We start from the raw sequence: 56,242 nt of genomic DNA, 5'->3' as shown, positions 1-56,242 counted from the left end.
CAGAGATAAGTAAACGCTCCTCAACCGGAACGCCACGCTCTTTAAGCATATTGATCTCTTTCATCAGAGCGTCTGGCGCAAGCACCACACCATTACCGATAATGCATTTTACATTATCACGTAAGATCCCTGATGGAATAAGATGAAGAACGGTTTTGTCACCATCGATAACAAGTGTATGGCCTGCATTGTGGCCACCTTGATAACGAACGACATATTTAGCCTGTTCGGTAAGAAGGTCGACTATCTTACCCTTTCCTTCGTCACCCCATTGGGTGCCGAGAACGACGACGTTTTTGCCCATTTTTTGCTGCATGGTAGTGATTAAAACGGGATTCTAGCAGATTTTTCGCAAAAGGTGGCAACTAATTTAAGAAAAAATAATCAATAAGACCACTCCTGCCGTCACTAATCCGCCCCCGAGCCTTTGCAATACTCGCTGATTTTGAGCAGAAATTTCCCTTAAATAGGCCTGCCAGCGGTTCGGAAATAATAGCGGTCCTATCCCCTCAATAATTAACACTAACGCCAGCGCGAGCATGATGAGTTGAAACGACATAGGCCTCCCTATCGATCGTGAAATTATTTTATCCAAAGAACCAATAACACAAGTCTACCTTATGATTCTTACAAGCAGCTGAATATATTCCGGAAAGCACAGCGCTTTCAACAGACATAAAAAAACCCAGCAAAAATGCTGGGTTTTTTTGAAATTGTCGAAGCGAAATATTAACGCTTAGAGAATTGTGGTTTACGACGTGCTTTACGTAGACCCACTTTCTTACGCTCAACCTGACGAGCATCACGGGTAACGAAACCAGCAGCGCGTAGAGATGGACGTAGAGCTTCATCAAGTTCCATCAGTGCACGAGTGATACCGTGACGGATTGCACCTGCTTGGCCAGTGATACCACCGCCTTTAACAGTTACATAGATGTCTAGCTTGTCAGTCATTTCAACTAGCTCTAGAGGTTGACGAACAACCATACGAGCAGTTTCACGACCAAAATATTCGTCAAGTGGACGTTGGTTCACGACGATGTTACCACTACCTACTTTAGCGAATACGCGAGCAGTAGATGTTTTGCGACGGCCAGTGCCGTAGTACTGAGTTGCAGCCATTAGCTTACTCCCGGATTAGATATCAAGAACTTGAGGTTGTTGTGCAGCGTGGTTATGTTCTGCGCCAGCGTAAACTTTCAGTTTACGGTACATGGCACGGCCCAGAGGACCTTTAGGTAACATACCCTTAACTGCCTTCTCGATAATCATCTCTGGCTTATGCGCTTGCAGCTTTTCAAAGCTGATTTGCTTAATGCCACCAGGGAAACCTGAATGCGAGTAGTACATTTTGCCTTTCGCTTTATCACCAGTAACAGTTACTTTATCAGCGTTGATAACTATGATGTAGTCGCCTGTATCAACATGAGGTGTATACTCTGGCTTATGCTTACCACGTAGACGTAGAGCAATTTCAGTAGCGATACGACCTAAAGTTTTACCTTCAGCATCAACAACATACCAGTCGCGAGTAACGGTTTCTGGCGTAGCAGTAAAAGTAGTCTTCATTTACAAAAACCCAATGTTAAAATTCTGTCTCACATGCCATTATTTATCATTAAATAACAACACAAAAAATGCCATTCTCCGCCCCTTCGAGCAAAGAATAAGGCTTTATAACTTCCACCTTTTCGGTGGAGTAACGAGGGCAGGTCGCGAATTATAGACAAAGCTGACTTAAAAATCATCTAATTTTTTAACTAAATTAAAATGTTCTTCTTTGAGGGGAGAATCGGTGATCAAGATCGAAAAACGCCGCGCCCTCTCCCCTCTTTTCATGCAGTTTTGCCCTCGCGACTTATATTGCCTCCACATATATAAGAAGCAAAAAGCAAGCAGCTAGAAGACAAGTGTCAGCGTCAAATCGGTTAAGGCAGATGTTCTAGCGCCAGATATTCCCGCGACTGCATTTCAATCAAGCGCGAACGACAGCGTTTGAATTCGAAGGACAATAAGCCAGAAGTATAGATCTCCTCCAAGGTAACTTCGGCAGAGATGATTAGTTTGACATTACGCTCGTAAAACTCATCCACCATGGCTAAAAATCGCCGCGCAATATCATCACCGGTTGACTGTCCGCCCATCTGCTCAACATTACTGAGCAAAACTGTATGATACAGACAAGCCAGCTCCATATAGTCGCGCTGACTGCGTGGGCCATCGCAAAGATCCCTGAAGTTCAGCAGTAACACACCTTGCGCCTGGGCGCGGATAGCTATCTCCCGGCCATCGATTTCAATACTCACAGAATCATCTGCGCTCTCTGGCGCTAGCTGCTTAAAGTAGCTAAGTAGATTCTCATCGGCCTTCGCATCCAGCGGATGATGGTAGATCTCCGCCTGCTCTAAGGTGCGCAGACGATAATCGACCCCGCTATCGACATTTAATACTTCACAATGCTGGTTAATTAAGGCGATAGCCGGCAAGAAACGCGCTCGCTGCAGCCCATTGCGATACAAGTCATCGGGAATGATATTGGAGGTCGCCACCAGCACTACGCCCTGAGCAAACAGCGCCTCAAACAGTGTGCCCAGCAACATGGCATCTGTGATATCGGAAACGAAGAACTCATCAAAACAGATCACCTGATAACGTTCGGCCATACGCTGGGCAATAATAAGCAGGGGATCTCGCTGACCTTTCAGGCCATCTAAATCCTGATGAATTTGATGCATGAAGCGGTGGAAGTGAGCTCTGAGTTTTTTATCGCCCGGCAGCGCCTGATAAAAAGTATCCATCAGATAGGTCTTGCCCCGTCCAACCCCACCCCAAAGATATAAGCCTTTGACCTGCGGCTTTGCCGCGCCAAACAGCCCCTTTACCTTCCCCAAAACCGACAAGGGCTGTTGCTGCGCAACTAATTCATCATAAACCCGCTGTAAAGATTTAACTGCGCGCTCCTGGGCACTGTCATGGGAGAACTCAGCTTTTTGCAGATCTTGTTGGTAATACTGCCAGGGGGTGAGGTACGACACTGTTACGATTCTCTTCTATCCTTAAAAATAAACCTGCCGATGGTAGCATGATCAGGCGAATTCCCCATAGCTATCTCCTGCATCTTTTAGGTTCAGACTCTGGTTCTGGTTCTGGTTCAGGTTCAGGTTCAGGTTCAGACTCTGGTTCAGGTTTAAGTGCGCGGCCATCTTGCCGTTCATCTTTATATTTCTGGCACACTTTATATTTCTAGAACAAAACAAGTATCGCCATTATATCCATGACCGACTTAGCGAGTGGACGGTATCAAGATTAACTAACGAAAAAGCATTGCATGATCAAAAAATTAACCTTTGTTAATAGAGCTGAACTTTACTCAAATGCCTATAGTCGGAATGAATAACCTGATTTAAGATTCGCTATCAGATTGGAGAGGCAGAGCAAAATGCCAACGCCCTGCTTCTAGCGTGATCATAAATCCATTATCCCCAATTTGGAGTCATGAATTGATGAAAACAAAACTATCACTAGTGTCTGCCGCCGTACTAAGCGCCACCCTGTTGGTCATGCCTGCCGTGTCACAAGCAGCCATCCCCCTCGCCGTTGATGGTCAGCAGCTGCCAAGTCTCGCCCCTATGCTAGAGAAGACCACCCCGGCTGTTGTCGCAGTCGCTGTGGAAGGCACTCATGTATCCAAACAACGCCTTCCCGATGCATTTCGTTATTTCTTCGGCCCCAACGCCCCTCGGGAACAAGTTCAGGAACGCCCCTTTAAAGGCTTGGGTTCTGGGGTCATTATCGATGCCAGCAAAGGCTATATAGTCACCAACAACCATGTTATCGAAGGCGCCGATAAGATCTTAATCGGCCTGCACGATGGCCGTGAAATTGAAGCTAAATTGATTGGCACAGACGCCGAGACCGACATAGCGTTACTACAAATCAAGGCAAAGAACCTCACCGCACTTAAACGTGCCGATTCCGATGAACTGAGGGTCGGGGATTTCACAGTGGCCATAGGTAATCCGTTCGGTCTGGGGCAAACTGTGACCTCGGGGATTGTCAGTGCCATGGGTCGTAGTGGCCTAGGCATTGAGATGCTAGAGAACTTTATTCAAACCGATGCCGCTATCAACAGCGGTAACTCTGGTGGCGCCCTGGTCAATCTCAATGGTGAGCTTATCGGTATCAATACCGCTATTGTTGCGCCCGGCGGCGGCAACGTAGGTATCGGCTTTGCTATTCCTGCCAACATGGTCAGTAACTTAGTCTCCCAATTAATCGAGCACGGTGAAGTTCGCCGTGGCGTATTGGGCGTGAGCGGACGCGACCTGGATAACGAGCTGGCCCAAGGCTTTGGGCTGGATACCCAGCACGGTGGCTTCGTCAACGAAGTGATGCCGGATAGCGCCGCCGATAAGGCGGGCATTAAGGCCGGTGACATCATAGTCAGCATCAACGACAAGCCCATTAAATCCTTCCAGGAGCTCAGAGCCAAGATTGGCACTATGGGGGCTGGCGCCAAGGTGAAACTTGGCATCATACGCGATGGCGACAAGAAAGCCGTTACTGCCGTTTTAGGTGAGGCCAGTCAAACCACTGAAGCTGCAGCTGGCGCTGTACACCCAATGTTAGCGGGAGCCACCTTGGAGAATGTCGATAAGGGGGTCGCAATCACTGAGGTCGCCCAAGGCTCGCCCGCCGCATCCATAGGTCTGCTAAAAGGCGATGTGATTGTCGGGATTAACCGCAATAACATAGAGGATCTGAAGGAGCTTAAAGCCGAGCTGAAAGATAGCCACGGCGCTGTCGCCCTCAAGATTCGTCGCGATAACAATTACCTCTATCTGGTATTGAGGTAATTTCACTCAGGCAGAAAAGGCCAGCCTTTTCTGCCTCTGTTTTTACCTATGGCACTGCCTATGACATTGATAGTTAACCTATCCCTATGCCGGATTATCCCTATATAGTGCCATATAGATAAACATGTTAATCTACAGCCACTCATCCCATAAAAATCATCAATATGACGCTAAAAGAGACTGGGTTATATATAGCTAAAGCCGTATTTTTTGGCCTGATTATGGCCGCGGTCTTTTTAGTCATCACGCCATTGATTAATGGTAATAACCAGCAGAATAGTTTTTTTCAGCCACGCGGTGCCAATGGAGTAGAGCTCTCTTTTTCCAAGGCAGTAAGACGCGCTGCACCTGCGGTTGTCAATATCTATAGTCTGAGCATAGAACAGGGACGCCCGCTCAGTTCTGGCTCGCTACAGGGGCTAGGTTCAGGTGTGATCATGAGTAAAGAGGGTTACATACTCACTAACTATCATGTGATCAAAAAGGCCGATGAAATTGTTGTGGCGCTGCAAGATGGCCGCAAGTTTACCTCAGAAGTGGTTGGTTCAGATTCGGTTACCGATCTTGCTGTGCTCAAAGTCGAAGGCGACAGCCTGCCCGTCGTACCGCTTAATCTCGCTATACCGCCTCAGGTGGGCGATGTGGTACTGGCTATCGGCAACCCCTATAACCTTGGCCAAACTATCACTCAGGGGATCATCAGTGCCACGGGCCGAAATGGTCTTAGCTCGGGTTATCTGGACTTTCTGCAAACCGATGCCGCCATTAATGCTGGCAACTCGGGCGGCGCACTTATCGATACCAGCGGCCAACTCATTGGGATTAATACTGCCGCGTTCCAAGTGGGTGGTGAAGGCGGTGGTCACGGGATCAATTTTGCCATCCCCATTAAGCTGGCTCACAGCATCATGGGCAAACTGATCAAAGATGGCCGGGTTATACGTGGTGCCCTGGGGATCACCGGTGAGCCTATTAATCCTGTGATGGCGCAGATCCTCAATCTGCCGGATCTGACTGGCGTGATGATAACAGATGTGGATCGCCTGGGACCCGCAGCAAAAGCCAAGTTACGCCCTCGAGATGTGATCACTCAGTTTAACGATGAAACCGTTCCCGGCGTCGAAATGCTGATGGACAGAATTGCCGAAACCCGTCCGGGTACCCAAGTGATCATGACCATTATTCGTGAAGGCAAATACTATAAGGTGCCAGTCACCATAGGGGAAAATCTGAGCGGCGATCAGCCTCAATAACTAGGGGCCCCAGATAACAAGATTCACATAGCAAATCCCAAAGAACAGGGACCAGAAAACATAAAAGCCAGTAAATACTGGCTTTTATGTTCTGTATAACACTCGGTTCAGAATGATTTTTTCGAGCTTCGCCTAAACAGCTGTAACCAGAAAATCGTTTCAAACAGCGCACCGACAATGACTAAACCCAAAGCACTGTTATGCATGCCTACGCCGTAAAAAACAAACGCCAGCACCAATAGGCAAATTAAGAAAACAATCCGTTTGTTATGTTCCATATCCCCTCCTTGTCATGATGAAACCAAACATAAATGACACAATTAATTTTAGTCGCCAACTCGTCCTAGAGCCGAAATAAAATCGATTTTTATCGGGCGACTCGCCTCAGCATACCCCAATAGAAAGCAAAAAAGCCATTACATTTAATGGCTTTTTGTTTATCAAAATAAATAACCTGGCTAAAGTTATTGAGTACGGATCACCTCACCGCCTAGGCCTTTAAATTTATCTTCGATATGCTCATAACCCCTGTCGAGGTGATAGATGCGATCGACCGTGGTCACACCATCGGCTACTAGACCTGCGATAACCAAACTGGCAGAGGCGCGCAGATCGGTTGCCATCACCTGAGCACCGTTAAGCTTCTCTATTCCCTGGATAATACAAGTATGGCCTTCGAGCTCCATCTTCGCGCCCATACGGATCAGCTCAGGCACATGCATAAAGCGGTTCTCGAAGATGGTTTCGGTAATGGTTGCCGTGCCTTTTGCCAACACGTTCAGCACACAAAACTGTGCCTGCATATCGGTCGGGAAACCTGGATAAGGCATGGTCTTGATATTCACGGCCTTGGGCTGCTGCCCCTGCATATCCAGCTCAATCCAATCATCCCCGGTTGCTATCTTGGCACCGGCATCTTCCAGCTTGGCGATCACCGCATCCAGGGTAGATGGATCTGCGTTAACGCAGCGGATTTTTCCACGAGTTACCGCCGCAGCCACCAGAAAACTGCCGGTCTCGATGCGATCTGGCATCACTCTATAGTGGCAACCCTTGAGCGACTCGACCCCTTGGATCACTATGGTGTCTGTACCCGCGCCGCTGATTTTAGCGCCCATGGCGATAAGACAGTTAGCCAGATCCGTTACCTCAGGTTCGCGGGCGGCATTTTCAATCACAGTCTCACCATCGGCGAGTGCTGCAGCCATCAGCAGGTTTTCAGTCGCGCCAACACTGACCATATCCATAAAGATGTGAGCACCTTTAAGACGACCATCGACACGGGCCTTGATATAACCCTCTTTCACATCTATCTTGGCGCCCATCTGCTCCAAACCGTGCAGATGCAAGTTTACCGGACGCGCACCGATAGCGCAGCCGCCAGGCAGAGACACATCGGCTGTACCGAAACGTGCCAGCAGCGGACCTAAGATAAGAATCGAGGCCCGCATGGTTTTCACTAATTCATAGGGGGCGCAGTAATGATTAAGGTTAGCGCTCGAAATCTTAATCTCACCGTTTTCGCTGCGCTCAACATCGGCACCTAAACAGCGCAGCAGCTCACAACTGGTTTTAACGTCTCTGAGGTTAGGCACGTTGCTGACCACAAACTCAGAGTCAGCCAATACCCCCGCCATCAGAATGGGTAAGGCGGCATTTTTCGCCCCGGAAATCACCACATCACCGGCGAGCGCTCCACTCGCCTGAATTTTTAATTTATCCACAATGGCCTCTAAGCTTACATATTAAAGACTTTTTCACGCTTCCATTGCGTCGGTGTAAAGGCTTTGATGGTAATCGCATGCAATGCCCCACTGGTTACCTGCTCCATCAGTGGAGCATAAATCATCTGTTGTTGTTTGACTCGGTTAACGCCGTCAAAACAATCGCCTACTGCGATAATTTTGTAGTGAGTCCCCTCTTGACTCACCTGAACCTCGTCTAAAGAAAGTGCTTCAAGAAGCAACTGCTCTATCTCTTTACATTCCATTAATGGTTAACCCTTTTTGGCTTCTTCTGCGAAGAAGTCTTGTAAATCATACAAATCAATTAGTTTCTGTAACTGCGAAGGCGCCCCCTGCATCATCAGGGTGACACCCGTGCGGCGCTTAAGCGCCATCAAATGTAATAGCAGCGCGACACCAGCCGAGTCGCTGCTCTCTATTCCACCAAGATCTAATGACTCAACCTTGTTATCCAGCAAATTATCGACATTCGGCCAAAGCTCGACCACTGCCTGCTGCGACAGATGGCCGCTAAGATAACACTGAGTTTGCTCGACATTAAACTGCAGTAAGCTCTGCTGCGGCGCCGACATAATTACTTGCTACCCTTTTTCTGCAGGCTGATGTGGCTATCGCCATGCTGTTTAAGCAGACCAATCACATGATCGATTCCCTGCTGGCGAATAAGGTTAGTCAGCTCGGCACTCTTAGAAGAGAGCAGACTCACCCCCTCGGCAACCAGATCAAACGCCTTCCAGCTGTCATCTTTTAAACGACGCGCCCGAAATTGCAGTTTAATGGGTGGACGGCCCTGCTCAATGATCTGCACATTCACATCCACCATTTTTTCATTGGAAAAATTCTTGGCAGGCTCGAATTCTACGGCCTGGTTGGTGTATTCGGTAAACGCCTGAGCATAGGTGGCGATAAGATACCCCTTAAACGCCTCGGCAAATGCTTCCCGCTGCTCAGGTGTGCTCTCTCTAAGGTGGCTGCCCATCACCTTATAGGCCGCATATTTATAGTCAATATAGGGCATCAACTCTTCTGAGACTATCCGCTTAAGGTGGTCAGGATTAGACTTAATCAAGTCAATATCCTGATGAAAACGGGCAAAAGTCTTATTGGCCACAGATTCGACCATGGCATAGGGATCTTGGCTATTTATCATAGCCTCTTGAGATTTGGCCTCTTGAGACTTGGCCTCTTGAGACTGAGCCTCCGCAGAAAAAACACTCAGGCTAATCGATAGGGCGACCATGCCCAACATAAGTTTCCATAATGATTTCATAATAATCCCTACTACTTACTCTTTGGATTTTACACTGTATAAGAACTGGCCTATCAGATCTTCAAGCACTAAGGCCGAATGAGTATCATTGATGCGATCCCCATCCTTGAGCATAGCCACATCGTCCATAACAAACCCAGGGGTCAGCCCCAGGAACTGTTCGCCCAGCAGACCAGATGTCAAAATCGACAGGCTGCTGGTGTCGGGGAACTGATCATACTCTTTATCCATAGACAACTCGACCACGGCCACCAACTCTTGAGGATCCAGATGAATATTGCTTACACGGCCGACAACCACACCGCCGACTTTGACAGGTGAGCGCACCTTGAGTCCCCCTATATTGCTGAATTTAGCATACAAGGTGTAATGACTTTGACCCGGCTTGACCTCAACATTGGCCACGTTAAACACCAGGACCAAAAATGCCAATAAGCCAGAGAGAATAAACAGTCCCACCAACAATTCTATTTTTCGAGTCAACATACTCACAACCACTCATTCAAATGCATCAGTTAAACTGTGCTCAGGTTCATCCATAAACTTCGATTAACGGCCAAACATCACGGCCGTCAACAAAAAATCTAACGCTAATACCGCCAGGCTCGACTGCACTACAGTCTGTGTGGTCGCCCGGCTGATCCCTTCCGGATTTGGGATCACATGATAACCACGGTACAAGGCTATCCAGGTAACAACCACGGCAAACACAGCGCTCTTAATCAGGCAGTTCACTATATCCTGACGCCACTCTACCGATGCCTGCAAAATCGACCAGAAGCTGCCAGCATCGATCCCTTTCCATTCAACCCCAACTAAGTGGCCGCCATAGATACCCACAGCGGTAAACATCAAGGCCAATAAGGGCAAGCTTATTACCCCAGCCCAAAAGCGGGGCGCGATGATCTGCCGCAGAGGATCGATCGCCATCATCTCGAGACTGGAAAGCTGCTCTGTGCTCTTCATCAGGCCAATTTCGGCCGTCAGCGCCGAACCGGCGCGCCCAGCAAACAGCAATGCGGTCACCACAGGTCCCAGCTCACGCAGCAGACTCAGCGCCACCATGGGCCCTAAACTCTCTTCTGTGCCGAAACCCACTAAAATATTATAGCCTTGTAGCGCCAATACCATGCCGATAAACAGACCTGAGACCAGGATGATCACCATAGACTGCACGCCGACCACATAGAGCTGGCGTACCAATAACGGCAATCCTTTTCGTGGCTGAGGCCATCTGACGACCGCTCCCCACAACATCAAACCGGCTCGGCCCAGGCCAAGCACATTCTCGATGGCACTACGCCCCAGATTGGCAATCTGATCAGTCAAGCTCACCTAACATCTCCTTTTGGTAATCTTGAGCGGGAAAATGAAACGGTACAGGACCATCCGGTTCTCCACCAATAAACTGTTTCAATTGAGGATTATCCGCCTGTCGTAAACTCTCTGGTGTGCCATGGGCGATCACCCGCTTGTCGGCCAGGACATACACATAATCGGCAATACTCAGCACCTCCTGCACATCGTGAGACACCACGACCGAGGTTAAATTCAACGCATCGCTCAATTCACGAATAAGCTTTACCAGCACCCCCATAGAGATAGGATCCTGGCCAGCAAAGGGTTCATCATAGAGGATCAGCTCAGGCTCCAAGGCGATAGCCCTTGCCAGCGCCGCACGTCTTTGCATCCCGCCAGACAGTTCGCTTGGCATCATATTCGCCGCGCCGCGAAGACCGACGGCTTCAAGCTTCATCAGCACTATGCGTTTAATAATGGCTTCGGGAAGATCTGAATGTTCACGCAGCGCGAAGGCAACGTTATCGAATACGTTCATGTCGGTAAATAGGGCGCCGCTCTGAAACAACATGCTCATTCGCTTACGCAGGGCAAACAACTGGCTGCGGTTACATTGATGGACATCTATGCCATCGACCAAAATCTGCCCCTGCTCTGGCTGCAGTTGACCGCCGATAAGCTTTAAGAGGGTGGTTTTACCTATACCACTGGGCCCCATGATGGCAGTAACTTTGCCTCGTGGGATAGACAGGCTAACATCTTCATAAATCACATGTTTGCCACGACTAAAGCCGAGATTACTTATCTCGACCAGGGGCTTGATGTCATCACTTACCTGTTTATGACTCATAACAAAGACCTAAAAGAATGCAGGATAAAATGCCACAAAAGAGGCAAATTGTACGAAATTGACCAATTGTGCACAACCGAATCGACACTATCTTATCGCAATACTTTCAATTTTGTTCAATTACGGCGAAAATGCGCCCCAGACATTCAAATAATTATGACTCTCAATGCTATTTAATATCTTTCTTTTGGTAGCCGGACTTGCCGCCTTGGTCTGGAGTGCCGACAAATTTGTCTACGGCGCCGCCGCATTTGCCCGCAATCTGGGGCTGCCGCCCATGCTGATCGGTTTAACCATTGTCGCCATGGGCAGCTCTGCACCAGAAATGTTTGTTGCGGCCACGGCATCGATGGAAGGCATGACAGATACAGCAATTGGTAATGTGTTAGGCTCAAATATCGCCAATATTACCCTAATCTTAGGGATAACCGCCCTACTTGGCGCCATTGCCGTCACCTCACAAACATTGAAGCGGGAGATCCCCATGATGTTGGGAGGCACCGCCTTAGCGGGTTATCTAATGTTTGATGGCCAGCTCAGTCGCCTCGACGGGGTCATCTTAATGGGCTTATTCCTGCTGCTGATGGGATACCTTATCTGGCATGCCATCAGCAACAAGACGAGTGATCCTTTGGTCGATGAAGCCGAGAGCGAAGTGCCCAAAGATGTGCCAACCTTAAAGGCAATTTTCTGGTTAATTGTGGGTATTGTGCTGTTGCCGCTCTCGGCAGACTGGATGGTACAAGGGGCGGTGGGCATAGCCAAAGCCTATCAGCTGTCAGATCTGGTGATAGGACTGACTATTATCGCCGTCGGTACCAGCCTGCCGGAACTCGCCGCCTGTGTCGCCGGCGTACTCAAGAAAGAGGACGACCTGGCCATAGGCAATATTGTCGGCTCGAATCTGTTTAATATTTTAGCCGTATTGGCCATTCCGGCATTGATAGCTCCAGGCGAGATAGATGCCGCCGCCAGTACGCGTGACTTCTATATGGTGATGGCAACCAGCGCAGCCTTAGCCATACTGGTCTTATCGACAGGTAAAGCTCGTCAGTTGAAACCTTGGCACGGTGTTATGTTATTAATCACTTTTATCGCCTACCAAACGGCCGTTTTCCTATCCTAATAAGGCGCGACAGAGATATATAGAGAGAAAAGAAGATGGTAGATGCAAATCAATTACGTCAATGGGGACGCAATGTTATCGATATCGAACGCAATGCGTTGGATAACCTGTACCAATATGTCGATTCAATCGAGTTTGCCAAGGCATGCCAACTGATCTTCTCCTGTACAGGGAAAGTGATCGTCATGGGCATGGGGAAATCCGGTCATATAGGCAATAAAATTTCCGCCACCCTGGCCAGTACCGGCACCCCCGCCTTTTTCGTTCATCCAGGTGAAGCCAGTCACGGCGATCTTGGGGTGCTGAGTGAAAACGATATCATTCTCTCTATTTCTAACTCGGGAGAGGCTGATGAGATTTTAACTCTGATGCCCGTTATCAAGCGCATGGGACTGCCGGTAATTGCTGTGACAGGTAACCCAAACTCCAGCATGGCAAAACACTCAGCCGTGCACCTGTGTATCGAAGTACCGGAAGAAGCCTGCCCACTGGGCCTAGCTCCCACCTCCAGCACCACGGCAACCCTAGTGATGGGTGATGCCCTGGCCGTTGCACTGTTGCAGGCACGCGGCTTTACCAAAGATGATTTTGCCCTCTCCCACCCCGGTGGCAGCTTAGGCCGTAAACTGCTGCTTAAGGTGAGCGATGTGATGCACAGTGGCAGCGAACTGCCGTTAGTGCAGCAAGATATCGGCATTACCGAAGCCCTGTATGAGATCTCCAAGAAAGGACTCGGGATGACGGCCGTTACCGATGACAAGGGGTTCTTAGTGGGTATCTTTACCGATGGCGATCTGCGCCGGGTGATCGATGCCGAGATAAACCTGCGCACCACAGCCATCAATCAGGTGATGACCCATGGCTGTGTCACTGTCAGCGACAATATCTTAGCCGCCGAAGCCCTCGCGATTATGGATAAGAAACAGATCAACGGCTTAATTGTGATAGATAATCAGCAGCGCCCAATTGGCGCACTTAATATGCTAGACCTGGTCAAGGCGGGAGTGATCTAATCATGGCACATCAAGGTTTCTATGGCCCCATCAGCGATGCCCTCTGGAATAAAGCAAAACAGATCAAACTGCTTATCTGCGATGTGGATGGCGTCTTTTCCGATGGTCTTGTCTATATGAGTAATTCGGGCGATGAGCTCAAAACCTTCCACACTCGCGATGGTTATGGTGTGCGTTCACTGCTGACCAGCGATATTCCCGTAGCCATTATCACTGGCCGTAAGTCGAAAATCGTCGAAGATCGCATGACGGCACTGGGAGTAACTCATATCTACCAGGGCGTAGACAACAAGCTGGAGCCCTATGAAACACTGCTTAAACACTATCAAGTCACACCCGAGCAGGTCGCCTATATAGGTGATGACATGGTGGATCTGCCTGTGATGCAAAAAGTAGGTTTATCTGTGTGTGTCGCCGACGGTCATCCCTATGTGAAACAGCATGTGGATATGATCACCTGCATTAAAGGTGGCCACGGTGCCCTAAGAGAACTGACAGATCTTATTCTCTTGAGTCAAGATAAGTTCGACTCTGCCCATGGAATGAGTATATGAACAGGGTTACACTCGCCATCTTAGCCTTCTTCAGCGCCGCCCTGATACTCTACTGGCAGGTGCAGGTGAAGCGCAGCACTCAAGGCGAGGTCACCACAGTCTCGGATCGCCCCGATTATATAGTCAATAATCTACAGAGTGTGCAGTTCGATGAGCTGGGACAGGTAAACAGCCGGGTCAGTGCCAGCCACATGGAGTTTTACTCTGAGCAGAACATGACCTATTTCTCCGAGCCTGTGTATCTGGTTTATCCCGATAGTGGCAATGCTCAATGGCGTCTAAGATCCACTAAGGGCACTTTGGATAAAAACAAGGGAAAAGTCACCCTGGAAAATGATGTTATTATTGATGCCATCAGCCCTGAAGAACCGATCCAGACAATAGAGACCAACTACCTAGAGTTGGATCTAAATACTATGATAATGACATCAGATCATAGCATTAAGATCACAGGCAAAGACTTTCTGATCACAGGTAAAGGCCTACGAGCCGATCTCAATGCCCAAAATGTACGACTGAACAGTCAGATAGAAGGAACATATGAAACTAAATAAACTGCTCCTTGCCGGCGCCTTAAGCCTGTGCGCTTTTACCAGTATGGCCAATGAAGCCGACCTTTTGCAGGAGGTTAAGATCTCTGCGGCGAGCCAGGAAGCCGATATCAAGAATAACCAGGTCATCTTTCATGGTCCGGTTGAGATCTCCCAGGGCTCAATCAAGATTAAAGCCGATGAACTGCGAGCCTTCACCAAAGAGAATGACAGCGGCAAGATACTGGTTGCCACAGGCAAACCAGCCACCTATTCGCAAATCATGGAAGATGGTCGTCCCGCCTCGGCCAGCGCCAATGAGATCCGCTATGAACTCTCCACCCGCACCCTAACCTTGCTGGGCAATGCCACCTTAGAACAAGACGGCAGTCAGGTGACAGGGAATCAGATCCGTTACAACATAGAGTTGCAACAACTGATCGCCGAGAGTAAAGAGGGCGATCGGGTGATCACCATAATCAAACCCGAGAACTATCAGGAAGCGCTGCCTGTCAAAGACCAGCCTAAGCAGGAGAAGCAATGACAGATCTCACCCTAAAAGCGACCAATCTTGCCAAGAGCTATAAAAATCGTGCCGTGGTGCAAGATGTGAGCCTGATGGTCAAGACCGGCCAAATCGTCGGTCTACTCGGCCCCAATGGCGCAGGGAAAACCACCACCTTTTATATGGTTGTCGGCCTAGTCAAAAGCGATAAGGGACAGATCTTCATCGATGAAGATAACCTTACCCTAGACCCTATGCACCTTCGGGCGCGCAAGGGGATAGGCTACCTGCCGCAAGAAGCCAGTATCTTTCGCAAACTGAGCGTCAGAGATAACATCATGGCCGTGCTGCAAACCCGTCGCGATATCAATAATGATGGCCGCGAAGAGGAGTTAGAGCACCTGCTGGAAGAGTTTAATATCACCCATATTCGCGACAGCTTAGGCATGGCGCTCTCGGGCGGGGAGCGTCGCCGAGTCGAGATCGCCCGCGCACTGGCCGCTAACCCTAAGTTTATCCTCTTGGACGAACCCTTCGCCGGCGTCGATCCAATTTCGGTTATCGACATTAAAAAAATCATCGAACAGCTGAAAAATCGGGGACTCGGGGTACTGATCACAGATCATAACGTGCGCGAAACCCTGGATGTTTGTGAAAAAGCCTACATAGTTAGCCACGGAAACTTGATCGCCGAAGGCACTCCTGCTCAAATCTTAGATAACCAGCAAGTAAGGGCTGTATACTTAGGCGAACAATTCAGGCTATAGTTAAAGATAAGTAAGCATGGTTTGTGCCAAGCTGGCCAAAAATCTCCCGATAGCATCACTCTACATTATTAAATCGGCTTTCTTGCTTTATAAATAGAAACAAGGAAATGGCAGTAAGATGAAAGCGTCACTTCAGCTCAAAATGGGTCAACACCTGACTATGACCCCTCAGTTACAGCAGGCAATCAGGCTGTTACAACTGTCATCGTTAGAGCTGCAACAAGAGATACAGCAAGCCTTAGAATCTAACCCCTTGCTAGAGTTGGATGATGAACTGGAAGCTGACAATAATGACACCAAAGAGATAGTCAACGACAATGACACCAGTTATGATTTCGATGACGCCAAGCCGCTCGACTCGAATCAGGACAGCTCGGGAGTCGAGACCTCAGATGCGCTCAATCAGGACTCCATGCCGGACGATCTCCCCATAGACACCACCTGGGATGAGGTTTATACCGCCTCCCCCAACTCCAGCTCAGGTGCCATGCGCGATGACGACATCCCATTCCAGGGCGAGACTAGCGAGGGCCTCTATGAGCATTTAGAGTGGCAAAAGAACCTCACTCCCTTTTCTGACAACGACTTAGCCATAGCGACCGCCATCATAGAGGCGATCGATGAGCGCGGTTACCTCACCCAAACCTGTGACGATATCCTCGAGGCCATGGGCAATCCCGATATCGAACTCGACGAAGTGGAAGCCGTTTTAAAACGGGTACAGCATTTCGATCCCATAGGCGTTGCCGCCCGGGATCTGCGTGAATGTTTGCTACTGCAACTGGCACAATACAGTGATAACACACCCAATATTACCAATGCCAAACTGCTTATCGATGAGCATTTAGATCTAATTGCCAGTCGTGACTTTCGCTTATTGATGCGAAAAACTAAACTCAAAGAAGATGAGCTGCGGGATGCCATCGCCTTGATCCAGACCCTCAACCCACGCCCAGGTTTAGCCATAACCGCCAGCCGTGATGAGTATGTGATCCCCGATGTCACCGTCAGCAAGAAAAAAGGCCGCTGGGTGGTTGAGCTAAATCCCGACAGCACGCCTAAGATTAATGTAAACCAGCATTACGCCTCCATGGCTCGCAGCACCAAGAGCCAAGCCGATAGCCAGTTTATTCGTGGCCATCTGCAGGAAGCCAAGTGGTTTATCAAGAGTCTGGAAAGCCGTAATGAGACCCTGCTTAAGGTCGCCAACTGTATTGTCGATTTCCAGCAGGGCTTTTTTGAGTTTGGTGAAGAGGCGATGAAACCTATGGTGCTCAACGATATCGCCGAAGCCGTAGAGATGCATGAGTCCACCATATCCAGGGTGACCACACAGAAATATATGCATACCCCAAGAGGGATTTTTGAGTTGAAATACTTTTTCTCCAGCCATGTCGGTACCGACGATGGCGGAGAATGTTCGTCGACGGCGATCCGTGCCTTTATCAAGAAACTGGTGGCCGCTGAGAACCAACAAAAGCCATTAAGTGACAGCAAGATGGCACAACTGCTCGCCGAGCAAGGCATCAAAGTCGCCAGACGTACGATCGCCAAATATCGTGAGGCTATGCTGATCCCACCATCGAATCAGCGTAAAAATCTATAATCAACAAGGGAAACCGGAGGACTGATTTTATGCAAATTAACCTGACTGGGCACCATATCGAGATCACCCAATCTCTACGGAACTATGTTGAAGAGAAGTTTTCAAAGCTTGAACGACATTTCGATCAGATCAATAATGTGCACGTTGTTTTAAATGTCGAAAAATTGCTGCAAAAAGTTGAGGCAAAGTTACATCTTCGAGGTGGAGAAGTTTTCGCGACATCGGAACATGCGGATATGTATGCCGCAATAGACGCCCTGATAGATAAACTGGATCGTCAGGTAATTAAACATAAAGAGAAGCTTACTAAACATTAACGATGGAACTAAGTACCATCCTGCAGCCGGGGGCCACAACCTGCGCGACCCCGGGCAGTAAGAAAAAGGTACTGGAACTTATCAGCGATTTAGCCGCTGTCCAGTACCCAACCCTTTCCTCGCAAGAGATTTTCGAAAGCCTGTTGGCGCGAGAGAAGATGGGCAGCACAGGTATAGGCAACGGAATCGCCATCCCACACGGACGGCTGACCAATATCGAACAACCTGTGGCTGTATTTATCAAATGTACCGAACCCATAGCGTTTGACGCCATAGATAACCAGCCGGTCGATATCCTATTCGCACTATTGGTTCCTGCTGAGCAATGTGAGCAACACTTGAGCACCTTGGCCGCCATGGCGGAAAAGCTAAATGACAAGGCGATAGTAAAGCAGCTCAGGAAAAGCCAGGATGAAGCCCAGCTCTATCAGGTGATCACTCAATGAAATTAGTCATAGTATCGGGGCGTTCAGGCTCAGGAAAATCAGTTGCACTGCGAGTGCTTGAAGACCTCGGATACTATTGTGTCGACAATCTGCCACTACAGATGATGAATTCACTACTGGCTCAACTCAAAGACAGTAATGAACTGGTCGCCATCAGCGTCGATGTACGTAACATGACAGGCCAGAACTCCCATCTGAGTAAGCAGTTTGCCGACCTTGGCAAAGAGGTTGAGCTGCAAAGCTTCTTCTTAGATGCCTCTGATCAGGTGCTGCTAAAACGCTACAGCGAAACCCGTCGATTGCATCCCCTCTCCCGGTCACAGGTCTCGCTAAGAGAAGCGATCAAGCTCGAAGCCAAGATGCTTGACCCCATAGCCAAGCTGGCCGATCACTATATCGATACCTCCAATCTGAATATCTATGAACTGAGCGATCAGGTCAGAGAGATACTGCTAGGCACGGTCGATAAAGAGTTGGTGATCAACTTCGAATCCTTCGGCTTTAAATATGGCCTGCCAGCGGAAGCGGACTTTATGTTTGATGTGCGTTTCCTGCCCAATCCTCACTGGGAAGTGGAACTGCGCCCACTCACCGGACTCGATGAACCTGTACAGCACTTCTTGCGCCAGCAACCCCTGGTAAATAAATTCATCTGGCAGATAGAAAATCTTATCGGGACCTGGTTACCTCACTTAGAGCGTAATAATCGCAGCTACCTTACGGTTGCTATTGGTTGTACAGGCGGCCAACACAGATCTGTCTATGTCACAGACCAACTTGCCAAACTCTTCAGCCAGAGTAAACATAAGGTACAGGCGAGACATCGCGAGCTGAAACAAGATGAAACTTGAACGCCAGCTCACCATCTGTAACAAACTTGGCTTACACGCCAGAGCCGCTACTAAGCTTGCAGTGCTTGCGTCTCAGTTCGATGCCCAGGTAACCCTTATCCAGGGTGACAAACAGGCCTCGGCCGCCAGTGTGCTGGGATTACTCATGCTAGAAACCGGTATGGGTAAAACCATTACCGTCACCAGTGAGGGCAAAGATGCCCAAGCCGCACTGGATGCCGTCAGTGCCCTTATTGACGCCAAATTCGATGAAGCCGTATAATCTGCGCAGCTTGCGTCATTCGTCAGTATGATCCCGCTTTATAATCAAAAATTTATACATATCTGAATTCATCGTTTCACTGCTAAGGGGGAGCTATGCCGATCGAAGTATTAGATAGCGAAACCACAGATCAACGCTTAAACCAGCTCACCCAAGCCCTTAGCAGTGGCATGTTTGTCCATGTTCGCAATATGCTACATGACATGGCTGCCTCAGATGTCGCCTTTATTCTCGAATCCTCACCGCCCCGTACCCGCCAAGTGCTATGGCAATTGATCGACCAATCCCATACAGGCGAGATCTTAGAGGAGCTGGGAGAAGAGCTAAAAGATCACCTGATCACCCAGATGAGTCCAGAGCGCGTCGCCAAAGCGGCCGAAAGCATGGATACAGACGATCTGGCCTATATACTACGCAGCCTGCCAGACAGCGTTTTCAATCAGGTGTTGCAATCGATGCGCTCCCAGGACAGGGCGCGTGTCGAGCAGGCGCTCTCCTATCCTGAAGATACCGCCGGCAGTCTGATGAACACAGATACAGTGACCCTCAGACCGGACGTCAATATCGATGTGATCCTGCGTTACCTGCGCATTCGCGGGCAATTGCCCGAGGCCACAGATACCCTCTATGTGGTGGATAAGGATGACAGCCTGCTTGGTGGGGTAAGGATTGCCGATCTGCTGACCTGCGATCCCAGCGCCTCGGTGCGCGATATCATGAACGACGATCTCGAAGGGATCCCCGTTTCCATGGACGATGGTGAAGTGGCGCAGCTGTTCGAGCGACACGACTGGGTATCCGCGCCCGTAGTCGAAGAGCAGACCAACCGCCTGCTGGGACGTATCACCATCGATGATGTGGTTGACGTGATCCGTGAGGACGCCGAACACTCCATGATGGGGATGGCGGGGATGGATGACGACACAGACACCTTCGGGCCGGTATTGAAGAGTACCTTCAGACGCTCGCTTTGGCTGACGGTCAATTTGTTTGCAGCACTCTTGGCCGCCTCGGTGAGCAATATGTTTGAAGGCACACTGGAACAGTTTGCCACTATCGCGATTTTGATGACGATCGTGCCCAGTATGGGCGGCGTAGCCGGTAATCAGACCCTGGCACTGGTGATCCGCGGTATCGCACTGGGTCAGATAGGCCAGAGTAACTCCCGCTGGCTAATCGGCAAGGAGCTTGCCATCGGTTTTCTCAATGGTTTGTTATGGGCAATATTAGTGTTTGCCGCCGTCTCGCTGTGGAAAGGAGATTTGCAACTGGGCGCACTGATAGGCGGCGCTATGTTAATCAATATGACGGTCGCGGGTTTTGCGGGCGCCAGCATTCCGCTGCTACTGAAAAAATTCAACGTAGACCCGGCCTTAGCTGGCGGTATGGTGCTAACCACAGTGACAGATGTCATTGGCCTGTTCGCCTTCTTGGGACTCGCGACCCTAGTGCTGCTTAATTAGATCAAGCTGGCTTATCCCTATATGTGATCTGGCTAGCTTCGATGTGATGCTAGCCTAACACTTTCACCGCTCACTTAATCCCCTTTAATCCCCCGCACCAAAATGGTGAAATTTGGCAGATATTTGTCCAATTTAAGGCATACGCAATCAAGCTGTCACCCTATTTCTCTAAACTTGGCTCTCTAAAATCAGCCTTCTAAACTTGGCCGGCAAAATTTGGCATAAGTTTCGCCTATCAAGTGAAACAAGATAAAAAATGAGGGAAGAATGATGCGAGCCAACAGCAGGGAGTTTACCCAAATGCTTAAGAGCGAGGTGGAGATGGGACACCACTTACCCTCGGAGATAGTCACCCAATTCGGCCTATCCAATAGAGAAGTGTTTCTCTGGTTAAAAGAACAGGAAACTCACGCGGCTAACGCTCCGGCGGATGCCCTGCAACAGGAAATAGCCCTAATCCAGCGGCAGATGCAAAGGTTGAATTAATCCCCTTAAGTCGTCATTAACAGACAGGCCCGTTAGCAAAAAACGGCTGCGCTCTCTAGCGCGCCATAAAGACCACAAACGCCTGCTGAAGCCCCAGCTTATCCTGACGGCCATAAGAGATCAGCAGATCGCTCTTGCCGTCATGATTAAGATCATCACTCTGTACCAAGGTGCCATCGCTGGGCAGGGTAAGTTTGAAGCTTTCACTGCTCCTGGAAAACAGCCGCTCCCCTCTTTGATCCGAATCATGCTGACCCAAGTAGATCCGCAGCGCCTCATTACCATCAGATAACAAGAGATCTTTTAAGTCATCCCCATTCATATCGGCCAGTAAGATCACAGGTGCGCCGCTCTGGCCCGAAGTCAGACTGAAGTTCAGTTCCACCGACTGCTCAACATTAGGCTCATTAGGAAACTTGCCCTCGCCGTTCATCTTAAACAGGAACACATCCTGATCTATGCTGCCGGAGATTAAGGCGCCTATGATCTGCGACAGCCCGATATCAAAACCTGAAACCAAAACTTCATCCACCTTATCCTGATCTATATCCACCAAGGAAAACCCGGTTAAGGTGCCCTCGGCATGGATCACATTGTGGGCAGACTTGGCAAACTGCACGCCTTTTTCTGAGCGCTGTCCTAGGTAGATCTCATAGTCGTTTACTCTATCGAGCACACCACGGCTCTTGGTATAACGCACCACCATATCCACCAGCCCATCTTGATTGGTATCTTTCAGCTGCTCCACTTTGCGATAAATCAGGTTGCTTTGATCCAGAGCCTCACCATAGGCATCACGCTGATGCCACCAATCCAGGCCGTTAATCGCCTGACTCATAGAGACAAAGGTAGCCGAAGAGGCAAACTTACCATCGGCCAGCTGAGGATAAGACTCCAGCTCGCCCTGCCCCACCTTGATAATATCCTCCCTGCCATCGAGATTAAGGTCGGCGAAAAAACGGCTCGCCTCTATGTATCTGGCGCCATCCTGATACTGAAGCACATCGGCGCGAATAGGCAGGGTCTGTGCTCTGAGTCCCTGGGATTGCTGAATCAATACCTGGGTCTTATCTATGCCGCCGATAATAAAATCATCCAAACCATCTTTATTGAGATCGCGAACAAAACTGCCCCGCGTCAGAAAATCCCCTCTCGCACTTTGCACTAAGGGAGAAACAGGACTGAGCGAGGAGAAGGCTATTCCTTCTGGGCTTAACAGCAACTTAAACAGCTCACTGCCACTTAAAAAATAGAGTGATTGCAGACGCTCTGGGGCTGTCTCTTGATACTCGGAAAAATCGAAGGCTAAAAAACCGATAGGCAGGGGGTGAGAAAACAGCTGTCGATAGCGCCTATCCTGTGTATCTAAACCACCCTGTGCATCTAAACCACCCTGTTGCTCTAAACCATAGACAGCAAGATGGCGCTGATGATTGTCATCTATACCAAGCACCACCAGCTCTTTGGTGGCATCTCCCGACAGATTCAGGCTGAGCACGGGGTGAGTTAGACGAAATTCCGCCTCGACCATGTAGGGCGCCATTTCCGGTAACGGCACCTGGGCGGCCGTAAGACTAAGAGGTAATAAGCTAAGAGAAAATAGGCTAAGCGGTAACAGGCTAATGGAGACGAGCACCCTTGCTTTCCTGACAAGCCAAGACCACAACTTAGCCTTAGTAAACCCTAGCCCAATGTCTGACATGCTCAACTCCTTTGCTTTGTGCCGCACACTTAATCCTTTCGCCGAAACGCTGAAACACTCACTCTCGAAGTGAGCTCAACTCATCTTCCATGCCCGCGTCATCTCCCGCCGCCCTAGGGCTCCGGGATGCGCTTTTACGCTAAATCCCGCCGCCTTGAGATTACGTTTAAATTGACCATTCGCGCAATAACTGACGAGCATTCCCTGGTTCATCATCATAGGATAGAGGCGATCGAAATTATCCTGTGTCCATAACTCTGGCTGTTTACTCGGTGCAAAGCCATCGTAATAGACTAAGTTAACCGAATTATCGGCACCTTGGTAGTCGGCCAATTTCCCATGCACCTTATGCAGCACAAAACCTGGGATAATCTCCACATCTGTATCCCAGGGCGCCAGATGCAATTGATCAAATAACGAGGCTAAAACGGGTGAGAGTTGCTGCTTGTAATTAAGCTGGACAATCACATCCCAGGGAACCGGATAAGCTTCTATCGAGGTATAGTGGATAGGAACTTCTATCTTAGCGGTTTCAGCCAGTGCCTGTTTCAGCGTCAGTATGGCGTTCATGCCTGAGCCAAAACCCAGCTCTAAAATACGCACCAGCTTAAACTCGGGCGAGAGCGCCTGTAAGCCTGACTCGATATAGACATGTTCAGACTCGCTCATCGCCCCATTATGGGCATGGTAGCTGTCATCGAACAGGCTGCTCATCAGGGTATGGCTACCATCTTTTGTCATCTGAACATAGATATTATTGTTTGTCTCTGCGCATTTGCTCATGATTAGGGCGTGTTTATCTTTCAAGGTGGCCAGGATTATAACCTAATTCAACAGCCCCATCAGCGCCTAACCAGGCAAGCTGAATCGAGACTTAAAACCGCAAAAAAACGGAGACGTTTTTAGATGAAATTCTCATTCTTGCAATCAAGCTCACACAAAACTGACGGTTAATACTGAGGCTGACTAGAGCTGAATAAAAAATAAACGTATAGTAATCTGCTGGCTGTTTACCCGACTCACAAACGATATTTACTGTATTTATCACCAGCTTACTTCTCCCCTGTTACACTTAAGTAGCTGAACCGCGACGCATCACAGTAATAATTGTGATTAACGCCCTTTGGCAGCGCATAAGGATAAGCAGTGAACATAAGATAAGCAGTGAATATAGGATCAACAATTAAGTGACCACAATGACAAGTGTACTCAGGTTTATATTATCTCTGCTATTGATACAGGCTTTCGCGGTACATGCGAGCTGGGAACAGGACTCACAATCTGAGCCAGTGAGCATCTCACCCGCCGCCGAAGAGCTCTCCGCCGCGGTAGAAGCCCTGCCCGATCCGCTGTTTATCAGTGACGCTGAGCGGCAGCAGATAGACAGATTGCTGGGCGCCACAATCAATCAGATCCAAGGGGATATCGCTAACTTTAAGACACTGCTAAACCGCTACCACACCAATAACAGCGATGAAAACTGGCTTGAAGTACAGCGCCAACAACTGACACTGCTGAGCCTAAGCCAGTCCAAACAGAGGCTACTCAAGCTCAGCTCAACCGATACCTTTAATAAGTTAACCGGCTTTGGCCCCCGGGGCGTGACGCAGTTTAAGAAAGAGTTTCAGCTGGCCAGACTCAATACTGAGTATCTTATCCTGTTTCAGATTCAGAGTTTCAAAGCCTTTTTACGGGATCTGACCATCTCACCCGTACCCATTCTCGCGGCCTTTTTCAAACTGCTGCTGCTTTATCTGCTGCTTAACTGGTGGCTGAAAAACAGCAAGAAAGTGATCCAACATCTGCGTCAGCCTAAGCCAGATCAACTGACCCAGCCCTGGTGGGTCAAAATCCTGCTCTATTTAGGATCGGCCAACCGCCCTATCGCTTGGCTGATTGCCATCACGGCATCACTGCGGACCCTCAGCAGCCTACCGAGTCTGCAACACCTGATCTTCCTCGAAATCATCGTTTGGTGGATCTTAGGCGGCTCGATTGCGATTAAATTTATCCTCGAATTCGCCTATCGCAACAGTCGTAACACCAATAAAACCATCACGGCGCTGCGTTTATCCACCATACGTTATTATGTCTGGAGCATCATTGTCACTGGCGTGATATTACAACTGGCACAACGCTCTATCGGTCAGGGTACCATATATCACTGGATCTCTAATCTGGTGTTTTTCTGGTTTGCCTTGATCACCATACTGGTTATCCACAAATGGAAAAACCATGTATTCAGTCCGAGCAATGAACAGCTCGACGCCCCCCTGGCTATCCGCTGGGCCATCAATAACAAAAACAGTTTCGGCCTATCTATCATAGCTACAGCCATCATGATGGGTTGGCTCCTTGAGCGCAGCACCAAGCAATACATCATTGCCAGCCTGTCCAACTATGCCTTCTTCAGTCAGGCGCTCGCCTATCTGTTTCGCATCGAAGTGGCGAAACAGACCCAGAATAATGGCGGCAACAGCAATCTAGTGCGCGTCAAGAAAGATGAGGTATTCCAGTATATTCTGCCCGGCCGTGAAGATAGCGAGCTGATTGATTACCCGGCCAATGAGATAAAACAACTGTCGAAATACCTGTTATCGGATAATCCGGCCATGTGTGTTGTCAGTGGCGAGCGCGGTATAGGCACAACCACACTGCTGAAACAGCTTGAATACAAAGTTAAAAATGCCACTGCCATCTATATTAACTGTCCCATTGCCGGCTACAGCGAGTTATTAACCCTGCTCGCTACCGAGTTAGGCCTAAACAACGATGCCAGCGAGATCCAGATACTGAGCCACCTGCGAAAGAGCGAGATCTGCTATTTTCTGGCCATAGATAACGCCCAGCGGCTGGTTAAACCCAGAGTAGGCGGCCTGGGCGATCTGATCAAATTTGCCAACCTAATGCGCCGCTCCAAGAAAAACCACCGTTGCGTGATGGCCATCGAAAAGTCCAGCTGGCGCTTTGTGGATCGCGCTCGGGGCGAGCGCCTGCTGTTCGACCATGTGGTATTCCTCCCCAGATGGAGCGAGGCCCAGATAGCCCAGTTGCTCACTTCTCGCATCAATACCGAGATAGAAAATCCGGTAACCTTCGAGGGGTTAGTCGTGCCCAAACAGTGGGATCAGGAGGAGATTACCGAAGAGGAACGGGCCCGCACCGGCTTCTTTCGCATACTCTGGCACTATGCCGATGGTAACCCAACTGTGGCGCTGCGCTTCTTCCGCCTGTCACTCAGACGAGATAAGAGTAACGACAAGGTGGTAGTACGCCTGTTTAATGCTCCGGAAAATGAAGATCTGGAGAAGATGCCCAAGCCCATGCTCGCCATACTGCGCTCTGTGGTACAACTTGAGGTTTCCTCACCGGAAGAGCTATCTGAATGTACTCAGCTCACTATCGCCGAGGTGATTGGTACCCTAAGGTATTTCGAGAGCCGAGGGTATATTGAGTGGACAGATGATAAGGCGCGTATTTCCGATCACTGGTATCGCTACATAACCAATGCCCTCCACCGTCAGCATCTTTTGGTGAAATAAGATGAATAAGTTTTTAGTCACACTCATATTATTGGCGTTCAGCTCAGCAGCCTTGGCGGCCAATGAAGATCCGGGTTCACACCTAGAGAACCTGACGCAAATCACCAGCCTGATCCGCTGGAGTGGAGTGATATTCTCCTTTGTGGTGCTGCTCGCCGCCTGGTTGCTGCTGCGATTTGTCAGCAAGATGGTCGATGGGATCAGTAGCCAGTTTGTGCAGTACCGCATGGTGTTACAGAAGCTGCAATCCTTCTTCCAGTTCTTCGTCTACATGACCGCAGGTATAGTGGTCTTTATGATGAGTTTTCGTATTAACGAACAGATCCTGACCCTGATAGGCGGTACGCTGGCTGTCTCTGTCGGCTTTGCCATGAAAGATCTCGCCGCCTCCTTTATCGCAGGGCTAACCGTGATGATAGACAGGCCCTTCCAGGTAGGCGACCGGGTGACCTTCGAAGGCCATTATGGCGACATAGTCACTATCGGCCTACGCTCGGTGCGTATGCGTACCCTGACCGACGATATCATCACGATTCCCAACAATAAGTTTTTAAGCGAAGTCACCATCAGCGGTAACTATGGTGAGCTGGATATGCAGTGCGTGATCCCCTTCTATGTCGGCATGGATCAGGATATCAATTTAGCGCGGGATCTTATTCAAGAAGCCGCCTCCTCCAGCCGCTATATCCACCTACCAAAACCTGTGGTGGTGCTGGTCAATCAGTCTATGGCAGATAACTATCTGGCGATTAAACTCACCTGCAAGGCCTATGTGGTCGATACGGTTTATGAAAAATTATTTGAAACTGATATTACCTTAAGGGTAATGAAGGAGTTCAAAAAACATGGTATCAATCCTCCTGAAATTGCCGTTCGCAGCCATGTTAACAACGGTAATTCCTGATCGCTTTGCGACTCACCTGAGCGAATAACTGAATCGGGCTGCGTCTTAATAAGGGTTTATCATGAATGTGCTTTTAGCCATGATCCCCGCTTTTTTCTGGGGAACCACCTATGCAGTGACACAACTGACCCTGCCAGACTGGCCACCCTTACTGCTGGGCATGCTACGGGCGCTGCCTGCCGGGCTGATACTACTTGCCATCCATCCCAGTCTGCCCAAACGTTCTGAGTGGCCAGTTCTGGCGCAGCTCGGCCTGCTTAATATCGGTATCTTTCTGAGTTTAATCTTCGTCATGGCTCAGACACTGCCCTCAGCCATTTCCGGGGTGGGTATGGTTTCTACACCTGTGTTTGCCATGCTGTTTCATTGGCTGGTCAGCAAGAAACGCCCCGATAAAAACCAGTTAATTTTTGGCGCCCTGCTTATCATCTTGGCCTGGTTACTGTTCGATCCCGACGCCATCAGCCTCAACCCAATAGGCCTTTTAGCCATGCTGGCGGCCATCGGCTGCATCATAGTCGGTAGTACAATCACAAAATCCTTGGGGACACGCATCCATTGGTGGACTGTTTTGACCTGGCAAATGATTATCGGGGGCCTGATAATGCTGCTTGTCTCATCACTCCAGGCACTGTTTTCCCCCGAAGCCTACTTGAATATTATAGCTGAAGTTAATCAATTAAATATCATAGGTTTAGTCTGGATTATCTTGCCAAACACTGTCATTAGTTATGCTCTTTATGTCTGGCTGTTGCAGCGCATGAGTGTGGTTGACTTTACTTTTGGCGGCATAGCCAACCCGATAGCAGGGATTCTGGCTGGAATGGTATTACTGGATGAGAGCTTTAATACACATCAATATTTGCTGATGGCAGGCATGATACTCGCCTCCCTGATGCCGCAAATCTTGCTGGTGATCAGACGTAAGCGAGATAAGACTAGCTCATCTAGACTCGATTAGCTGTTAATCTAGACTCGCTACGCTTGATATTATGCTGGAATATACAAGGCTGGGATGCTTGTTCACCCGAACAAGCCTCAGCAAATCCTAAGCGTCAGTTATTGCTTGTCAGTTATAGCTTAAAACATAACAATCGGGTTCTTCGTCTTTCAGGTCGGTTTCATTGCCATCGAGCATCTGTTCAAGATATTCGATACGCTCCTGACGCCCATTGTCACTTTCAAATCCCGGCATACTCTTTTCTTCACCTATTGCGCTTTTCATCATCGACACCCTAGCCTCAGCCCATCAACAAAAATAAAACACAGTAAAATGTTTTATTTTTTAAACACCCACTATTGATTTAATGACCATTAAATAGGCTTGTCAATGAATTATATTGGTCAAATAAATATACCAAAAAGAAAAACAGAGGCAGAATAATTAAGTGCAAATATATGAATATTAAACAGTTAAAACTAATCTTCATTGGCAGGAGTAAAAAACCAAGCGTTTAAATCTGGTGTTAATAAATAAAAAATAATTTACTTGCTGCTAAATTACCCAAAGATGCTTGCTCAAAAAATAAAACAACCGTTTAACTTATGTCAGCAACTGGCTTATTATTTTCGTTAAGCGGTTTTGGGATCAGGAAGCAATATAGGGCAGTTTTCTGGCAATGCCTTTTTACCATTGAGCAAAACCCTAAGTGTCATCTCCCCCCTCCATGCGTTTTCTCGAGATCAAGGTAAAACCCTCATCTTTCTAACAGGCTAATCTTTTTAACAAGCTAAAATATAAGCGACAAAATCAAAACGATGAGCCTTTCACTCTGAAGATAACAAATTTGCTGACACAGGGTACAGAGGATATCCTCAGTAATATCTTCTCCTTACTTTTGGCTTTTACTATGACCAAACCTATTTTGGTATCACTGCTTACTGGCATCTTTCTGAGTGCTTGCACCAATCCCCCTTCAGAGGCAAAGCAAGAACACTTAAGAATAACTCCCAGCTTCGATTGCGCCGCACCAGAGCTGAGCAGTGTTGAGACCCTTATCTGCCAGCAAACAGAGCTCGCGGTACTCGATAATCAGCTGGCTCAGGTTTATGCCCGAGCACAGGCCAAGGCAGAGAATCAACAACCCCCTCTGCTTGAGGCAGAGCAGCGAGGTTGGATAAAAGGACGCAACGAATGTTGGAAGAGTGCAGATCAACGGCTGTGTGTTAAGGAAAGCTACCAAAATCGCATCATCACGCTCCAAGCCAAATATCGCTTAGTGGACTATTCACAACCTGTCTATTTCGCCTGTGATGGCAATCCCGCCAAAGAGGTAGTTGTCACCTACTTTAAGACTGAGCCGGCAACCCTGATCGCCGAATATGGTGATAGCAGCAGCTTAATGATCATACAGCCCAGTGCCAGCGGCACTCACTACCAGGGCCGTAATGAAGCTTTCTGGGAACATCAGGGCGAGGCGACTATCACCTGGGGTTATAATGCCCCCGAGATGCTATGTAAGCCTAAATAAAATCATAAAAATGAATGCCCGACAAATCATAGATCTGCCGGGCATTTTAGCTTGTCAGTGCCAGTAGCAGGCTTACTCTTCCGCCCTTGAGCTTCTCGCATGGGACTTGATCAGTTCGAGCACAAAATTCATCGTCTTATGGCAGTCGGGCTGATTGACCAGCACCTGTTTGTCGCGATTATAGAGAGGCAACACCTCCAGCCAACGCTGACTGACCCAGGTTGCATCGTCCAGATGCAGATCTGAGTAGAGATCAAACAGCGCCGGATTAACCTGATAAAACTGCTTTAAGGCCGCACTGATCAGCTCAAACTCACCTCGAATCGGCTCCTGCTGCCAGTTATTACTGGCCATGGTTCGGGCGATCCAGTTACCGTCACGGCGCTGAGCCGCGGACAATATTTTTACCCTCTGCTTGCCCTCAAGCACTAAGCCGAGCGCATCATCTTCGAGTTGATTAAAATCGATAATTTCACATTGAGTCGCGATTGGATAACAGGGAGGAATGGCATTGGCTTTTTGCATGGCAAAAGCCAGTGCATAATGTCCCTTGAGCACTTCGGCAATTAGACTCAAGGCACAGGGACCTGCAACCCTAAGCTCCAGGCGGCCGCCGGGTAACAACAGATCATCGCGCGTAATTAATGCCATCTCATGGGTTAACATAGCAACCTCCTCCACATGGTCGGTGCCTGCCGTGTTACGCGATCCTTGGCAGAAATCAGTGACCAGGAGCAATATCTGTAAAGTGTAGCAGTTGATAAAATTACTGCTTGATGGCCAAGATCTATCCTCCCTCTTCCCTGCTTAACCATCTACAAATTAGACCTAAATTTTAGTCACTTTGTTGCATAAAAACTAACCTGAGCCTGCAGCACTAGCTAAGTGTTTATTAGATAATAACAAACTGCTTTGAGCCACTCGGGCTATAGTTTAAGATGCAGATCCCGCGACCATAGATGATGGGCGGCAAAGAGCGTGAACCCACAATCAACCAAGCTGAGCTGGACGCCATGATAATAGATACCTTAGATAATATTGCCCTGTACACACACCTCAGCCCACGCATAGCTGCAGCACTTAAGCATCTGGCCGATACCGACTTTTCTAAGCTGGAGGTGGGAAGCTATGAGCTCGACGGCAAAGATCTGTTTGTGATAGTCAACGACTACCAGACCAAGCCCAAAGAAAACCAGCCCTTCGAAGTACATAGGCGCTATATCGATGTACAGTTTGTAGTCTCGGGTGAAGAGGAGTTCGGCTATCTGCCCTTAAAAGATCAACTGCCCTCTAAGCCCTACCATGACAAACATGACTACGCCGAATTTGATTATGAGCCCAATCAGGCCGATGCTGCCTTTATCCCGTTAAAGGCAGGCATGTTCGCCCTCTTCTTCCCCCAGGATATACATATGCCGGGCACAGGCAGCACGCCGACACAGGTCAGAAAAGTGGTGATAAAAGTTAAGGTCTAATATAAGAGCCATAAGAGCCTAAGGCCGGAGGCTAAGACCTCCGGCCGAACTAGATCAATTAAAGATCTCGCCGATAGAGCCACAGATAAAGGGTTGGCAGCACGAGCAAAGTCAGTGCAGTCGAACTGAACAGGCCACCCATTATCACCACGGCCAGCGGCTTTTGTATCTCACTGCCCACGCCACTGGAGAGCAAAATCGGCAGCAGCCCCAGCGCCGAGGTCAGCGCCGTCATCAACACGGGACGCAGTCGACCTATGGCACCCTCATACACACAAGTAAACAGCGGATCATTTGTCTGCCTGCGCTGATTAATGGCATCCACCAGCACCACGCCATTAAGCACGGCCACACCGAACAGAGTAATAAAGCCGATGGAACTGGGCACAGACAGATAGGTACCACTAAGATATAAGGCCAACACACCACCAATCAGCGCCAGCGGCACATTGACCATGATCAGCCCCACCTGCTTTATCGAGGCGAAGGAAAAATAGAGCAATAAGGCGATAAGGACGATAGAGACAGGCACGACCAAGATCAGCTTCTGCTGGGCGCGCTGCTGATTCTCATACTGCCCCCCCACCACTAAGGTATAGCCGGGCGGCAACTGAACCTGAGGCACCAGAGCATAAATGTCGGCCACCACAGACCCCATATCGCGCCCGGAGACATTGGCCTGCACCACGACGCGTCGCTGCACATCATCACGGCGAATATTGGGCGGCGCCATCTCTACCTGCACCTCGGCCACCTCCCCTAAACGCACGGTAGCCCCGTTCACTCCTTCAAGCAGCAAGTCTCGTAATACATCGGGCGAGCGACGATATTCGGCTGCCAGGCGCACATTGATATCATATCTGGCGTTCCCCTCTATCACCTGACCTGCACTGACACCGCCCACGCCTTGACTCACCAGGCTCATCACATCATCGACGCTGATCCCATAGCGTGCCAACAGATCCCGTTTAGGCCTCACCACCAGCTGCGCTTCGCCGGAGACCTGTTCTAGGGACACATCCACTGCGCCTGGGATCTGCGCCACCAGCTCGGTGAGCTGCCCCCCTTTCTGGGATAATACATTCAGATCTGGCCCAAACAGCTTGATTGCCAGCTGCGCCTTGACGCCCGAGAGCAGCTCATCGACCCGGGTCGCGATAGGCTGGGAGAAGGTGAGCAGCAGACCGGGAAACTCACTCAACTTCTGTTCCATCAGCCGCTGCAACGCTAGGCGATTGTGAGCCGATTGCCATTCCTCTATCGGTTTGAGGCCGATATAGATCTCAATATTGCTCACAGGCTCAGGATCGCCTCCCAGCTCGGCGGCACCGATCCGGCTCAGGGCGTACTCCACCTCGGGAAACTCAAGCAGTAATTGCTCCAGTTTCGGAGCCACCTCCAGAGCCGTGTTGAGGCTGGCGGTTGGCGCCAGCGTCACCCTGAGGTTGATTGTGCCCTCCTCCAGCTCAGGCACAAACTCTGTGCCGAGTCTTGGCAACAGCACCATACTCAAGGCAAACAGCAGTACAGCGCAGAAGAAAACGGCCTTAGGTCTAGCGATCACTTGGGCCAGCAGCCTGCGGTATCCCGTCTCTAGCGGGGTCAACAGCACACTGCGCCTTAAGGTGACACCACGGCGAAACAGATACACAGCCAGTGCCGGCACGGCAATCAAGGCCACCAGGAGTGCCGATAACATGGCCAGAATAATACTCACGGCCATGGGCTGAAACAGCTTACCTTCGACCCCTTCCAGGGCAAACAGAGGCGCAAACACTAAGATAATAATAGCGGTAGCAAAGAAGATAGGTTTACCCACTTCAAATGCCGCCAACATGATACGCACCTTGATGCCGCTGGCCGTACCTTCTGGCACACCATCTTGATCGCCATGATAAGGGTCAAGCACATTATCTGCCCGCACCCGAGCGTCCTGTAGATGACGCCTGTCTGGCTGGGTCAGATGCTTAAAGATATTTTCCACCATCACCACAGAGCCATCCACCAGCATGCCGATGGCGACCGCCAGACCGCCCAGAGACATAAGATTTGCCGACATGCCTAAATAACTCATCAGCATCAGAGCCAGGCCGATAGAGATAGGAATAGAGAGCAGCACCAGCAAGGTGGCACCGAGATTGACCAGAAACAGGGCCAAGATAGTCAAAATAAACACAAAGGCCATCAGCAGGGCATCCGTGACTGTGGTGACCGCCTTATTGACCAGATCCGCCTGATCGTAAAACACCTCGAAAGCCACGCCTTGGGGCAAAGCCTGTTGAATCATGGCGGCCCGCTTATTGATATCCTCTATCGTGGCATTAGTATTGGCACCCATGCGTTTTAACACCACGCCCGCCACGACCTCGCCCAGCGCCTGCGGCTGACCTGAATCATCCCTACGGGTCATAGTCACGGCGCCGACACGGACCTCACTGCCATAGGCGATGTTGGCAATATCCTCGATGCGCACTGGGGTTCCCGCCACTTCGGTCAGGGGGATTTGCGCTATCGCCCTCAGCCCAGCGTCACCGGCAGGCAATAAACCATAGCCGCGCACCACCAGCTGTTCCTGGCCTTGTTCCATAAACCAGCCGCCGGCATTGCGATTATTGCTCTCAAGCGCAGCTGTCACCTGCTCCATAGACAGCTTGTAACTGCGCAGTCGGTTGGGATCCACCTGCACTTGATATTGACGTACATCGCCGCCAAACGAAAGCACCTCTGTCACCCCGGAAACCGGCATCATAAGCAGCTTAACCAGATAATCGTTGAGAGATCTGAGCTCAAAGGCTGAGATCCCCGCTCCCGGCTCGGCGCGAAGAATGTATTGATAGATCTGCCCCAACCCCGAGGTATTGGGGCCGATTTCAGGCACACCGACCCCCGATGGGATCATCTCCCGTGCCGCCTGCAACTGCTCAAACACCTGCTGTCTGGCAAAATAGATATCTGTGCCCTCGGCAAATACCACAGTCACAATCGACAGGCCCGTGCGCGACAAGGAACGCACCTCTGTCACCCCAGGCAAGGCATACATGGCCGACTCCACTGGATAACTGATAAGTTTCTCCACCTCCTCAGCCGCCAGCCCCTGGGCATCTGTGTTCACTGTCACCTGCACATTGGTGACATCGGGAAAGGCATCCAGATTCAGCTTGGGCAGGACGATCATACTGGTGATCACAGCACCCAACAGCGCCAGCACCACCAGCAAGCGGTGGCGCACCGCCGCGGCAATTATTGTCTCTAACATAACCGCCTCCTACTAGTGGCTGTGTATATCGAAGCCAGACTTAGCTAGCTCAGAGGCCAAAAAGAAGGCGCCGGAGATCACCACCTTCATCTCTGGCTCCAGCCCAAGTACCAGACTCAAACCATGCTGACGCTCTATCACCTCAACCTCGACCGCCTCGAAGCCATCTTCATCTTCGACAAACACCTGCCAGTCACCATCGGCGCCTCGGGTAAGCGCGGCATCGGGCAACACCACACCCGCCACACTGGGATCATGCAGATAGATCTCGGCAAACTCTCCTGCATGTAATTCATGCCCCGGATTGGCCAGCGCCAGCAGTATCGACTCAGTGCGGGTCATCAGATCTAACTCATGGGAGCGACCGATTATCCTGGCTTCACGGCTGAACTCACCCACCTTGACCAATGCACTGTCACCTAAGTTGACACGCTGGGCCTGCTGCGGCGTCAACTGTGCCTCGACCCAGAGATGCGACTCATCGGTCAGCTGCATCAGAGCCGTACCTGCCGCGACCAACTGACCTAACATCGCCATATCCTGCTGCACCCGACCGGCGATTGGCGCCAGCAACTGATAACGGCCAATGGCCGCCGGAGAGGATTGCAGATTGTTGATCTGCTTTGGCGTCATCTTCAACGCCTCCAAGGTGGCACGGGCAAACTCGGCGTCCACCTGTGCCTGCAAGCGTTCACTCTCACTCACAGTGCTCTGACTCATACGCCGGATCCGATCCCACTCCGCGGCAGCCTTAATATAATCAGCCTGAGCCTGAGCCACTGCGGCGCCGCCCAGAGTAAGCAGTGCCTGTCCCGCGACCACTTCCTGACCCGGCACCACATGGCGCTTAAGCACTCTGACTTCAAGTTGAGGCGCTAGAGTAACGGTTCTATCTCGATCCACTTTAAGGGTCGCGGTTGCCTGTGACGCCAGGCTGAACTGCTGCTGTGACACCTGCTGCACTCGGATTGCCGCCAGTTGGCGCTGTTTTGGCGATAACATGAGTGCCTGGCTGTGTTGCTCCTGCCCAGCAGTGTCTTGCGCCTTATCATGCCTCTGGTTATGAGAGTGATCATCTTCGCCCGCGGCGAGCACAGAGAAAGAGAACAAGCAGGCGAACCAGCCTGCCGTTATAGTGACTGTTTTTTTCATTAAGATTGATTCCAAGCAATAGCCTGAGCGACGCACAACTGAATGCGTACTCGGCCCAAAACAACGACTCGCCCTTGCGACTAAAGGCCACAAGCGAGCAGTAAAAAGATCAATAAGCTTGAAATCAGGCTATGGGTGGGCGGTAACTGGGTTGTGTATCGGGCGGGAAGTAAAGTTTACTAGGGGAAGCAGGCCGATCAGCCAGCGCCATCACGGGGGTTGCGAACATCTGGGATAACAGGCTCAGATGACCGCCATGGCAATGGCAATCGAGACACAGGTCTGTCTCCTGGGTCTGTATTTTTTTGATCTTATGGGCATGGGTCGCCGCTTTGGGGTCGGTCTCGAGTTCACACTGGCAATCTAAACACGGCTCGAAACTGATAATTTGTGTGGTCAGCTGCAGATGCGGGTGGTTATCGTTTTCCTGCTCATGGTTACCCAGATGCAGCTGATGGGCGCTAAAATTTGCCACGGCAAACTGCAGCGTCACTAGCATCACCATCAGCATCTGGGCGATGCGCCCTGTCCGATAACCACAGATTCGATTCAAACTAAATCCATCACTCGTTCACTAAACCTAGCACTCATTAACCAAAAACCTGGATACTCATACCCTGTCAGGGTAGACAGACCCTGCCTGCCGGCAGAAGTTCAATCACCCGGGTGATCACTGGCTTAGAGGGCAACTCAGCTTGGCCGTGATCCACTCGATCGCCTGAGCCTTCTCTTCCAGCGGATACCAAGCCACTTCGCCTTGCATAAAGGGGCCCATCAGACGCACCGCATTACCGAACCAGTCCGGGCCGCCAACTAAAACCAAGGCATCAAAACCAGGCAACTTGACTTCACCCACGCCAGAAAGCGACTGGCTCTCCCAACCCTCAAGCAACACATCGGCCTCGATATAAATACAGGTTTTTCCCGACTGAGTCTGGTACTCTGCAAGAATTGGCGCTATCTGCTGACAATAATCTTTCGTCGATAGACGACCACTGGCAAATAGGCTGATCACACCATTGGTGATATCGGCAATTTGACATAACATAAACCTGACTCCGCAAGGCGAGTTAACATGATTTGTTGAGCATTCTGCCTCATTTCATGACCTTAATGATATGCCCAAGCGCAAATAAACGCACAAAATGATCAAAATCAGCAATCGCATACTACTGGAAGATAAGGAGATAGAATGGCAATTTATTCGTGCCAGCGGCGCCGGTGGCCAGCATATCAACAAGGTCTCTACCGCCGCGCAGCTGATCTTCGATATCAATCTATCCTCTTTGCCGGAGTTTTATAAGACCCGACTGCTCAATAAGCGCGATCATCGCATCACCAAGAGCGGCAAGATCATCATAAAATGCCAGAGCAGCCGCAGCCAGGAGAGCAATCGCGAGCAGGCCTTAGCGCAGTTTATCGCCCTAGTGCAGAGCGTGAGTGTCATAGAGAAGAAACGCATCGCCACTAAGCCCACCCGAGCCAGTCAGCAGCGACGGGTCGATACCAAGAAGCAGCGCGGCGCCACTAAGGCGCTCAGGCAAAACAAGCCGAAAATCTGATCCTATCTCCCGGCAATCAGCCCACCTTTGCCTACACAACGCAGGATTTTTATTTTCGGTTAACAAGATCCCGCCCAATTATGCTAACTTGCAGTTATCTATCAAAAATCAGATGCGATAACGCATCCCTCTCAAGGGTATTGGCATGAGCAGTCAGGCAAAAATATTATTGGTGAATGGCCCGAACCTGAATCTGTTGGGCAGACGCGAGCCGGGGCATTACGGCCACCACAGCTTAGATGAGATAGTGGCGCAGTTAACTCAGGCGGCCAGTGCGGCTAATGTAACACTGACCCATATACAGTCCAATGCGGAACATGAATTGATCGAGGTGATACATCAGACCGATGCCGACTTTATCATCATCAACCCCGCCGCCTTTACCCACACCAGCGTGGCGCTGCGCGATGCGCTCTTAGGCGTCGCCATCCCCTTTATCGAAGTGCACCTGTCGAACGTGCATGCCCGCGAGCCCTTCAGACATCACTCCTATTTCTCTGATAAGGCGGTGGGGGTGATCTGCGGCTTAGGCGATAGCGGCTATCACTATGCGCTGGATGCGGCGATCAAAAAGATCAGGGCTAAACAAACAGCTTAAGACGCAGATGACATAGCGTGAAAACGAGACTCGAGAAAACAAGACTTTAAAACAAGCTCAGCCAGTGACACCTTAAAAAACTATTCAAATGCCGAAAGCCTGCCAAGGGTTTTCGGCATCTGTGTTTTTATGAGTCTCAAGCATCAGGCACTCTTCTTACGCCAGCCTTCCGGTAACGCTACCTGCTGCCACAGGCTTTGGCATAAGGCCTCCTTAGTGTGCCAGCGCCCTTGCTTTATCCAGCTCACCAGAGCATCCCCCACCTCAGGGTATTTGATAGGCTCGGGATTTGAGGCCTTAAGCCAACGCTTTACCACATGAGGCTCGAGACGCATCATACTCTCAGCAGCGCCCAACAACTGCAGCGCGGCCACATTGGAAAGCTGCTCAAACTGACCATGCAGGGGCTTAACCAGCAATTTCTTGCCTAATGCTAAGGCTTCACTGGCAAGCTCAAACCCGGCCCCCGAGATCACCCCGCCGCAGCGCGCCAATTGCGCCTTAAATTTATGGCGACTGAAACCACACCAGAGAATATTGGCGCTACAGTTCGCAGGCCTCGGCGCGCCGTGATAGACATGAAAACGATAGCCATCGAAACTGTGCAGCAGGCTGACAATGTCCTCGGGCGACTCGAATGGCAGATAGACCAAGATCTCATGGGGCTCATGACTCACAGACTTATCGACCTCAACAAAAGGCGGCAAAATGGGGTAGCCGAAATGGTGCCAGTGACAACCAAGAGAGATTTGTACCGGTGCAAAATAATTCAAGATCATCTGATTAAACCAGTTATCACCCACCTTGGGCACATCGTGCTGCAGCGCCGCCTGATGGCTTACGCCAATTGAGGGAATCCCCTGATTGCGCGCCGCCCAGGCAGAAACCGGTTCAAAATCATTCAGCACCAGATCATAACCACTCAAATCCAATTCGCGCACATCTTTAATCAAGGCCGTTAATGAGTTCTGCCAAGCCGTTTGCGCCACATTGACTCGCCCATTCTGAGTCGCAAAAGTGAGCCCGGCATGAGCGCGATAGCGACCAAAGCACTGCATATCGAAATAGTGGCTCACCTCTCGCCCGGAGAAGAAAAAATCCACCTCGACTCGCTGCGCCTTCAGCGCCTTTGCCATCACCCGCGCCCGGCTAAGGTGACCGTTGCCCGTACCTTGTACTCCATAAAGAATTCGCATAATTTATGACTCCATAGCCAATCAATAAACGGAGGCAAGCCAGTGGATAGCAAGATAGCCGCTGCCGCCTCCGAGCAGAAAACCCGCCGCAATATCCAGGGGGTAATGTACACCCAGCACAATGCGCGACAGGCCGATAAGCAGCGCCCAGCCGTAAACGAATAACATCATCTGGGGATAAATTGCGGCAATACTCGTGGCCATGACGCAAGCTGCCGCACTATGACCCGAAGGCAGACTGAATTTATCTGATGGCTGAAAATCCAGCCTGAGCTGCAGCCCATCGGCCAGAGAGATGCGATCGCAAGGACGCGTGCGGCGTATACTGTTTTTCAGTAGCAGATAGAGGGGAAGTTCCAGCAGAAATCCCACCAGCGCGGTATTAAATAACTGAAAGCCCCGCGCATCGAAATAGCAGAGCGCCAGAATGAGCAGGAGGTAAAGGGGACCATCGCCACTGGCGGAAATCCATCTGGCTTGAATATGAAGCTGCTTTTGATGGCCAAAGTGGTTAATTAGGGCAAACACTTGGCGATCAAGCTTAATCAGGGCAGTAAACATAAAGGCTCCGGATCGCGTGTTATCGATCAGGAGCCTAAAACAGTGCTATGACGGCTAAGTGACGCCTAGCCTAAAGATTTATGACAGAGACAATTAAGCCTCTGCGGGGATCCCTGCTTGTGGACGAGCACGGAAAATCTTGAACAGATGATAAACGTTAATACAGGCAACAAAGGCGTTCATGCCTGCTACAGGCCATGCTGAGATATAGATCCCGTAGATAACAAACAGGGCACAACCGGTAAAGTTTAGACATCTTAACCAAACAATGTCTTTCATCATCAAGGATATAGCAACCATTACTGACGCAGAGTATCCAATGAGTTCAATCGTATTTAAAGCTTCCATAAGGCACCTTTTTTCAGGCCCTCTGCCATCCGTAAGCTAACTGGGGGGTCCGTGCCCCTAAAGCAAATTAGAGATAAATGAATTAACAACGGAGCAATGCTAGCAAACTTCAACCCTAAATGTAATTTTAAAACGTCATTTAATGAGCTTGGTCATGGTTTCGAATAAAAAACAAACAACTCAAGAAATATTACAACCACAGGGCTAATTGACACTTATATCGCCAATTGCGTGATTGATAACGCTTTTCTTTTTAAGAATCCCTTATATACTGGCAATGACTAAACTATGCTGGTTTATCCAGGCGAAATGCTTTTCTACGGGAGTATGACTATGGAATACAACACCTCAGAACTTTGTGACACTTACCTCGATGTGGTCGATGTGGTTGAGCCCATGTTCAGCAACTATGGTGGCTGTAGTTCTTTTGGCGGTTCGATCAGTACCATCAAGTGCTTTGAAGACAACGGATTAATTGCCGAAGTACTCCAACAAGATGGCGAAGGTAAAGTGCTGTTGGTCGATGGTGGTGGCTCATTGCGCCGCGCCCTTATCGATGCCGCCATTGCCGAAATCGCAGTCGACAATAACTGGGAAGGCATTATCGTCTATGGTTCGGTACGTGATGTCGATGCACTGGAAGATCTCGACATAGGTATTCAGGCCCTGGCCTCAATCCCTGTGGGCGCAGACGGCCACGGTGTCGGCGAACTGGAGATCCCAGTCAACTTTGGCGGCGTGACTTTCCTACCCGCCGACCATGTCTATGCCGACAACACTGGCATAATCCTGTCTCCCGAGCCGCTAGATATCGAATAAGTTATCCTGAGCTCTGACAACAAAAAGGATGACCTAGGTCATCCTTAAAATCCTAGGCCGCAATCTTGTCACAGCCAAGCTGCTCATCATTCGAGAGCCGTTTAAGCATTTAAAAACGGAAACCTAAACCAAAGCCATAAGCCACAGCGCGATAAAATTTAAAGTCTTCATAGCCCACTGTAAAGGCAAGATTAAATCCGCTATGAAACTCAAGCCTCAACCCTGTGCCTATATATGCACCTATTGAGTCATCATAATGTGGTGAACTACCTTTATTATCAAAATTTTTACTTAATCCACCGTTTATAATTAACTTTAGTCGCTCAGTCGCAGAGTATTTAAACTCTCCTCCAATTTTCATATTGTACTGGGATTGGGATGGTTTTGAAAAACTGAGAATGTACTCATTAAACTGAGTTTCAATCCCCCAATTATCATTGAAGTTATAACGGTAACCTAAGAATGCTCGACTAAACACATTAGCCTCAATCCCATTGAATTCCTCTTTAATTTTTCCTGCACCACTAACGATACCTATTTCAATAGCATTATTTTTCCATTCTTCTGCACTGATATTGAATGAAATAACTAGACTGATAAGATAAATTGTGTGTTTTAAACATTTCAACATAAAATTTTCTTCCCTCTTGCCTATATGGCAAGTAAAACTATATGAAACAACTGTCAAATACAGTGTCGCAAGTTTAAATTATATCTTTGTTTAAATTGAATAAAATTACATTTAAAGATGTATCAAACAGAACAATGATGGGTAAAAAATGGGATGGGTGGAAATATCTGCGGAATAATTTTTATTTGTTATCCATGTGTCATAACTACTTGCATGAACTTTAACTATTAAAGAAATTAACAAACCAAGCAATAAAAGCAATCTCATAATTCGTCCTTAAATATATAGATATTATATGCAATTGGAACATTAGAACTGACCGGTTTCTTTGATCAAGATCACGCGATTGACCTTAAGCTAAAAAAACATATTCGTAAACAACTATTGTTACCACACTAGCCATCTAACTAAGAGCAAAAATAGGAATAATCGCAGTATCATAGATTATCAAAGCATTAATAAAGCAATGTGACAATTTGTAACGATAAGGCTAATCTTTGCTATTAAATATTCGCGTTAAATAAATGTGGGAAATAATATCGGATATTGGCAATTCTGACCTGCTTTACCCTAACCCTATGGCAAAAGCCCCAACAGCACTCGCGGCCAAAAATCTTCTTACTTTCTCGCAATTATCTATTACTATTGTCGGCAGACATGGACATCACAACTAAAACAATTATGCAGACTTTGATCCCTTTTACCCAAGACCTGTGCCTTCAATACACCAACACCCGCGAGGGTGAAACCAAGCTCGGTCAGAAACTCCATTGCTATGATGGCAAAACGCCATTAGCCGACGCATTAACCGCAGCCAAAAACAGCGGCGTTCGCTTTGTGATTCTAGGCGTAGGCGAAGATATCGGCCCAAGGGCCAATCTTGGTCGTGGCGGCGCCACCGATGCTTTCGAGGCTACGCTCTCGGTTTGGTGTAACCTGCAGTCCAACCAATTTTTCAGCGGCGAGTCTTGTCTGGTATTGGGCCAGATAGCCACAGACGATCTGCAACTCGAGAGCGATGCCACAGCCGATGTGCTTCGAGCGCAAGTGGATGTCTTGGATAAACGTGTCATAGAAGTCGCCACTCAGATCATTCAGGCCGGGCTCGAACCCATAGTGATAGGCGGCGGCCATAACAATGCCTATGGCCTGTTGATGGCGACCAAAAACGCCACCAATAAGGCAGTGGCGGCGGTGAACCTGGATCCCCACAGCGATTTTAGACCCAGAGAAGGTCGCCACAGCGGCAATGGTTTTAGCTATGCCGCGGCCAGTGGCGCCTTGGGTTACTACCATGTTCTCGGGTTACATGAACTAAAGAATAGTCAGCAGACCCTTGAGCAGTTAAGCGCCTTCGGCGGTCAGTGGCACAGCCTGCAGGCTATCTGGGTAAGACAAGAGCTGAGTCTGGAAAGCGCACTCAATGAGATCATCACCAACCTGAATGATTCAGGTCTGCCGGTAGCGATAGAGCTGGATCTCGATGCCATCAGCAATATGCCCAGTAGCGCCTCTACCGCCGCTGGAGTTCCGCTGCTGGATGCACTTAAGTATGTGAATCGTATCGCCAGTAAGACCAATGTCAGTTACCTGCATCTGGCAGAAGGCGCACCAAGCTGTCATGTGGCTGGCAGCGTCGCCGGACAAAGGGAAGTGGGCCAGAGTATTAGCGAGCTTATCTATGCTTATATTCAAGGCCGCTCGGCGCAGCAATCCATAGGTTAGGAAGTTGGCATATTACTAATATTATGATGTAATGCGCCGTCATATTGTCTCAGCCGGATGAGTAAACTCTGCGTCAGCACGCATTTTTTTCAAATCCAGGCGCGGATTATTAACGCCGATCACAATGTGGTCGCTTAATGATTCAGCAAATTTGGTCAATCACTTACACTCGCTCTATCAGAGTCGCATACAGGAATACACAGATGTCAGAGGGCACACCAAACAGTACTCACTTCGGTTATAAAACGGTTGAAGCAGAGAAAAAAGCGGATCTCGTGGCCGGTGTTTTCCATTCTGTTGCCGCAAAATATGACATCATGAACGATGTTATGTCCTTTGGTATACACCGTATCTGGAAGCGTTTCACCATAGAGAGCGCCGGTGCGCGTCCTGGTATGAAAGTACTGGATCTGGCCGGTGGCACAGGTGACTTAACCGCCAAGTTTTCCCATATTGTGGGACAAACCGGTCAAGTGACGCTGGCCGACATTAACGACTCTATGCTGAAAGTGGGCCGTGAAAAGCTGCGTAATCGCGGCGTGATTGGCAATGTCAACTATGTGCAGGCCAATGCCGAGGCGCTGCCCTTCCCAGACAACCATTTCGACATCATCACCATCGCCTTCGGTCTGCGTAATGTGACAGACAAAGATGCGGCAATTCGCTCTATGCTGCGGGTACTAAAGCCAGGTGGAAAGCTGTTAGTGCTTGAATTTTCTAAGCCACAGCATGATCTCATGCGTAAGGTGTACGATCTTTACAGCTTTAAAATCTTACCTAAAATGGGTGATATCATTACTCAGGATGCTGGCAGCTACGAATACCTGGCCGAGTCTATCCGTATGCACCCGGATCAGGAAACCCTGAAAGCCATGATGCAGGATGCCGGTTTTGAGCAGGTGGAATACACCAATATGACCGACGGTATTGTGGCACTGCATAAGGGCTATAAATTCTAGGTTCGCAACACTCTGGCCTCTCACTGATTAGGGTTAATATGAAACGAGATATTGCATTACTGATCTGTGCGGGACTGGAAACCGTACTCCAACAAGCGGTTAAACATGCGCCTCAGGCCTACGCCAAGCAACATGCCCTGCAAGGCAAGGTATTATGTATTCGCCTAAGCCAGTTAAGCTGGCCCCTCTACCTGCTGTTTTCCAAAGAGATCCAAGTATTTAGCCATTATGAAGGCGAGGTCACCACCCAAGTGGAGGCCGATCTCACCACCCTCTATCGACTAAAAGAAGGGGCGAACCTGACCGAGCTAATCAAACAGGATAAGCTCAAGCTCGAGGGGGATCTCAATCTGTTGCAGAGTTTCAGCCAATGGTTGCAGCAGATAGAGTTCGACATTGCCGAGCCCCTATCCCGTTACATAGGTGATGCCCCAACACACCGTCTCACCCAAGGTGTTAAGCAGTTAAAACAAGACCTTAGCGATATATTTCACAAGAGCTGCGATCACATTGGCCAATTAACCACCGAAGAGTATCGCCTCAGCCCACATAGAATCGAATTTATCCATTTTAGTGATAGAATCGAACAGCTTAAGGCAGATACTGACGCCCTGAGCCAAAGGATCGATCTCTTACTCAACGGGGCGAACAGGACACGATGACAGTCAAAAGCATTCGACGCGCATACCAGGTTATTAAAATAGCGCTTAATTACGGCCTCGACGGTCTTATCCCCGCTAAGCTGAAACCCTGGTACTTTAAACTGCTGCGTCTGTGCTTTTTCTGGTTGACCAACAAACACAAAGACAAAGTAGGCGGCGAACGCCTCAAGCTGGCGATGCAGGAACTCGGGCCTGTCTATATTAAATTTGGTCAGATGCTCTCGACCCGCCGTGATCTGCTCAGTGACGAGTGGGCCGATGAGCTGGCCATGTTGCAAGACAGGGTGCCGCCATTCGATTCTGCCCTTGCCAAAGAATTGATTGAGCAGGAACTCGGCGCCCCTATTGAGACTTTTTTCGATGATTTCGATGACACGCCGCTGGCATCGGCCTCCATCTCCCAGGTGCATACCGCCAGGCTCAAATCCAACGGCGCCGAGGTGGTGCTCAAGGTCTTACGGCCAAAGGTGGAGCAGAAGGTGCAGGCCGACCTGTTATTGATGACCCAGAGCGCCCAGTTTCTCGAGACCCTGCTCGGCCAGGGCAACCGTCTGCGCCCCTTAGAGGTGGTCGAAGATTACCGCACTACGATAGAAGGCGAATTAAATCTTAAACTCGAAGCCCTCAATACCATCAAGCTGCGTAACAACTTTCTCGACTCCGACGCCCTCTATATTCCCTATATTTATGAAGAATATTGCTACACACGATTAATCGTGATGGAGCGGATCTACGGCATTCCGGTTTCCGACAAGGCCGCCCTTATCGCACAGGGCACCAATCTGCAACTGCTGGCCGAGCGCGGCGTCGAACTCTTCTTTACCCAAGTATTTCGCGATAATTTTTTCCATGCAGATATGCATCCTGGCAATATTTTTGTCAGCACAGAACATCCGGACAACCCTTTCTATATCGGCCTAGACTGCGGCATCATGGGCACACTGTCGGAGCAGGATAAGCGCTATCTGGCAGAGAACTTCCTCGCCTTCTTTAACCGCGATTACACCCGCATCGCCCAACTCTATATCGAATCTGGCTGGGTCTCGGCCGATACAGATATAGTGGCATTCGAGCAGGCAATCAAAGTCGTGTGCGAACCCATGTTCAACAAGCCGTTAGATGAGATCTCCTTCGGCCATGTGCTGCTCGAACTGTTTCGCACGGCGCGCCGTTTCGACATGGTGGTGCAACCCCAGCTGGTACTGCTCGAAAAAACCCTGCTCTATATCGAAGGTTTGGGGCGTCAGCTCTATCCCCAACTGGATCTGTGGAAAACTGCCAAGCCCTTCCTCGAAGGCTGGATGGCCGAACAGATTGGGCCGATTGGCATAGCCAAGAAGGTTAAAAAACAGTTCCCCTATTGGGCCGATAAGCTCCCTGAGCTACCTGAGCTCATCTACGACAACCTCAAAGTGGGTAAAAACTTTGTAAGCAGTCAAAATCAACTGTTGGAACGCTACTTAAAACAGCAACAAAAAGTCCATAAAAGTAATTACCTTTTAATCACATCGGCGGTTTTAGTGATCTGCGGCACTATTTTGTTTGTACAACACGCTACACTATGGGCCTCTTATGGTGCTATGGGCGCTGGAGCACTACTCTGGCTGCTGGGTTGGCGATCTAGACCAAAGAATCGCAAATTTTAGCTAGCACTAAATAACCAAAGGTTCATAATAAAAACTGTAATACATTAAAAGAGGAAAGTTTCATGGGTGGTATTAGTATTTGGCAACTTCTTATTATTGCGTTAATTGTTGTCTTACTTTTCGGAACGAAGAAATTACGTTCTCTGGGTGGCGACTTAGGTGGCGCAGTGAAGGGCTTTAAGAATGCCATGTCTTCTGAAGAAGAGAAGAAAGCCCTCGAAGACACAAAGGCAGAGAAAACAGCTCAGAGCGACGAGAAAAAGTCTGAGTCCAAGGATAAAGAACAGGCGTAATTCCTTATGTTCGACGGTATCGGCTTTATGGAGTTACTGTTAATCGGTGTTTTGGGGCTAGTGGTACTTGGCCCTGAAAGACTCCCGGTTGCAGTGCGCTCAATTTCAGGCTGGATCCGCGCCATGAAGCGCATGGCTAACTCGGTAAAAGATGAGCTTGAGCAGGAGCTGAAGATAGAACAGCTGCATGCCGATCTTAAGAAGGCAGAGAGCCAAGGGCTTAAGAATCTGTCTCCCGAGATACAGGATTCCCTTGATCAATTAAAACAAGCTGCTGAATCTGTTAATCGCCCCTACAAAGTTGAAGAGGTTGTCGAAAGCAAACCCGCTGGCGACACGGTGAAACCCAAGACGGCCGAGACAGATAAAGCGAGCAATTCTAACGAAAAATCTGACGGATAATCCATGTCGCAACAACAGCCATTAATTAGCCACTTGCTTGAGCTGCGCAACAGATTGCTCAAAGCCATTGGCAGTGTGCTTTTTGTGTTTATTTGCCTGGTCTACTGGGCAAATGATATTTACCACTATATGGCAACGCCGTTAATGAATGTTCTGCCAGAGAGCGGCAGCATGATTGCGACCGACGTGGCAGCGCCCTTCTTTGCTCCCTTTAAGTTAACCCTGATCCTGGCATTTTTCATTGCCATCCCCTACGTGCTTTTCCAGATCTGGTCCTTTATTGCGCCCGGTTTATACAAGCACGAAAAACGCCTGATGATGCCACTGCTGGCCAGCAGCACCATACTGTTTTATCTGGGGATTGCCTTTACTTACTATGTCGTCTTCCCTGTGGTCTTCGGCTTCTTTACCAGCGTGGCACCAGAAGGGGTTCAGGTCGCGACCGATATCAGCAGCTACCTCAACTTCGTGCTTAAGTTGTTTTTTGCCTTCGGCCTGGCCTTCGAGATCCCTATCGCCGTTATCCTGCTCTGCTGGGCAGGCGTGACGACACCTGAGGATTTAAAAGCCAAACGTCCCTATATTGTCGTGGGTGCCTTCGTTATCGGCATGCTGCTCACGCCACCGGATATTATTTCTCAAACCATGCTAGCAGTTCCCATGTTAGTATTGTTTGAAGGTGGTCTGTTGGCGGCGCGCTTCTACAGCAAGAAAGAGGCTGACGATGAAGATGATGAGCATAGCCAGCAGGATCAGCCCAACTCGTAAATGAATACCCAGAGCGAGCTAATCGGATTAGCTCGCTCTGGTATTACTCGGCGCTCAGAATAATAAAAGGAACTCTTTATGCGCTTACGTCATGCTCAATACCTGCGCTGGCTTATGCTGCCTGCATTAGCCATCTCTCTTCAGGCCTCGGCCTCAGTCGAGCAGCAACTGGCCCAGTGCGCTGCCATCAAGGACAAATTAGACAGATTAGTCTGTTATGATGAGCTTGCAGCCCAAACCATCACCCCAACAGTAACCAAGCAGGCAAAGCCGGGCGCACAAGTCGTCACTCCAGCGGCTTCTGTAACAGCCCCAGTCACTGCAAAGGCGACAAAGCCTGCCACCCCAGAGCCGACAGCTGCACTTTCTCCCGCATCGGAGCAAAATTTCGGTAAGGTCGCCCGTGAAACCCCTCAAGAAATCGACAGGATCAGTGCCAAAGTCGCATCTATTCAGAAAGGGCTGCACGGAGGGTTAACTATCAAGCTCGATAATGGCCAGGTCTGGAAACAGAATGGTGCTGATCGCTTCAGATTAAAAGTGGGCGAAACCGTCTATATCGAGAAAGGCACTTTGGGGTCATTTTTCTTAGGTAAAGAAAGTGCTAACGCCACCATTCGAGTAAAACGTATCGACTGATGCCAAGTTACATAGATATCGCTGTCAACCTGGTTGGCAGCGTACTCGAAAAAGATCTCCCGCTGGTGATTGAACGCGCACGGGATAAGGGCGTCTCTCCCCTGATAGTGATTGGCAGCAGCTTAGAAGAGAGCCAACAGGCGATCACTTGCAGCCAGCACTACCCCAACGCCCTGTACACAACCACAGGCGTTCACCCTCATCATGCCAGCGAGTGGGATAAAGACAGCCCGCTAAGCTTACGCCATCTGGCACAACAGGCCAATGTGGTCGCCATAGGCGAATGCGGCTTGGACTATAACCGTGATTTCTCCCCTCGGCCAAAACAGCGCGAAGCCTTTGCTGCCCAGCTTACACTGGCGGTAGAACTGCAAATGCCGGTATTAATGCATGAACGCGATGCCCATGAGGACTTTGTCGCCATCTTAAAAGAGTATCGTCCCCATTTACCCGGTGCGCTGCTGCACTGTTTCACCGGCAATGGTGAGCAACTTGCCAATTACATTGAGATGGATCTTCATCTTGGGATCACCGGCTGGGTCTGTGATGAGCGCCGGGGACAGCAACTGGCAGCCATAGTCGCCGATATTCCGGCTAACCGCATCATGATTGAGACAGACAGTCCCTATCTGTTGCCACGCAGCATGCGCCCCAAGCCAAAATCCAGTAAGAACGAACCACAGTATCTACCCTATATCTGTCAGACTATTGCTAAGCTCAGAGGAGAAACAGAGAAGGATTTTGCCGCTCAGGCTTATCATAACAGCTGTGAATTTTTTGGCTTGCAGGCAGAGTATGAGGCGATCTAAGCAGCTGCTCACTCTGCTGATTTTGTGGAGCATCTCTCTGCTTTGCTCTGCTCAGTCCCCCTTGATGCTAAACCAGGAAAAGTCGCTGGAACTCACTCGCTGGCTCTATTATCTACAAGACCATCAGCTCAGCAGCATAGATGAGGTTAAAGCCTTAGGTGATAAGCAATGGAAACATTTTCCACCGAAGCTGAATAGGAATGTCTCTATGGCGCCCTTCTGGATCAAATTCAGTCTCTATAATGCGAGTCATGAACCGATGCGCCGCTATCTCTCTTTGAATAACCCGCTGATAGATAAAATAAGTTTGTATCACCTGCACGATGGAGAGGCGCCAATTCATATCGAGATGGGCGATAACTACCCTTTTTCTCAGCGACCCGTCGAGAATAACCATTTTGTCTATGGATTCGATTTACCCCCTAAAAGTAACGCTACCTTCTTTATTCGGATAGAATCTGAGGGCAGTGCCGATCTGCCGCTGATCCTCTATCCGTCACAGGCGCTGATTGAGCAGACTCAGCGTCTCTCTTTTTATCAAGGGCTTCAGCTCGGTGGCCTGCTGGCTATCGGCCTGTTCAGCCTATTTATGGCCATGGTAACCCGCTCCTTCAGCTACGGTTATTACGCTGGCTATGTGTTGTCAGTCACCCTATTGCTCGCCAGCCTGCATGGTATCGCCTTTCGCTATTTCTGGCCCAATCTGCCGATGTTACAACATCATCTTATCCCGGCACTGATCCCGCTCTCTTTAACTTTTGCCCTACTGTTTACCGAGAAAGTATTGCAGCTTAAATACCATAGCCTTGGGATGCTGAGGCTGTGTCGCTACAGCACCTTATTAACGGCTCTGCTGATCCTAGTTACGCCGCTGCTCTCCTATTCGCAGGCATTTGAGCTCATCACGAGTGTCACCTTATTGCTGATCACAGCTTTGATGCTGCTCTCCATCACTTTAAGCCTGCGAGATCATAAACTGGCCAAATTCTACACCCTGGCCTGGGCGGGGATGTTTGCCGGCACCCTAATTACAACATTAATGTATCTAGATATCATAGAATTACCACTGCTACATCAAACACCTATGCTAGTTGGGCTCACCTTCGAGGTAGTATTTATGACGGCTGTGCTGGCAGTGCGTTACGATAATGAGCGCAAAGCGAAACTGAAAATCCAGCAGGAAGCCTTAGCCCAGGCTGAACGTCTCCGTCAGAGTAGAGAAGATGCCCTCAAGCTCGAGGCGCAAACCAATGAAAAACTGGAACAGATGGTGCAGCAGCGAACCTTAGAGCTAGAAATCGCCCTTAGGGAGCTCAACGAAGCCAACCAGAAACTGACCGAACAGAATGCTACCGACAGCCTCACCGGTGTTAAAAACCGCGCCGCGTTCGAGAAACGCCTTCTGGCCGAGGGGCGGCTAAGTCGTCGTCAGCAGACGCCACTGGCGATATTGATGATAGACATAGACCACTTTAAAGCCATCAATGATACCTATGGTCACCTAGCCGGTGACGAGACATTAAGGCTTATCGCTCAAGCATTAAAACAAAAAATAAGACGCCCAAGTGATCTGGTGTCACGTTTCGGTGGTGAAGAGTTTGCTATGATATTGCCAAACACCTCTGAGGAGGGAGCCCGAAATATGGCCGAGTTGATGCGTCAAACCATCAGCCAGTTACCCCTGTCATGGGAGCAAAACAGCATACAGCTGACCATAAGTATTGGGCTCTGCGCCGAAGTTGTCACAGGGGATGAACATCTCCACTGCTTGGTTGAACGGGCAGATAAGGCACTTTATTGTGCAAAGAAAGCGGGGCGTGACCGTGTTTGCGTTTACAGCCCGGAACTCGAACAATAAAACACACACTCTAAACATTTGCATCTTGGCGTCAGTCAATTTAAAACAGTGTAAATGGTTAAAGTCAGTAACCCTAAATTAGGAGTCGAATGTGAACATTATTACCAGTGCTTTTCCCCAGCGCAGAATGCGCCGCATGCGTAAACACGATTTTAGTCGCCGCTTAATGGCCGAAAACCAACTGACGGTCAATGACTTAATCTATCCTATGTTCGTACTCGAAGGTAACAACCGCACCGAACAGGTGGCTTCTATGCCAGGGATTGAGCGCTACTCTATCGATCTACTGCTCAAAGAAGCGGAAGAACTGGTTAAACTGGGGATCCCGCTGGTCGCGCTTTTCCCTGTGACACCGGCAGAAAAGAAAACTCTCATGGCAGAAGAAGCCTATAACGCCGACGCCTTAGCTCAGCGCGCGGTCCGAGCCTTGAAAGAAGCCTTCCCTCAGCTGGGTGTGATGACAGACGTCGCACTGGATCCTTTCACTACCCATGGCCAGGACGGTATCATAGATGACGATGGCTATATCCTTAACGACATCACCACAGAGATCTTGGTTAAGCAGGCCCTGTCTCACGCCGAAGCCGGTGCCGATATCGTGGCGCCATCGGATATGATGGATGGCCGTATCGGTGCCATTCGCCAGGCCTTAGAAGAAGCGGGCCACGTCAATACCCAAATCATGGCCTACTCGGCTAAGTACTCTTCTAACTATTACGGTCCTTTCCGTGATGCGGTCGGTTCTGCTGGCAACCTTAAGGGTGGCAACAAGCACAGCTACCAGATGGATCCCGCCAACAGCGATGAAGCCCTGCATGAAGTGGCGCTCGATATTCAAGAAGGCGCAGACATGGTGATGGTGAAACCCGGTATGCCCTATCTGGATATCGTTAATCGCGTCAAAACTGAGCTTGCCGTACCGACATTCGCCTATCAGGTGAGTGGTGAGTACGCCATGCACATGGCCGCCATCGAGAATGGCTGGTTAGCCGAGAAAGCGATAGTGATGGAGTCACTGCTGTGCTTCAAGCGCGCGGGCGCCGACGGCATCTTAACTTACTTCGCTAAACGTGCCGCTCAGTGGCTCAAAGAAGCGGAAGCTAAGTAAATCAGTCGCAATCAAATAGACAAATAGACAAAAAGACAAAAAAAGCCAGTTGCTAACCCAACTGGCTTTTTCTTTTGTGATTGCGTTACTTAATCAGATAATCGCCGCTTAGGCCAATAAACAGCGCCAGACCCGCCCAATTATTATTGAGAAACGCCTTAAAACAGGGGGCGCGCTCCCGGCCAAAGATCAGCTTTTGTTGATAGGCACTAAACCCGATAAAGGTGATGATGCCGAGCCCAAACAGCAGGCCGCGATCGGCGCTGACACCCGCCATGATAAAACAGCCCAATGCGGCCAGCTGAAACAGCCCTATGATCTGCCTATCGAAACGGCCAAACAAAATCGCCGTCGATTTAATGCCGACTTTTAAATCATCATCCCTGTCCACCATGGCGTACATGGTATCGTAGGCCACAGTCCAGCACCAGTTTGCCGCAAACAACCACCAGGCCTCAACGGGAACCGTACCTGTCTGTGCCGCATAGGCCATAGGAATTGACCAGCTCCACACCACACCGAGAAACATCTGCGGCATATTGGTAAAGCGTTTGGTAAAGGGGTAGATGATGGTGAGTAGGATACCAACCACAGAGAGCTGCACCACCAGCGGATTTAGCATCAACACCAGGGAAAAAGCCAGCAGACCTAAGATCACAAACAGGGTCAACGCCTCTTTAACACTCACCTCACCGCTGGCCAGTGGTCGGGACTTGGTGCGATCCACATGGGCATCTAGGTTACGGTCGGCGTAATCATTGATGATACAACCACAGGCGCGCATCACGACCACACCGATAACAAAGATAATCAATACCTTAATGTCTGGCATGCCGCCCGCAGCCAAAAGCAGTGCCATCAGACAGGGCCACAAGAGCAACAGGGTACCGATTGGGCGATCCATACGGGCAAGACGCAAGTAGGCGTCGAATTTATTGCTTAACTGCATTGAGGCTCTCCTAATACCACTTGGCCACTTTGGTGATAAAACCCATATCATGACGGGCGATTATTGTGATCTATCAGGCATTATGACGAACATGATACCAGTTTCAACCTCTTTGTTGCCGCCAGCGAAAAACCTAGCGCTTCTCGAGTCGGGCAAAGGCAATTTTCAGCCGCTTACGGCCCACATCATCGAAATTCACCTCGATCACAGCCTGATCGCCATGGCCCTCTAAATCCAGCACCTTGCCCTCGCCAAATTTGAAATGGTACACCTTATCATTCACGGAAAAGCCTGAATCGTGTCCAACGGCCAGACGAGATTTAGGCGCCGCACTAAAGCCCGATGAGCGGCTATCATTGATCGCTGAGCTAATACGCTGACTGAAACGATTCACCGGCGCATTAACCTGAGTTTTTAAGCGGATCTCCTGCACATATTCACTGGGGATCTCCTTGATAAATCGTGACGGCCGAGCAAAATTTTCCCGGCCATAGATGCGCCGCGATTCGGCATAGGTGATATAGAGCTGCTTCATGGCGCGGGTCATACCCACATAGCACAGGCGCCGCTCTTCATCGAGTCTGTCCCCCTCATCCATCGCCATCTGGCTGGGGAAGATCCCCTCCTCGACACCGGCCATAAACACCATGGGGAACTCGAGCCCCTTGGCCGAGTGCAGGGTCATCAGCTGCACCGCATCGCTATGGGCATCGGCCTGACCTTCACCGGCTTCTAACGCCGCATGGGAGAGAAACGCATTCAACTCGCCCATATCTTCCAGTTCTTCCGGCATCACGAAGGTGCGCGCCGCGGTGACTAATTCCTCTAAGTTCTCCACCCGTGCACGGGCCTTTTCCCCTTTTTCCAGCTCATACATGGCTTTTAGGCCAGATGTCTGGATCACATGATCTGTCATGCGGTGCAGGGAAAGATTTTCTGTGTCCTGCTGCATCTCGACAATCAGATCCATAAAGCCACGCACCGCATTGGCGGCGCGGCCACTGAGCAGCTTCTCATCCAACACCCGCAAACATGTCTGCCACAGGGTTAATTCTTGCTGGCGCGCGGTGGAGCGCAGTATATCTAAGGTGCGATCCCCTATGCCCCGAGTCGGGGTGTTGATCACCCGCTCAAAGGCGGCGTCATCATTCTTGTTGCTAATAAGGCGCAGGTATCCCATGGCATCTTTAATCTCCTGACGCTCGAAGAAGCGCAGGCCACCATAGATGCGATAGGGCATACCTTTATGCAGCAGAGCCTCTTCCAGTACCCGCGACTGGGCGTTGGAGCGGTAGAGGATAGCGCAGCCGCTCAGATCGCCCCCCATGTCCTGCCAATCGATGATGCGCCCGACGATAAAGCGCGCCTCATCCATCTCGTTAAAGGCGCAGTAAACCCCTATGGGCTCGCCGTCCTTATCTTCTGTCCACAACTCTTTACCTAATCGATCTGGGTTATTGGCGATCAACTCGTTGGAGGCATTGAGGATATTGCCGCTGGAGCGATAGTTCTGCTCCAGGCGTATGGTTTGCGCCTTGGGGAAATCGGCGAGGAACTTATGCAGGTTTTCTACCTGGGCACCGCGCCAGCCGTAGATAGACTGATCGTCGTCCCCCACTATCATCACATTGGCGCTATTGCCTGCCAATACACGGATCCAGGCATACTGAATGGCGTTGGTGTCCTGAAACTCGTCCACCAAAATGTTGGTAAAGCGGTTCTGGTAATGCTCAAGAATATGGGGCTTATTGAGCCAAAGCTCATGGGCACGCAGCAGGATTTCGGCAAAATCCACCAGACCGGCGCGATCGCAGGACTCCTGATACACCTGGTAAATTTTCAGCAGATTCTGTTCGATAGGGAAGCCGCCGGCATCGATATGTTTCGGCCTTAAACCCTGATCTTTTTTACCATTGATATAGCCCTGAGCCTGACGGGGAGGATACTGTTTCTCATCGAGATTCAGGCTCTTAAGGATACGTTTTATCAGCCGCAGCTGATCGTCTGAATCGAGAATTTGGAAACTCTGGGGCAGATTGGCGTCTTGATAATGGGTACGCAGCAGGCGGTGGGCTAAGCCGTGGAAAGTACCTATCCACATGCGCGACATATTGCTGCCGCTGACCTTTTCGACCCGCTCGCGCATCTCGGCGGCCGCCTTATTGGTAAAAGTTACCGCCAGAATCGAGTAGGGACTCTGCTGCTCTTCCTGCATCAACCAGGCGATTCTGTGGGTCAATACCCGGGTTTTTCCACTGCCGGCACCGGCCAATACCAACATGCTCGATTGCGGTGCACTCACGGCTTCGCGCTGTTTGTCGTTTAAGCCGTCCAGTAAAGAAGATACGTACATTCTGCCTCCCAAAAATCAGGCTGGCAGTATAACAGGAGCCCAGGCTGAGGTCAGTAAACTCTGACCGAAACAACCTTGGGCTCCTTTGGCGATTAGTCGCGGCTTTCCTCTAAGCCCATGCTGTCCATCCAGTGTTCGAAATCCATCATATTACCCGGCAACACCACCTTGCTTGGGTTGTTACTCAGGCCATCGAACTGCTTGAGGTATTGGGCGCCAAGCTGCATCCTGACCACATTCTTGCCGCCAGGGGCGGAGATCACTTGGGCCATACGCTCAATTGATTCGGCCGTGGCTTTGGCTATGGTTAAGATCTCTTCCGCCACCCCTTCGGCTTCGTTGATGCGGCGCTGCATCTCCCCCTCTGAATGGTTGATGGTTTCTGCCTTCACACCCTCAGAGCGGTTGATCTTACTCTGCTTATCCCCTTCACTCTTGGCCAGCAAGGCGCGGCGCTCCCGCTCGGCATTGACCTGCATCTCCATGGCATTTTTGACCGTCTCCGGCGGGGTGATATTCTTGATCTCATACCTATGCACCCTTATGCCCCACATGGCGCCAGCCTGATCCAGCACCTCCACCACCTTGGCGCTGATCACGTCGCGCTCCTCGAAGGTACGATCTAAATCCAGAGTGCCGATGACCGAACGTGTGG

Annotated in this window: 62 protein-coding genes (2 of these 62 only partly in view); 34 read left to right on the top strand and 28 right to left on the bottom strand. The window is 49.7% G+C overall.

Going from position 1 to position 56,242, the window contains the following annotated elements:
- The 5 genes from LZP69_RS12495 to zapE all read right to left on the bottom strand — a co-directional run.
- Positions 1-304 carry the start of an adenylosuccinate synthase gene (locus LZP69_RS12495; protein ID WP_234200989.1) on the bottom strand. Its footprint begins 992 nt before the window's first position, so the window shows 304 of its 1,296 coding nt (coding positions 1-304); it begins with the start codon at positions 302-304; its stop codon lies beyond the left edge, outside the window.
- A gap of 66 nt (positions 305-370) precedes the next feature.
- A complete protein-coding gene (locus tag LZP69_RS12490; RefSeq protein ID WP_234200988.1) occupies positions 371-559 on the bottom strand; it encodes a DUF2065 domain-containing protein in 189 nt (62 codons plus the stop codon).
- Between the two features lie 170 nt (positions 560-729).
- On the bottom strand, positions 730-1,122 hold the full coding sequence (gene rpsI, locus LZP69_RS12485; protein ID WP_234200986.1) for a 30S ribosomal protein S9: 393 nt from the start codon (positions 1,120-1,122) through the stop codon (positions 730-732).
- 15 nt (positions 1,123-1,137) lie between these two features.
- A complete protein-coding gene (gene rplM, locus LZP69_RS12480; protein WP_234200984.1) occupies positions 1,138-1,569 on the bottom strand; it encodes a 50S ribosomal protein L13 in 432 nt (143 codons plus the stop codon).
- A gap of 359 nt (positions 1,570-1,928) precedes the next feature.
- Positions 1,929-3,035, bottom strand: coding sequence for a cell division protein ZapE (zapE, locus tag LZP69_RS12475; protein WP_234200982.1), 1,107 nt, complete (start codon positions 3,033-3,035; stop codon positions 1,929-1,931).
- A 468-nt stretch (positions 3,036-3,503) separates the two neighbouring features.
- Between zapE and degQ the strand changes: the two genes are divergently transcribed.
- Together degQ and degS are read left to right on the top strand one after the other, a co-directional pair.
- Positions 3,504-4,856, top strand: a complete 1,353-nt coding sequence (gene degQ / locus LZP69_RS12470) for a Do family serine endopeptidase DegQ (RefSeq protein WP_234200980.1) — start codon at positions 3,504-3,506, stop codon at positions 4,854-4,856.
- Between the two features lie 164 nt (positions 4,857-5,020).
- Positions 5,021-6,109: an outer membrane-stress sensor serine endopeptidase DegS gene (gene degS / locus LZP69_RS12465; RefSeq protein ID WP_234200979.1), complete on the top strand. Its 1,089-nt coding sequence runs from the start codon at positions 5,021-5,023 to the stop codon at positions 6,107-6,109.
- A gap of 107 nt (positions 6,110-6,216) precedes the next feature.
- On the opposite strand, the gene LZP69_RS12460 is transcribed toward degS, so the two are convergent.
- The 8 genes from LZP69_RS12460 to LZP69_RS12425 form a co-directional block, all read right to left on the bottom strand.
- Complete coding sequence (locus LZP69_RS12460) at positions 6,217-6,387, bottom strand: hypothetical protein (protein ID WP_234200977.1); 171 nt, start codon at positions 6,385-6,387, stop codon at positions 6,217-6,219.
- 186 nt (positions 6,388-6,573) lie between these two features.
- Entirely contained in the window at positions 6,574-7,833 is a 1,260-nt protein-coding gene (gene murA / locus LZP69_RS12455; protein WP_234200975.1) for a UDP-N-acetylglucosamine 1-carboxyvinyltransferase, read from the bottom strand.
- A gap of 14 nt (positions 7,834-7,847) precedes the next feature.
- Positions 7,848-8,099, bottom strand: coding sequence for a BolA family protein (locus LZP69_RS12450; protein ID WP_234200973.1), 252 nt, complete (start codon positions 8,097-8,099; stop codon positions 7,848-7,850).
- A 6-nt stretch (positions 8,100-8,105) separates the two neighbouring features.
- Entirely contained in the window at positions 8,106-8,426 is a 321-nt protein-coding gene (locus LZP69_RS12445; RefSeq protein WP_234200971.1) for an STAS domain-containing protein, read from the bottom strand.
- Positions 8,427-8,428: 2 nt separating this feature from the next.
- A complete protein-coding gene (locus LZP69_RS12440) occupies positions 8,429-9,124 on the bottom strand; it encodes a Tgt2/MlaC family protein (RefSeq protein ID WP_267962095.1) in 696 nt (231 codons plus the stop codon).
- Between the two features lie 15 nt (positions 9,125-9,139).
- A complete protein-coding gene (mlaD, locus tag LZP69_RS12435; RefSeq protein ID WP_234200969.1) occupies positions 9,140-9,610 on the bottom strand; it encodes an outer membrane lipid asymmetry maintenance protein MlaD in 471 nt (156 codons plus the stop codon).
- A gap of 63 nt (positions 9,611-9,673) precedes the next feature.
- The gene (gene mlaE / locus LZP69_RS12430) at positions 9,674-10,459 is read right to left on the bottom strand and encodes a lipid asymmetry maintenance ABC transporter permease subunit MlaE (protein ID WP_234200968.1); all 786 of its coding nucleotides are present in this window, start codon (positions 10,457-10,459) and stop codon (positions 9,674-9,676) included.
- Entirely contained in the window at positions 10,446-11,273 is an 828-nt protein-coding gene (locus LZP69_RS12425; protein WP_234200967.1) for an ATP-binding cassette domain-containing protein, read from the bottom strand. The genes mlaE and LZP69_RS12425 overlap by 14 nt, the downstream gene beginning before the upstream one ends.
- 166 nt (positions 11,274-11,439) lie before the next feature.
- Between LZP69_RS12425 and LZP69_RS12420 the strand changes: the two genes are divergently transcribed.
- The 13 genes from LZP69_RS12420 (at position 11,440) to LZP69_RS12360 (ending at position 21,199) form a co-directional block, all read left to right on the top strand.
- Entirely contained in the window at positions 11,440-12,399 is a 960-nt protein-coding gene (locus LZP69_RS12420; protein WP_234200966.1) for a calcium/sodium antiporter, read from the top strand.
- A 35-nt stretch (positions 12,400-12,434) separates the two neighbouring features.
- Entirely contained in the window at positions 12,435-13,412 is a 978-nt protein-coding gene (locus LZP69_RS12415; RefSeq protein ID WP_234200965.1) for a KpsF/GutQ family sugar-phosphate isomerase, read from the top strand.
- Positions 13,413-13,414: 2 nt separating this feature from the next.
- Positions 13,415-13,966, top strand: coding sequence for a 3-deoxy-manno-octulosonate-8-phosphatase KdsC (gene kdsC, locus LZP69_RS12410; protein ID WP_234200964.1), 552 nt, complete (start codon positions 13,415-13,417; stop codon positions 13,964-13,966).
- Positions 13,963-14,520 (top strand): LPS export ABC transporter periplasmic protein LptC, encoded by a 558-nt coding sequence (lptC, locus tag LZP69_RS12405; protein ID WP_234200963.1) that lies wholly within the window; start codon positions 13,963-13,965, stop codon positions 14,518-14,520. Before kdsC ends, lptC begins: the two co-directional genes overlap by 4 nt.
- Complete coding sequence (gene lptA / locus LZP69_RS12400; protein ID WP_234200961.1) at positions 14,507-15,040, top strand: lipopolysaccharide transport periplasmic protein LptA; 534 nt, start codon at positions 14,507-14,509, stop codon at positions 15,038-15,040. Before lptC ends, lptA begins: the two co-directional genes overlap by 14 nt.
- Positions 15,037-15,768 (top strand): LPS export ABC transporter ATP-binding protein, encoded by a 732-nt coding sequence (gene lptB / locus LZP69_RS12395; RefSeq protein ID WP_234200959.1) that lies wholly within the window; start codon positions 15,037-15,039, stop codon positions 15,766-15,768. Before lptA ends, lptB begins: the two co-directional genes overlap by 4 nt.
- A 118-nt stretch (positions 15,769-15,886) precedes the next feature.
- Entirely contained in the window at positions 15,887-17,374 is a 1,488-nt protein-coding gene (locus LZP69_RS12390) for an RNA polymerase factor sigma-54 (protein ID WP_234200957.1), read from the top strand.
- Positions 17,375-17,403: 29 nt separating this feature from the next.
- Positions 17,404-17,691: a ribosome hibernation promoting factor gene (gene hpf / locus LZP69_RS12385; protein ID WP_234200953.1), complete on the top strand. Its 288-nt coding sequence runs from the start codon at positions 17,404-17,406 to the stop codon at positions 17,689-17,691.
- Between the two features lie 2 nt (positions 17,692-17,693).
- Positions 17,694-18,137 carry a PTS IIA-like nitrogen regulatory protein PtsN gene (ptsN, locus tag LZP69_RS12380; protein ID WP_234200951.1) on the top strand — a complete coding sequence of 148 codons (444 nt, stop codon included), beginning with the start codon at positions 17,694-17,696 and terminating at the stop codon, positions 18,135-18,137.
- Positions 18,134-18,988: an RNase adapter RapZ gene (gene rapZ / locus LZP69_RS12375; protein WP_234200950.1), complete on the top strand. Its 855-nt coding sequence runs from the start codon at positions 18,134-18,136 to the stop codon at positions 18,986-18,988. Before ptsN ends, rapZ begins: the two co-directional genes overlap by 4 nt.
- Positions 18,978-19,250 (top strand): HPr family phosphocarrier protein, encoded by a 273-nt coding sequence (locus LZP69_RS12370; RefSeq protein ID WP_234200949.1) that lies wholly within the window; start codon positions 18,978-18,980, stop codon positions 19,248-19,250. The genes rapZ and LZP69_RS12370 overlap by 11 nt, the downstream gene beginning before the upstream one ends.
- Positions 19,251-19,345: 95 nt before the next feature.
- The gene (mgtE, locus tag LZP69_RS12365) at positions 19,346-20,713 is read left to right on the top strand and encodes a magnesium transporter (protein ID WP_234200948.1); all 1,368 of its coding nucleotides are present in this window, start codon (positions 19,346-19,348) and stop codon (positions 20,711-20,713) included.
- A gap of 267 nt (positions 20,714-20,980) precedes the next feature.
- Positions 20,981-21,199 (top strand): hypothetical protein, encoded by a 219-nt coding sequence (locus LZP69_RS12360; protein ID WP_234200947.1) that lies wholly within the window; start codon positions 20,981-20,983, stop codon positions 21,197-21,199.
- 55 nt (positions 21,200-21,254) lie between these two features.
- Here the strand turns inward: LZP69_RS12360 and LZP69_RS12355 are convergent, their stop codons facing one another.
- Together LZP69_RS12355 and mnmD are read right to left on the bottom strand one after the other, a co-directional pair.
- A complete protein-coding gene (locus LZP69_RS12355) occupies positions 21,255-22,901 on the bottom strand; it encodes a VCBS repeat-containing protein (RefSeq protein ID WP_234200946.1) in 1,647 nt (548 codons plus the stop codon).
- Positions 22,902-22,976: 75 nt separating this feature from the next.
- Positions 22,977-23,684, bottom strand: a complete 708-nt coding sequence (mnmD, locus tag LZP69_RS12350) for a tRNA (5-methylaminomethyl-2-thiouridine)(34)-methyltransferase MnmD (RefSeq protein ID WP_234200945.1) — start codon at positions 23,682-23,684, stop codon at positions 22,977-22,979.
- A 413-nt stretch (positions 23,685-24,097) separates the two neighbouring features.
- Here mnmD and LZP69_RS12345 point away from each other — a divergent pair, with 413 nt between their 5' ends.
- From LZP69_RS12345 to LZP69_RS12335, 3 genes are all read left to right on the top strand, one after another.
- Positions 24,098-26,443 carry an ATP-binding protein gene (locus tag LZP69_RS12345; RefSeq protein ID WP_234200997.1) on the top strand — a complete coding sequence of 782 codons (2,346 nt, stop codon included), beginning with the start codon at positions 24,098-24,100 and terminating at the stop codon, positions 26,441-26,443.
- Between the two features lies 1 nt (position 26,444).
- Positions 26,445-27,347, top strand: coding sequence for a mechanosensitive ion channel family protein (locus LZP69_RS12340; RefSeq protein WP_234200944.1), 903 nt, complete (start codon positions 26,445-26,447; stop codon positions 27,345-27,347).
- 61 nt (positions 27,348-27,408) lie between these two features.
- A complete protein-coding gene (locus tag LZP69_RS12335) occupies positions 27,409-28,308 on the top strand; it encodes a DMT family transporter (protein ID WP_234200943.1) in 900 nt (299 codons plus the stop codon).
- Between the two features lie 108 nt (positions 28,309-28,416).
- Here LZP69_RS12335 and LZP69_RS12330 read toward each other — a convergent pair whose 3' ends face one another.
- Positions 28,417-28,572, bottom strand: a complete 156-nt coding sequence (locus tag LZP69_RS12330) for a hypothetical protein (RefSeq protein WP_234200942.1) — start codon at positions 28,570-28,572, stop codon at positions 28,417-28,419.
- Positions 28,573-29,197: 625 nt separating this feature from the next.
- Here LZP69_RS12330 and LZP69_RS12325 point away from each other — a divergent pair.
- Entirely contained in the window at positions 29,198-29,818 is a 621-nt protein-coding gene (locus tag LZP69_RS12325; protein WP_234200941.1) for an MliC family protein, read from the top strand.
- A 72-nt stretch (positions 29,819-29,890) separates the two neighbouring features.
- Here the strand turns inward: LZP69_RS12325 and LZP69_RS12320 are convergent, their stop codons facing one another.
- Positions 29,891-30,484 (bottom strand): LON peptidase substrate-binding domain-containing protein, encoded by a 594-nt coding sequence (locus tag LZP69_RS12320; RefSeq protein WP_234200940.1) that lies wholly within the window; start codon positions 30,482-30,484, stop codon positions 29,891-29,893.
- Between the two features lie 347 nt (positions 30,485-30,831).
- Here LZP69_RS12320 and LZP69_RS12315 point away from each other — a divergent pair, with 347 nt between their 5' ends.
- On the top strand, positions 30,832-31,293 hold the full coding sequence (locus LZP69_RS12315; protein ID WP_234200996.1) for a YhcH/YjgK/YiaL family protein: 462 nt from the start codon (positions 30,832-30,834) through the stop codon (positions 31,291-31,293).
- 58 nt (positions 31,294-31,351) lie between these two features.
- Here the strand turns inward: LZP69_RS12315 and LZP69_RS12310 are convergent, their stop codons facing one another.
- From LZP69_RS12310 to LZP69_RS12295, 4 genes are all read right to left on the bottom strand, one after another.
- Entirely contained in the window at positions 31,352-34,549 is a 3,198-nt protein-coding gene (locus tag LZP69_RS12310) for an efflux RND transporter permease subunit (protein WP_234200939.1), read from the bottom strand.
- A gap of 12 nt (positions 34,550-34,561) precedes the next feature.
- Positions 34,562-35,701: an efflux RND transporter periplasmic adaptor subunit gene (locus LZP69_RS12305; RefSeq protein WP_234200938.1), complete on the bottom strand. Its 1,140-nt coding sequence runs from the start codon at positions 35,699-35,701 to the stop codon at positions 34,562-34,564.
- 124 nt (positions 35,702-35,825) lie between these two features.
- On the bottom strand, positions 35,826-36,254 hold the full coding sequence (locus LZP69_RS12300; RefSeq protein ID WP_234200937.1) for a hypothetical protein: 429 nt from the start codon (positions 36,252-36,254) through the stop codon (positions 35,826-35,828).
- 117 nt (positions 36,255-36,371) lie between these two features.
- Complete coding sequence (locus tag LZP69_RS12295) at positions 36,372-36,749, bottom strand: STAS/SEC14 domain-containing protein (RefSeq protein ID WP_234200935.1); 378 nt, start codon at positions 36,747-36,749, stop codon at positions 36,372-36,374.
- 97 nt (positions 36,750-36,846) lie between these two features.
- Here LZP69_RS12295 and arfB point away from each other — a divergent pair, with 97 nt between their 5' ends.
- Positions 36,847-37,263 carry an alternative ribosome rescue aminoacyl-tRNA hydrolase ArfB gene (gene arfB, locus LZP69_RS12290; RefSeq protein WP_234200933.1) on the top strand — a complete coding sequence of 139 codons (417 nt, stop codon included), beginning with the start codon at positions 36,847-36,849 and terminating at the stop codon, positions 37,261-37,263.
- Between the two features lie 145 nt (positions 37,264-37,408).
- Positions 37,409-37,861 carry a type II 3-dehydroquinate dehydratase gene (gene aroQ, locus LZP69_RS12285; RefSeq protein WP_234200931.1) on the top strand — a complete coding sequence of 151 codons (453 nt, stop codon included), beginning with the start codon at positions 37,409-37,411 and terminating at the stop codon, positions 37,859-37,861.
- Positions 37,862-38,004: 143 nt separating this feature from the next.
- Here aroQ and LZP69_RS12280 read toward each other — a convergent pair whose 3' ends face one another.
- From LZP69_RS12280 to LZP69_RS12270, 3 genes are all read right to left on the bottom strand, one after another.
- Positions 38,005-39,057 (bottom strand): MJ1255/VC2487 family glycosyltransferase, encoded by a 1,053-nt coding sequence (locus tag LZP69_RS12280; RefSeq protein ID WP_234200930.1) that lies wholly within the window; start codon positions 39,055-39,057, stop codon positions 38,005-38,007.
- A 21-nt stretch (positions 39,058-39,078) separates the two neighbouring features.
- Positions 39,079-39,618: a phosphatase PAP2 family protein gene (locus LZP69_RS12275; RefSeq protein WP_234200928.1), complete on the bottom strand. Its 540-nt coding sequence runs from the start codon at positions 39,616-39,618 to the stop codon at positions 39,079-39,081.
- Between the two features lie 93 nt (positions 39,619-39,711).
- A complete protein-coding gene (locus tag LZP69_RS12270; protein WP_234200927.1) occupies positions 39,712-39,966 on the bottom strand; it encodes a uroporphyrinogen decarboxylase in 255 nt (84 codons plus the stop codon).
- A gap of 333 nt (positions 39,967-40,299) precedes the next feature.
- Here LZP69_RS12270 and rraA point away from each other — a divergent pair, with 333 nt between their 5' ends.
- A complete protein-coding gene (gene rraA / locus LZP69_RS12265; RefSeq protein WP_234200925.1) occupies positions 40,300-40,785 on the top strand; it encodes a ribonuclease E activity regulator RraA in 486 nt (161 codons plus the stop codon).
- Between the two features lie 109 nt (positions 40,786-40,894).
- On the opposite strand, the gene LZP69_RS12260 is transcribed toward rraA, so the two are convergent.
- Positions 40,895-41,416 carry a porin family protein gene (locus LZP69_RS12260; RefSeq protein ID WP_234200924.1) on the bottom strand — a complete coding sequence of 174 codons (522 nt, stop codon included), beginning with the start codon at positions 41,414-41,416 and terminating at the stop codon, positions 40,895-40,897.
- 681 nt (positions 41,417-42,097) lie between these two features.
- On the opposite strand from LZP69_RS12260, the gene LZP69_RS12255 reads away from it, so the two are divergent.
- The 11 genes from LZP69_RS12255 to hemB all read left to right on the top strand — a co-directional run bounded on the left by LZP69_RS12255 (position 42,098) and on the right by hemB (position 52,285).
- Positions 42,098-43,141, top strand: coding sequence for a formimidoylglutamase (locus LZP69_RS12255; protein ID WP_234200922.1), 1,044 nt, complete (start codon positions 42,098-42,100; stop codon positions 43,139-43,141).
- A 203-nt stretch (positions 43,142-43,344) separates the two neighbouring features.
- The gene (gene ubiE / locus LZP69_RS12250; RefSeq protein WP_234200920.1) at positions 43,345-44,100 is read left to right on the top strand and encodes a bifunctional demethylmenaquinone methyltransferase/2-methoxy-6-polyprenyl-1,4-benzoquinol methylase UbiE; all 756 of its coding nucleotides are present in this window, start codon (positions 43,345-43,347) and stop codon (positions 44,098-44,100) included.
- Between the two features lie 38 nt (positions 44,101-44,138).
- Positions 44,139-44,762, top strand: a complete 624-nt coding sequence (locus LZP69_RS12245) for a ubiquinone biosynthesis accessory factor UbiJ (protein WP_234200918.1) — start codon at positions 44,139-44,141, stop codon at positions 44,760-44,762.
- A complete protein-coding gene (gene ubiB / locus LZP69_RS12240; protein WP_234200917.1) occupies positions 44,759-46,408 on the top strand; it encodes a ubiquinone biosynthesis regulatory protein kinase UbiB in 1,650 nt (549 codons plus the stop codon). The genes LZP69_RS12245 and ubiB overlap by 4 nt, the downstream gene beginning before the upstream one ends.
- A gap of 62 nt (positions 46,409-46,470) precedes the next feature.
- Complete coding sequence (gene tatA / locus LZP69_RS12235; protein ID WP_234200915.1) at positions 46,471-46,701, top strand: Sec-independent protein translocase subunit TatA; 231 nt, start codon at positions 46,471-46,473, stop codon at positions 46,699-46,701.
- A gap of 6 nt (positions 46,702-46,707) precedes the next feature.
- Positions 46,708-47,103, top strand: coding sequence for a Sec-independent protein translocase protein TatB (gene tatB, locus LZP69_RS12230; protein ID WP_234200913.1), 396 nt, complete (start codon positions 46,708-46,710; stop codon positions 47,101-47,103).
- Positions 47,104-47,106: 3 nt separating this feature from the next.
- Positions 47,107-47,871 (top strand): twin-arginine translocase subunit TatC, encoded by a 765-nt coding sequence (tatC, locus tag LZP69_RS12225; protein ID WP_234200911.1) that lies wholly within the window; start codon positions 47,107-47,109, stop codon positions 47,869-47,871.
- Positions 47,872-47,949: 78 nt separating this feature from the next.
- Positions 47,950-48,510: a hypothetical protein gene (locus LZP69_RS12220; RefSeq protein ID WP_234200910.1), complete on the top strand. Its 561-nt coding sequence runs from the start codon at positions 47,950-47,952 to the stop codon at positions 48,508-48,510.
- Positions 48,510-49,319: a TatD family hydrolase gene (locus tag LZP69_RS12215; RefSeq protein ID WP_234200908.1), complete on the top strand. Its 810-nt coding sequence runs from the start codon at positions 48,510-48,512 to the stop codon at positions 49,317-49,319. The genes LZP69_RS12220 and LZP69_RS12215 overlap by 1 nt, the downstream gene beginning before the upstream one ends.
- Positions 49,306-51,177: a sensor domain-containing diguanylate cyclase gene (locus tag LZP69_RS12210; protein WP_234200906.1), complete on the top strand. Its 1,872-nt coding sequence runs from the start codon at positions 49,306-49,308 to the stop codon at positions 51,175-51,177. The genes LZP69_RS12215 and LZP69_RS12210 overlap by 14 nt, the downstream gene beginning before the upstream one ends.
- 91 nt (positions 51,178-51,268) lie before the next feature.
- Positions 51,269-52,285 carry a porphobilinogen synthase gene (hemB, locus tag LZP69_RS12205; protein WP_234200904.1) on the top strand — a complete coding sequence of 339 codons (1,017 nt, stop codon included), beginning with the start codon at positions 51,269-51,271 and terminating at the stop codon, positions 52,283-52,285.
- A gap of 85 nt (positions 52,286-52,370) precedes the next feature.
- Here hemB and ubiA read toward each other — a convergent pair whose 3' ends face one another.
- The 3 genes from ubiA to LZP69_RS12190 form a co-directional block, all read right to left on the bottom strand.
- The gene (gene ubiA, locus LZP69_RS12200; protein WP_234200902.1) at positions 52,371-53,234 is read right to left on the bottom strand and encodes a 4-hydroxybenzoate octaprenyltransferase; all 864 of its coding nucleotides are present in this window, start codon (positions 53,232-53,234) and stop codon (positions 52,371-52,373) included.
- A 133-nt stretch (positions 53,235-53,367) separates the two neighbouring features.
- Entirely contained in the window at positions 53,368-55,587 is a 2,220-nt protein-coding gene (gene uvrD / locus LZP69_RS12195) for a DNA helicase II (protein WP_234200900.1), read from the bottom strand.
- 92 nt (positions 55,588-55,679) lie between these two features.
- A protein-coding gene (locus LZP69_RS12190) for an SPFH domain-containing protein (protein ID WP_234200899.1) crosses the window boundary here: on the bottom strand, positions 55,680-56,242 show its 3' portion. 373 nt of this gene lie beyond the right edge of the window; 563 of the gene's 936 nt are visible here — the last part of the coding sequence; its start codon lies beyond the right edge, outside the window; it ends in the stop codon at positions 55,680-55,682.

The organism is Shewanella sp. AS1, assembly GCF_021412565.1.
Taxonomy (GTDB): domain Bacteria; phylum Pseudomonadota; class Gammaproteobacteria; order Enterobacterales; family Shewanellaceae; genus Shewanella.
Note: the sequence above shows the minus strand (reverse complement) of the source record. Positions and strands in the feature narration are given on the sequence as shown.

What these genes read in the sequence shown, in the direction of transcription:
- LZP69_RS12490 (WP_234200988.1), bottom strand. Translation starts at nt 559, where the DNA reads ATGTCGTTTCAACTCATCATGCTCGCGCTGGCGTTAGTGTTAATTATT.
- rpsI (WP_234200986.1), bottom strand. Translation starts at nt 1,122, where the DNA reads ATGGCTGCAACTCAGTACTACGGCACTGGCCGTCGCAAAACATCTACT.
- rplM (WP_234200984.1), bottom strand. Translation starts at nt 1,569, where the DNA reads ATGAAGACTACTTTTACTGCTACGCCAGAAACCGTTACTCGCGACTGG.
- degQ (WP_234200980.1), top strand. Translation starts at nt 3,504, where the DNA reads ATGAAAACAAAACTATCACTAGTGTCTGCCGCCGTACTAAGCGCCACC.
- degS (WP_234200979.1), top strand. Translation starts at nt 5,021, where the DNA reads ATGACGCTAAAAGAGACTGGGTTATATATAGCTAAAGCCGTATTTTTT.
- LZP69_RS12460 (WP_234200977.1), bottom strand. Translation starts at nt 6,387, where the DNA reads ATGGAACATAACAAACGGATTGTTTTCTTAATTTGCCTATTGGTGCTG.
- LZP69_RS12450 (WP_234200973.1), bottom strand. Translation starts at nt 8,099, where the DNA reads ATGGAATGTAAAGAGATAGAGCAGTTGCTTCTTGAAGCACTTTCTTTA.
- LZP69_RS12445 (WP_234200971.1), bottom strand. Translation starts at nt 8,426, where the DNA reads ATGTCGGCGCCGCAGCAGAGCTTACTGCAGTTTAATGTCGAGCAAACT.
- LZP69_RS12440 (WP_267962095.1), bottom strand. Translation starts at nt 9,124, where the DNA reads ATGAAATCATTATGGAAACTTATGTTGGGCATGGTCGCCCTATCGATT.
- mlaD (WP_234200969.1), bottom strand. Translation starts at nt 9,610, where the DNA reads ATGTTGACTCGAAAAATAGAATTGTTGGTGGGACTGTTTATTCTCTCT.
- LZP69_RS12425 (WP_234200967.1), bottom strand. Translation starts at nt 11,273, where the DNA reads ATGAGTCATAAACAGGTAAGTGATGACATCAAGCCCCTGGTCGAGATA.
- LZP69_RS12420 (WP_234200966.1), top strand. Translation starts at nt 11,440, where the DNA reads ATGCTATTTAATATCTTTCTTTTGGTAGCCGGACTTGCCGCCTTGGTC.
- LZP69_RS12415 (WP_234200965.1), top strand. Translation starts at nt 12,435, where the DNA reads ATGGTAGATGCAAATCAATTACGTCAATGGGGACGCAATGTTATCGAT.
- kdsC (WP_234200964.1), top strand. Translation starts at nt 13,415, where the DNA reads ATGGCACATCAAGGTTTCTATGGCCCCATCAGCGATGCCCTCTGGAAT.
- lptC (WP_234200963.1), top strand. Translation starts at nt 13,963, where the DNA reads ATGAACAGGGTTACACTCGCCATCTTAGCCTTCTTCAGCGCCGCCCTG.
- lptA (WP_234200961.1), top strand. Translation starts at nt 14,507, where the DNA reads ATGAAACTAAATAAACTGCTCCTTGCCGGCGCCTTAAGCCTGTGCGCT.
- lptB (WP_234200959.1), top strand. Translation starts at nt 15,037, where the DNA reads ATGACAGATCTCACCCTAAAAGCGACCAATCTTGCCAAGAGCTATAAA.
- LZP69_RS12390 (WP_234200957.1), top strand. Translation starts at nt 15,887, where the DNA reads ATGAAAGCGTCACTTCAGCTCAAAATGGGTCAACACCTGACTATGACC.
- hpf (WP_234200953.1), top strand. Translation starts at nt 17,404, where the DNA reads ATGCAAATTAACCTGACTGGGCACCATATCGAGATCACCCAATCTCTA.
- ptsN (WP_234200951.1), top strand. Translation starts at nt 17,694, where the DNA reads ATGGAACTAAGTACCATCCTGCAGCCGGGGGCCACAACCTGCGCGACC.
- rapZ (WP_234200950.1), top strand. Translation starts at nt 18,134, where the DNA reads ATGAAATTAGTCATAGTATCGGGGCGTTCAGGCTCAGGAAAATCAGTT.
- LZP69_RS12370 (WP_234200949.1), top strand. Translation starts at nt 18,978, where the DNA reads ATGAAACTTGAACGCCAGCTCACCATCTGTAACAAACTTGGCTTACAC.
- mgtE (WP_234200948.1), top strand. Translation starts at nt 19,346, where the DNA reads ATGCCGATCGAAGTATTAGATAGCGAAACCACAGATCAACGCTTAAAC.
- LZP69_RS12360 (WP_234200947.1), top strand. Translation starts at nt 20,981, where the DNA reads ATGATGCGAGCCAACAGCAGGGAGTTTACCCAAATGCTTAAGAGCGAG.
- LZP69_RS12355 (WP_234200946.1), bottom strand. Translation starts at nt 22,901, where the DNA reads ATGTCAGACATTGGGCTAGGGTTTACTAAGGCTAAGTTGTGGTCTTGG.
- mnmD (WP_234200945.1), bottom strand. Translation starts at nt 23,684, where the DNA reads ATGAGCAAATGCGCAGAGACAAACAATAATATCTATGTTCAGATGACA.
- LZP69_RS12345 (WP_234200997.1), top strand. Translation starts at nt 24,098, where the DNA reads ATGACAAGTGTACTCAGGTTTATATTATCTCTGCTATTGATACAGGCT.
- LZP69_RS12340 (WP_234200944.1), top strand. Translation starts at nt 26,445, where the DNA reads ATGAATAAGTTTTTAGTCACACTCATATTATTGGCGTTCAGCTCAGCA.
- LZP69_RS12335 (WP_234200943.1), top strand. Translation starts at nt 27,409, where the DNA reads ATGAATGTGCTTTTAGCCATGATCCCCGCTTTTTTCTGGGGAACCACC.
- LZP69_RS12330 (WP_234200942.1), bottom strand. Translation starts at nt 28,572, where the DNA reads ATGAAAAGCGCAATAGGTGAAGAAAAGAGTATGCCGGGATTTGAAAGT.
- LZP69_RS12325 (WP_234200941.1), top strand. Translation starts at nt 29,198, where the DNA reads ATGACCAAACCTATTTTGGTATCACTGCTTACTGGCATCTTTCTGAGT.
- LZP69_RS12320 (WP_234200940.1), bottom strand. Translation starts at nt 30,484, where the DNA reads ATGTTAACCCATGAGATGGCATTAATTACGCGCGATGATCTGTTGTTA.
- LZP69_RS12315 (WP_234200996.1), top strand. Translation starts at nt 30,832, where the DNA reads ATGATAATAGATACCTTAGATAATATTGCCCTGTACACACACCTCAGC.
- LZP69_RS12310 (WP_234200939.1), bottom strand. Translation starts at nt 34,549, where the DNA reads ATGTTAGAGACAATAATTGCCGCGGCGGTGCGCCACCGCTTGCTGGTG.
- LZP69_RS12305 (WP_234200938.1), bottom strand. Translation starts at nt 35,701, where the DNA reads ATGAAAAAAACAGTCACTATAACGGCAGGCTGGTTCGCCTGCTTGTTC.
- LZP69_RS12295 (WP_234200935.1), bottom strand. Translation starts at nt 36,749, where the DNA reads ATGTTATGTCAAATTGCCGATATCACCAATGGTGTGATCAGCCTATTT.
- arfB (WP_234200933.1), top strand. Translation starts at nt 36,847, where the DNA reads ATGATCAAAATCAGCAATCGCATACTACTGGAAGATAAGGAGATAGAA.
- aroQ (WP_234200931.1), top strand. Translation starts at nt 37,409, where the DNA reads ATGAGCAGTCAGGCAAAAATATTATTGGTGAATGGCCCGAACCTGAAT.
- LZP69_RS12280 (WP_234200930.1), bottom strand. Translation starts at nt 39,057, where the DNA reads ATGCGAATTCTTTATGGAGTACAAGGTACGGGCAACGGTCACCTTAGC.
- LZP69_RS12275 (WP_234200928.1), bottom strand. Translation starts at nt 39,618, where the DNA reads ATGTTTACTGCCCTGATTAAGCTTGATCGCCAAGTGTTTGCCCTAATT.
- LZP69_RS12270 (WP_234200927.1), bottom strand. Translation starts at nt 39,966, where the DNA reads ATGGAAGCTTTAAATACGATTGAACTCATTGGATACTCTGCGTCAGTA.
- rraA (WP_234200925.1), top strand. Translation starts at nt 40,300, where the DNA reads ATGGAATACAACACCTCAGAACTTTGTGACACTTACCTCGATGTGGTC.
- LZP69_RS12260 (WP_234200924.1), bottom strand. Translation starts at nt 41,416, where the DNA reads ATGTTGAAATGTTTAAAACACACAATTTATCTTATCAGTCTAGTTATT.
- LZP69_RS12255 (WP_234200922.1), top strand. Translation starts at nt 42,098, where the DNA reads ATGCAGACTTTGATCCCTTTTACCCAAGACCTGTGCCTTCAATACACC.
- ubiE (WP_234200920.1), top strand. Translation starts at nt 43,345, where the DNA reads ATGTCAGAGGGCACACCAAACAGTACTCACTTCGGTTATAAAACGGTT.
- LZP69_RS12245 (WP_234200918.1), top strand. Translation starts at nt 44,139, where the DNA reads ATGAAACGAGATATTGCATTACTGATCTGTGCGGGACTGGAAACCGTA.
- ubiB (WP_234200917.1), top strand. Translation starts at nt 44,759, where the DNA reads ATGACAGTCAAAAGCATTCGACGCGCATACCAGGTTATTAAAATAGCG.
- tatA (WP_234200915.1), top strand. Translation starts at nt 46,471, where the DNA reads ATGGGTGGTATTAGTATTTGGCAACTTCTTATTATTGCGTTAATTGTT.
- tatB (WP_234200913.1), top strand. Translation starts at nt 46,708, where the DNA reads ATGTTCGACGGTATCGGCTTTATGGAGTTACTGTTAATCGGTGTTTTG.
- tatC (WP_234200911.1), top strand. Translation starts at nt 47,107, where the DNA reads ATGTCGCAACAACAGCCATTAATTAGCCACTTGCTTGAGCTGCGCAAC.
- LZP69_RS12220 (WP_234200910.1), top strand. Translation starts at nt 47,950, where the DNA reads ATGCGCTTACGTCATGCTCAATACCTGCGCTGGCTTATGCTGCCTGCA.
- LZP69_RS12215 (WP_234200908.1), top strand. Translation starts at nt 48,510, where the DNA reads ATGCCAAGTTACATAGATATCGCTGTCAACCTGGTTGGCAGCGTACTC.
- LZP69_RS12210 (WP_234200906.1), top strand. Translation starts at nt 49,306, where the DNA reads ATGAGGCGATCTAAGCAGCTGCTCACTCTGCTGATTTTGTGGAGCATC.
- ubiA (WP_234200902.1), bottom strand. Translation starts at nt 53,234, where the DNA reads ATGCAGTTAAGCAATAAATTCGACGCCTACTTGCGTCTTGCCCGTATG.
- uvrD (WP_234200900.1), bottom strand. Translation starts at nt 55,587, where the DNA reads ATGTACGTATCTTCTTTACTGGACGGCTTAAACGACAAACAGCGCGAA.